Genomic DNA, 44,489 nt, shown 5'->3' with positions numbered 1-44,489 from the left:
TCGGCGGCCATAGCGAGAGGGAAACGCCCGGTCACATTCCGAACCCGGAAGCTAAGCCTCTCAGCGCCGATGGTACTGCAGGGGGGACCCTGTGGGAGAGTAGGACACCGCCGGACTTCCATTACCGGAATGGCCACCCAATGCAGGGTGGCCATTTCGCGTTAACTAGGCTGAGTCCAGCCACCGGGAAGGATCGAGAGCAATGGCCGACCAGGAGCCGCGCGACAGCGCAGCCGATCGCGAGCCGCGAGGACGCGCTGGAGACCGTCCTCCTCGAGCCCGCGACTCCGGCGCGAGCAAGTCGTACCCGAAGCGTGACGGTGGCAAGAAGCCTTATGTGAAGCGCGATGGCGATCACAAGCCGTACGCGAAGCGCGATGGCGACCGTCCCTACGCGAGCCGCGACAGCGACAAAAAGCCTTATGTGAAGCGTGACGGCGACCACAAGCCGTACGCGAAGCGCGATGGCGACCGTCCCTACGCGAGCCGCGACGGTGACAAGAAGCCTTATGTGAAGCGTGACGGCGACCACAAGCCCTACGCGAAGCGCGACGGAGACCGTCCCTACGCGAAGCGCGACGGAGACCGTCCCTACGCGAGCCGCGACGGCGACCACAAGCCCTACGCGAAGCGCGACGGCGACCACAAGCCCTACGCGAAGCGCGACGGCGACCGTCCCTACGCGAGCCGCGACGGTGACAAGAAGCCGTACGCGAAGCGCGACGGAGACCGTCCCTACGCGAGCCGCGACGGTGACAAGAAGCCGTACGCGAAGCGCGATGGCGACCACAAGCCCTACGCGAAGCGCGACGGAGACAGGAAGCCGTACGCGAAGCGCGACGGCGACCGTCCGTCGTACCCGAAGCGCGACGGCGACCGTCCCTCCTACAGCAGCGGGCGCAATGACCGTCCCGCCCGCGGGGGGGCGGATCGTCCGGATCGTGCACTCCGTCCGGAGGAGAACCGTCCGGTCCGCGCGCATCACGACGACCCGGTGATTCCCGACGCCATCACTCCGCACGACCTGAATCAGGGCGCTCGAAACGAGCTCAAGACCCTCAGCAAGGAGAACGCCGAGCAGGTGGCGCGTCACCTCGCGATGGCCTCGCAGCTCATCGATGAAGATCCTGAGCTCGCTCACCAGCACGCTCTCTCGGCTTCACGCCGTGCCGGCCGCATCGCGATCGTCCGCGAGACGCTCGCGATCACCGCCTACGCGACGGGCGATTACGCGCTCGCTCTCCGTGAGCTGCGCACCTACCGTCGCATTTCGGGCAAGGACGACCAGATCGCCCTCATGGTCGACAGCGAACGAGGCGTGGGTCGTCCGGATCGCGCCCTCGAGGTGGGCCGCAGCGTCGAACGCTCCTCCCTGCCCACCGACGTGCGCGTCGAGCTCGCCATCGCCATGTCGGGCGCCCGTCTCGACCTCGGCGAGCCGGAACGCGCTCTGTCCGAGCTCGACATCCCGGAGCTCGATCCCGACCGCGCCTTCGAATGGAGTCCCGCGCTGTTCGCTGCCCGCGCGACGGTCCTGGAGGAACTCGGTCGCGATGACGAGGCGGCACGCTGGCACGAACGTGCGCTGGTGGCGGCCGACGCCATCGACGCGGCGTCCGGCATCGGCGACCTCGAGACCGTCTTCGTCGACGAGGTCATCGAAGAGGGCGGCGACGAGTTCGACGAGGACTTCGCCCACGACGACGTTGCGGACGACGAGTCCGCTGAGACGCCGTCCGCCGGCGAAGAGTCAGATGACGACGATGACGACGTCGCGGGCGACACTCCGGACGAGGCGAACGAGGCGATGCCCGCCGACGAGGCATCCGATTCCGCCCCGGCTCTCACCGTCGAGGACGAGGTGGCCGAGATCCTCGCCGAGGCCGGCATCGACGACGCGGCGGACGAGACCGACGAGGCGGAAGGCTCCGACCGCTGATGCCGCTGTTCGGCCGCCGGTCTGAGCCTGCCGGCCCGCTCGACGGAGTCGACGTGGTCCTCGCGGATCTCGACGGCGTGGTCTACGCGGGCGCCGGCGCACTGCCCCACGCGGTCGAAAGCCTCAACCGTGCTCGCGAGGGACGCACGCTGGCGTACATCACGAACAACGCCTCGCGGACGGATGCCTCGGTCGCGGCGCACCTGACGGGGCTCGGTCTCGTGACCGCGGCCGACGAGGTCGTCACGAGTCCCCAGGCCGCCATGCGCCTCCTCGCCCAGCGCATCGCGCCCGGGTCGACCGTGCTCGTGGTCGGTGGCGACGGGCTCGTCGACGAGGTCGAGAAGGCGGGCTTCGTGATGACGCGCAGTGCGGAGGATTCTCCGGCCGCCGTCGTGCAGGGCTTCGCGCCAGAGGTCGGCTGGACGCAGCTCGCCGAGGCCGCGTTCGCCCTCAAGGTGCCGGAGGAGGAGGGCGGGATCCCCTGGATCGCGACCAACACCGACTGGACGATCCCGCAGGCGCGCGGGGTCGCACCGGGGAACGGCACGCTCGTGTCGGCGGTCCACACCGCGATCGGCCGGCTCGCGACCGTCGCAGGCAAGCCCGAGGTGCCGATCTTCGAAGAGGCCGTCGCCAGGTTCGGGGCGAAGCATCCGCTCTTCCTCGGGGATCGCCTCGACACCGACATCCTCGGCGCCAACCGCGCCGGCATCGCGTCGGCTCTCGTGCTCACCGGCATCGATCGACCCAAGCACGTGCTCGCCGCGCCGGCCGGCTCGCAGCCGACCTACATCCTCGGCGACCTCCGCGAACTCCACGAACCGTACCCGGAGGTGCGCCTCAAGGACGGCACGGCCACCGTGCGCGGAGCCTCGGTCGCTATCGACGGCCCCGACGTGCGGATCGTATCGGAGGGGGACCGCCCCATCGACCTCGTGCGCGCCGGTGCGGCCGCGATCTGGGGGAGCGGGCGCGCGATCTTCGGATTCCGTGTGCCGGAGCGCCTGTACGCGGATCCGTTCCACCGGCCCTGATCACGGCCCGCGGGGGAGGATCCCCGTATCCTGGGGGCATGGTCCCGCCCGACGAGCACGAGCACGAGAACGACCCCGGCGATCTGCTCTCGACCCTCGAGGTGATCGAGGCTCAGCCGCTCGCGACCCGCGCCGACGCCTACGACGCGCTGCACGACACGCTCGCACGCCGCCTCGAGGCCGCGCCCGGCGCAGCGGCCTCATGACCGCTCGCCTCGACGCAGCGCTGGCCGCTCGGGGACTCGCGCGCTCCCGCACCCACGCGGCGACCCTGATCTCCGAGGGGCTCGTGTCCGTCGACGGCACGACGGTCGTCAAGGCTTCGACCGCCGTCGCCGACTCCGCCGTGATCGAGGTCGCGGGGACCGATCACTACGTCAGCCGCGCCGCACACAAGCTCATCGCCGGCCTCGACGCGTTCGGCGTCGATGTCTCGGGTCGCCTCGCGCTCGATATGGGCGCGTCGACCGGGGGCTTCACGCAGGTCCTCCGCGAACGCGGCGCCGAGCCCGTCATCGCGGTGGATGTCGGTCACGGCCAGCTCGCGGCATCCGTCGCAGACGACCCCGGCGTGATCTCGATCGAGGGATTCAATGTCCGGCACATGACCCCGGAGTCGCTCGCCGAACAGAGCGGGATCGCCGGGCGGCCGTCGGTGATCACCGGAGACCTCTCCTTCATCTCGCTCTCGCACGTCCTGCCCGCGGCGCTGGCTGTGGCGGCCGACGACGCCGACCTCGTCCTGCTCGTCAAGCCCCAGTTCGAGGTCGGCCGCACCGCCGTCAAGGGCGGTCTCGTGACCAACCCCGATCTCCGGGCGGACGCGGTCGCCGGCGTGCTGTGGGCGGCGTGGGACGCCGGACTCGGCACCTGCGGCGTCGTCTCCTCCCCGATCCTGGGCACGCACGGGAATTCCGAGTACATCGCGCACCTCGCGCCGGGCCGCGGGAGCAATCCGACAGAATGGTTGAGCACCGTGAACCGACTGGCGGGGAGCCGATGACCAGCACCGACGCACGCGCCGAGCGCAGCATCCTCGTCGTCGCCCACGCCCACCGCGACGACACCGTGTTCGCCGCCGAGCGTGTCGTGGCCGCGCTGCGCGCGGGCGGGGCCCAGCCCGTGCTCGCCGCCGAGGACCGCGACGAGCTGTCGGCCGTGAGGCCGTCGCTCGGCGATGTCAAGGTGCTCGGCGACGACGTGGCCGTGCGCGACATCGAACTGGCGATCGTGCTGGGCGGCGACGGCACCATCCTCCGCGCGGCCGAACTCGTGCGCGACGGCACCGCGCCGGTGCTCGGCATCAACATGGGGCACGTCGGCTTCCTCGCAGAGATCGAGCGCGACGACATGGACGACGCCGTGCGCCGTGCGATCGATCACGACTACGAGGTCGAGGAGCGCCTCGCCCTCCAGGTGCGCGTGAAGGACTCCTCCGACTCGGTCATCTACGAGACGTGGGCGCTCAACGAGGCCACCGTCGAGAAGGCGAGCCGTGAGCGCATGCTCGAGGTGGTGATCGAGGTCGACGGGCGTCCGCTGTCGAGCTTCGGGTGTGACGGGGTCGTGGTCTCGACGCCGACCGGATCGACGGCCTACAACTTCTCGGCCGGCGGACCGGTCATCTGGCCGACGGTCGACGCGATCTCGGTGGTGCCGCTGTCGGCGCACGCGCTCTTCGCCAAGCCGCTGGTCGTCGGTCCCGAGCACGCGGTCGCCATCGAGGTGCTCGAGCGCACCAACGGCGTCGGCATCCTGTGGTGCGACGGCCGTCGTTCGCACGATCTGCCGCCGGGCGCGCGCGTCGTGGTGCGGCGATCCGATCGTCCCGTCCGCCTGGCGCGCCTGCACCCGGCATCGTTCACCGACCGTCTGGTGCGAAAGTTCCGACTGCCGGTCGACGGCTGGCGGGGGCCCGCCGCGATCACCGGGACGACGCCGTGATCGAGGAGATGCGTCTGCGCGACCTGGGCGTCATCGCGGAGGCGACGCTGCCGATCGGTCCCGGATTCACGGCCATCACGGGCGAGACCGGGGCGGGCAAGACGATGGTGGTGACCGGGCTCGGGCTCCTTCTCGGCCAGCGCGCCGACTCGGGCGCCGTGCGCGCGGGAGCATCGCAGGCCACGGTCGACGGCGTGTGGATCGTGCCCGAGTCGGGGGCCGTGGCCGCGCGCGTCCGCGAGGCCGGAGGCGACGTCGAGCCGCTCGGCGACGGCACGGCCGAGCTCTTCGTCGGACGCTCGATCTCGAGTGAGGGTCGCGGACGCGCCTCGGTGGGCGGGCGTTCCGCCCCCGCGGGCGTGCTCGCCGATCTCGCCGACGACCTCGTCGTGGTGCACGGTCAGTCCGATCAGCTGCGGCTGCGCACCACCGCCGCGCAGCGCGACGCGCTCGACCGCTTCGGCGGCGATCCGGTCCAGGCGGCGAAGGCGATCTACCGCGATGCGTACGAGCGGTGGCGAGCCGCCGACCGCGAGCTCACGGAGCTCACCACCGCCCGCGACGAGCGAGCCCGAGAGGCCGATGAACTGCGCGCGCAGCTGGCCGACATCAAGCAGGCCGCACCGCTGCCGGGGGAGGACGCCGAGCTCTCCGTCCGCGCCGAGCGACTCGCCAACGCCGAGGAGCTCCGCATCGCCGCGGCGACGGCTCACGATGCGCTCTCAGGTGAGGGTGACGCTCCGGATGCCTCCTCCCTCCTCGCGGAGGCACGACGGGCGCTCGAGCGGGCACACGACCCCGTCCTCGAAGAACTCGCGGGTCAGGTGGCCGACCTCGGGTATCGCGCGTCCGATCTCGCCGCGGCGCTGGCCGGATACCTCGCCGACCTCGACGAGACGGGTCCGCACGAGCTCGCCGCCGTCGAGGAGCGGCGCGCGGTGCTGTCGACGCTCATCCGCGCGCACGGGAGCCTCGACGACGCGATCGACCTGCTCGACACCGGTTCCGCCCGACTGGCCGAGCTCGACGACGACGGCGAGCGCGTCGAGCGGCTGGCGGAGGAGAGGGATGCCGCGGCATCCGCTCTCGACGAGGCCGCCGCGACGCTCACCGCCGCCCGCACCGCCGCCGCCGCGCGACTGGGATCGGCCGTCACGCACGAGCTGCACGCCCTGGCGATGCCCGATGCGCGACTGTCGGTCGCGGTGTCGCCCGGTGCTGAGACGGCCGCCGGCCGCGACGACGTGGCGATCCTGCTCGCCCCGCACAAGGGCGCGGATCCGCGTGCGGTCTCGCGCGGGGCGTCCGGCGGTGAGCTCAGTCGGGTGATGCTCGCGATCGAGGTCGTCATCGCCGGTGTCGACCCTGTTCCGACGTTCGTGTTCGACGAGGTGGATGCCGGCATCGGCGGCGCGGCGGCGATCGAGGTCGGTCGGCGGCTCGCCCGGCTCGCCCAGTCGTCGCAGGTCATCGCGGTCACCCATCTCGCCCAGGTGGCGGCGTTCGCCACCAATCATCTGACGGTGGTGAAGGCCGGCGACGGCTCGGTGACGGCATCCGACGTCCGCAGGCTCGAGGGAGCCGATCGCGAAGCCGAGATGGCGCGTCTGCTCTCGGGAATGCCCGACTCGGACGCCGCGCTCACCCATGCCCGTGAGCTTCTCGGCCTTCGCGCCGAGGCCGTCTGATCGGAAACGAGGACGACACGTGTGCGTTTGCTCAGCTTGCCGTCACCGACGTGGGATAGGATAAAAGCCCGTGATGCAGACTTCTGATTCTTTCCGCGGCGACACTTCGAACGACACCACCAGGCACATCTTCGTGACCGGGGGTGTCGTTTCCTCGTTGGGCAAGGGCCTCACGGCCGCCAGCCTGGGAAACCTGCTCACCGCCCGCGGCCTGCGCGTCGTCATGCAGAAGCTCGACCCCTACCTCAACGTCGATCCCGGGACGATGAACCCGTTCCAGCACGGCGAGGTCTTCGTGACCGACGACGGGGCCGAGACAGACCTCGACATCGGCCACTATGAGCGCTTCCTCGACATCGAGCTGAGCCAGGCCGCGAACGTCACCACGGGCCAGATCTACTCGCAGGTGATCGCGCGCGAGCGTCGCGGCGAGTACCTCGGCGACACCGTGCAGGTCATCCCGCACATCACCGACGAGATCAAGCGCCGCATGCGCCTGCAGGCGGACGAGAGCCCGAAGCCGGACGTCATCATCACCGAGATCGGCGGCACGGTCGGCGACATCGAGTCGCAGCCGTTCATCGAAGCCGCGCGACAGATCCGCCACGAGCTCGGCCGGCAGAACGTGTTCTTCGTGCATGTGTCGCTGGTGCCCTTCATGGGCGCGTCGGGTGAGCAGAAGACGAAGCCGACGCAGCATTCGGTGGCGGCCCTCCGCTCCATCGGAATCCAGCCCGACGCGCTGGTGCTCCGCAGCGACCGGCCGGTGACCGAGTCCAACAAGCGCAAGATCGCGCTCATGTGCGACGTCGACGAGGGCGCTGTCGTGAACGCGGTCGACGTGCCGAGCATCTACGAGATCCCGACGATGCTCAACGAGCAGGGCCTCGACGACTACATCGTGCGCGCGCTCGGTCTGAGCAAGGCCGCCGCCGTGGACTGGTCGCGCTGGGAGCGCGTGCTGCAGGCCGTGCACAACCCGAAGCACGAGGTCACGATCGGACTCGTCGGCAAGTACATCGACCTGCCGGATGCCTACCTGTCGGTCACCGAGGCGCTCAAGGCCGGCGGCTTCGCGCAGGAGACGCAGGTGAAGATCCGCTGGATCCCGTCCGACGAGTGCGAGACGCCGGAGGGAGCCGAACGGGCGCTGGCCCCGCTCGACGGGATCGTGATCCCGGGCGGATTCGGCATCCGCGGCATCGAAGGCAAGATCGGCGCGCTGAAGTTCGCGCGCGAGCAGGGCATCCCGACCCTCGGAATCTGCCTCGGCCTCCAGTGCATCGTCATCGAGTACGCCCGTCACGTCGCCGGCATCGAGGATGCCTCGTCGAGCGAGTTCGACCCCGACACGACTGCGCCGGTCATCGCCACGATGGAGGAGCAGGTCGACATCCTCGAGAGCGGCGACATGGGCGGCACCATGCGCCTCGGCCTGTACCCGGCCGACCTCGCGGAGGGGTCGATCGCCGCCGAGGTGTACGGCTCGACGCAGGCGTCCGAGCGTCATCGCCACCGGTACGAGGTGAACAACCGCTATCGCGACCAGATCGCCGCGGCCGGTCTCGTGTTCTCGGGGCTGTCCCCCGACCGCAACCTCGTGGAGTACGTCGAGCTTCCCCGAGAGGTGCACCCGTACTACATCGCCACGCAGGCGCACCCGGAGCTGCGCTCGCGGCCGACCGACGCGAACCCGCTGTTCCGCGGGCTCGTCGCCGCCGCCGTCGAGCGTCACAGCGCGAGCGAGCTGTTCGACGTCGAGAATGGCTGAGGCCCGCCCGGACGCCCGGCTCGCCGACGAGGCGGCCGAGTTCGACGTCGTCGCGAGCGACCTCGTCTACGAGGGTCGGGTGTGGGATGTCCGCAGTGACACCGTCGCCTACAACGGCGGCGAGATCGTGCGCCAGTACGTCGATCACCCGGGCGCCGCGGCGATCGTCGCCGTCGACGCCGATGACCGCGTCCTGCTGATCCAGCAGTACCGGCATCCGATCCGCCACTGCGACTGGGAGGTGCCGGCTGGCCTGCTCGACGTCGACGGCGAGTCACCGCTGGAGACCGCCCGACGCGAACTCGTCGAGGAGGCCGACCTGCACGCGGCGTCGTGGGAGCCGCTCGTCAGCATCTTCACCACGCCCGGCGGCAACGACGAGGTCGTGCACCTCTTCCTCGCCCGCCATCTCACGCCCGTCGGCGAGCCCCATGCCCGCGAGGACGAGGAGGCCGACATCCGCGTGGAGTGGGTGCCGCTCACCGAAGCCGTCGACGGCGTGCTCGCGGGCCGGCTGCGCAACGGCATCCTCGCCGTCGGCGTGCTGGCCGCCGCGGAGCGGCTGCGGCGCGCGGAGGCCGCCCAGGACTGACATGGGGCGCGCGGAGGTCTCAGATGCGGCTTGAGAGGGCGGTGGACGCGTACCTGCGCCACATCTCGATCGAGCGCGGCCTCTCCGACAACACTGTCGCGGCCTACCGGCGCGACCTCGCCGGGTATGTCGCCTGGCTCGCGGCGCAGGGCATCGACGACTCGTCGGAGGTCACCGCGGCGATCGTCGCGGAGTTCGCCGCCGAGCGGGCGTCCGCGCAGCCGCCGGTCGCGCCGTCCTCCCTCGCACGGCTGCAGTCGTCCGTGCGGGGGCTGCACCGGTTCCTGGCGCGCGAGGGGGTGGAGGACGCCGATCCCTCGGTGCGGCTGCGTCCGCCGAAGCAGCCGCGCCGGCTGCCGAAGGCGCTCACGATCGACCAGGTGGAGGCCCTGCTGGATGCCGCGGGCCCGGCGCCGTCGACCGAGGCGGCGGTCGCGCCCGGCGCCGCACCCGGCGACCTTCTGGGCCTGCGCGATCGCGCGCTGCTGGAGCTGCTCTACGCGACGGGGGCCCGCGTGTCGGAGATCGTCCAGCTCGACGTCGACGACGTCGCGCACGGCGACGTGCTGCGGGTGCGCGGCAAGGGCGCGAAGGAGCGCATCGTGCCCGTCGGGTCGTACGCGCGCGCAGCCGTCGACGCCTACGTCACGCGTTCGCGTCCTGAGCTGTCACGCCGCGGGAAGGCGACCCCGAAGCTGTTCCTCGGCGCTCGTGGCGCCCCGCTGTCACGTCAGAGCGCATGGCTCGTCATCCACTCCGCCGCCGAGCGCGCACATCTGACCGCGCATGTCTCGCCGCATACGCTCCGACACTCGTTCGCCACGCATCTGCTGCAGGGCGGGGCCGATGTCCGGGTCGTGCAGGAGCTGCTCGGCCACGCCTCCGTGTCGACGACGCAGATCTACACCTATGTGTCGGTCGACGCGCTGAGGGACGTCTACGCGACCTCTCACCCGCGCGCCCGCTGAACGCTCGCGGGTGAGAGGTCCCGCCGTGACTAGAATCGGTGCACGGCATGGGAAAGTCAGGAGAGTCTGTGGCGGGCAGCAAGCGGGGCGCGACGACGGCCTCAGAGGACGGGACCCCGCTCGGTCCCACCGGACGTCCGTACCACGGCTTCCCGACCCCGGCGAAGCTCGACGGCACCGGTCCCGCGCGGATCATCTCGCTGTGCAACCAGAAGGGCGGCGTCGGCAAGACGACGACCACCATCAACCTGGCCGCCGCGCTCGCGAGCTATGGGCGCAAGGTGCTCGCTGTCGACTTCGACCCGCAGGGCGCGCTGTCGGCCGGTCTCGGCATCCAGACCCACGACATCCCCACCATCTACGACCTCCTGCTCGACGGCAAACGCGAGCCGCACGAGGTCGTCGTGCAGACGCGCGTCGAGAACCTCGACGTGGTCCCGGCGAACATCGACCTGTCGGCCGCCGAGGTGCACCTGGTGAACGAGGTCGCGCGCGAGCAGACGCTCTCCCGCGCGCTGCGCAAGCTCGCGCCCGACTACGACGTCATCCTCATCGACTGCCAGCCGTCGCTCGGCCTCCTGACCGTCAATGCCCTCACGGCGAGCCACGGCGTCATCATCCCGCTCGAGTGCGAGTTCTTCGCGCTGCGCGGCGTGGCGATGCTCATCGAGACGATCGACAAGGTCCGCGATCGCCTGAATCCGACCATCACGCTCGACGGCGTCCTTGCGACGATGTACGACGCGCGGACGCTGCACTCGCGCGAGGTGCTCGAGCGGGTCGTCGACGCGTTCGGCGACGACGTGCTCGAGACCGTGATCGGCCGCACCGTGAAGTTCCCCGACGCATCCGTGTCGGGCATGCCGATCACCGAGTTCGCGCCCGAGCACGCCGCCGCCCAGGCCTACCTGCGGCTGGCGCGGGAGCTGGTCGCCCGTGGCGCCGTCGCCTGACGAGGACTCCGCCCCCGGTGACGGGTTCCGTGTCTCGCTGGGCGTGTTCGACGGGCCGTTCGACCTCCTCCTGACGCTCATCTCCAAACACGAGCTCGACATCACCGAGGTGTCGCTGTCTCGGGTGACCGACGAGTTCATCGCCTACCTGCGCCAGCTCGGTCCCGACGAGGAGCTGGACGAGGCATCCGAGTTCCTCGTCGTGGCCGCGACCCTCCTCGACATGAAGGTCGCCGGGCTCCTGCCTCAGGGCGAGCTCGTCGACGCGGAGTCCGTGGCTCTCCTCGAGGCCCGCGACCTGCTGTTCGCGCGACTGCTGCAGTACCGAGCCTTCAAGGAGGTGTCGGCGTGGTTCGCCCGGTGCCTCCAGCGCGAGGACCGGCGCCACACCCGGTCGGTGCGTCTCGACGAGAAGTACCGCAACGCCGTGCCCGAGCTCGTGTGGACGCTCAACGCCGAGGACTTCGCCGCGCTCGCCCTGCTGGCGATGACGCCGAAGGAGATCCCGCACGTCGGCCTCGATCACCTCCACGCGCCGCTCATCAGCATCCGCGAGCAGGCGGCGGTGGTGGTCACTCTGCTGCGGGATGCCGGCAGCCTGAGCTTCCGCGAGCTCGTCGCCGGCGTCACCCAGCCGGGTGTCGTCGTCGCCCGCTTCCTGTCGGTGCTGGAGCTGTACCGCCATGCCGCCCTCTCGTTCGAGCAGCTGGAGCCGCTCGGCGAGCTGACCCTGCGCTGGAGCGCGCAGCGCTGGTCCGATGAGAACCTCGCCACCCTGGGAGCCGACTATGACCGATGACCCGTCGCAGACCGCCGAAGCACCCGCAGCACCGCAGGGCCCGGCCGACGTCGCCCGCCGGCTGGAGGCGATCCTGCTGATCGTCGAGGAGCCGCAGAGCCTCGTGAGCCTCGCTGCGGCGGTGGGCTCGCCCGTCCCCGCCGTGCGCCAGGCGATCGAGGGCCTCGTCGCCGACTACGACGGCGAGACCGGCGGTCCGGTGCGCGGATTCGAGCTGCGTGAGGTCGGCGGCGGCTGGCGCCTGTACGTGCGCGAGGAGCACGACGACCTCGTGAGCGAGTTCGTCAACTCCCAGGCGCCTTCGCGGCTGTCGCAGGCAGCCCTCGAGACCCTCGCCGTGATCGCCTACAAGCAGCCGGTCACGAGGGGCCAGGTCGCGTCGATCCGCGCGGTGAACGTCGACTCGGTCGTGCGCACACTGCTGGCGCGCGGACTGATCACGGAGCTGTTCACGGATGCCGAGACCGGCGCCATCAACTACGGCACCACCGACGCGCTGCTGGTGAACCTCGGCATCAACTCGCTCGACGAGCTGCCGCACATCTCCCCGCTGCTCGACGACGGCGCGGACGGATTCGACGAAGAGGCACGACGATGACCGACACCCCGAAGGACTCCACCGAGGGCGTCCGCCTGCAGAAGGTGCTCGCCAACGCCGGTGTGGCCTCGCGCCGCGTCGCCGAGGACCTCATTGTGGCCGGCCGCGTGCGCGTCAACGGCCAGGTCGTGACCGAGCTCGGCTCGCGCATCGACCCAGAGAGCGACCTCGTCGACGTCGACGGCACCGCCGTCCAGCTCGACCAGTCCAAGCGCTACGTCATGCTCAACAAGCCGACGGGCGTGGTCAGCTCGATGAAGGACGACCGCGGCCGCCCCGACCTGCGGCGCTTCACCAAGGACTGGGACGAGCGCCTCTACAACGTGGGACGACTGGATGCCGAGACCAGCGGCCTCCTCGTGCTCACCAACGACGGCGGGCTCGCGCACGTGCTCGCCCACCCGTCGTTCGGCGTCACGAAGGTCTACATCGCGAAGGTCGAGGGGCGAGTGACGCCGCAGACGATCCAGCGCCTGACGCGTGGGGTCGACCTCGAAGACGGCCCGATCGCCGCCGACAAGGCCCGCCTGCTGTCGAGCTCCGCCGAGGGAGGCGGCTCGCTCGTCGAGCTGACCCTCCACTCGGGCCGCAACCGCATCGTGCGACGCATGCTGGCGGAGGTGGGGCATCCCGTGGTCGAGCTCGTGCGCCGGCAGTTCGGGCCGCTCCACCTGGGAACACTGCCAGCCGGGCAGGCACGTGAGTTGACTAAAGTGGAGCGGGGCGATCTGCTGACTCTCGCGCGTCGCGCGGCGGGCGACGCCCCCGAGCCCCGCGACAGCTCCGACGCGCGGAGCGACCAGGAGAACGAGTGACCGATTCCACGTCTGCGCCCGCGCGCGTGCGTGCCCCGCGAGTGCGGGGGACGGTGCGTGTCGTCGGCGCCGGACTGCTCGGCTCGAGCATCGGGCACGCGCTGTCGGCGCTCGGCATCGACGTCGCCCTCGACGACACGTCGCCCGCGCAGCTGCGCCTCGCCGTCGACTACGGCGCCGGACGACGCGCCGAGGCCGGCGACGACCCCGCTCTCATCGTGGTCGCGGTTCCGCCGGACGTCACCGCAGACGTGATCGAGCGCGAGCTCACGCGGTACCCGGGCGCGGTGGTGACCGATGTCGCGAGTGTCAAGCTCGAGCCGCTGCGCACCCTCCGCGAGCGCGGCGTCGACCTCACGCACTACATCGGCTCGCACCCGCTCGCCGGCCGCGAGCGCGGGGGAGCGATCGCCGCCCGCGCCGACATCTTCATCGGGCGTCCGTGGGTCGTGTGCCGTGACGGCGAGACCCCCGCCGACGACCTCGCCCTCGTCGAGGGCCTGGCGCTCGACCTCGGGGCGATGCCGATCGAGATGAGCCCCGAAGACCACGACCGCTCCGTCGCGCTCGTCTCGCACGTTCCCCAGCTCGTCGCGAGCCTGCTCGCCGGGCGGTTCGTCGACGCGCCCGACGGATCGCTGAGCCTCGCAGGCCAGGGCGTGCGCGACACGACGCGGATCGCGGCATCCGCCCCGGAGCTGTGGGTGCAGATCCTCGGCGCCAACGCGACCCCGGTGGTCGACGTGCTCGATGCCCTCGCCGGCGACCTGTCGGCCGTCGCGGATGCGCTGCGCAGCCCCGATGCGCCGGGTGCGCGCCGGGCTGTCGCCGACACGATCCGCCGCGGCAACGAGGGCGTCGAGCGCCTCCCCGGCAAGCACGGGCAGAACCGCCGTTTCGAGCAGGTCGTCGTCATGGTCGACGACACCCCCGGACAGCTCGGCCGCCTCTTCGGCGAGCTCGGCGAACTCGACGTCAACGTGGAAGACCTGCGCCTCGAGCACTCGCCGGGCGCCCAGTTCGGCCTGGCCGAGATCAGCGTCGTGCCCGGCGCCGTACGACGTGCCGTGGAGGGCCTCGAGGCCCGCGGCTGGAAGATTGCGAGCACCACCAATGACTGACCCCTCGACAGGTGCCGGCGCGCCGGCCGCCGAGGCGCACCTCGACACCGTGATCGTCGCGATCGACGGTCCCGCGGGCAGCGGCAAGTCCAGCGTCTCGAAGCAGGTCGCGCGCCGCCTCGGCTACGGCTTCCTCGATACCGGGGCCGCCTACCGCGCGCTCGCCTGGCTCGCCCTCGAGCGCGGCACCGACACGTCGGACTCGTCTTCCGTCCTCGACGTCATGGGCGACTTCGACTACGCCATCTCGCTCGACCCCGACGAGCACTGGGTGCGCGTCGGCGCGACCGACGTGACCGCCGCGATCCGCGAGCCCCGCGTCTCCGAGGCGGTGAGCGGCGTCGCCCGCGTGCCCGCCGTGCGGCAGGCGGTGAACGCCCTCTTCCGCTCGATGGTCGCGGCATCCGGTCGCCCCGGCGTGGTCGTCGAAGGGCGCGACATCACCACCGTCGTCGCCCCCGACGCACCCGTGCGGATCCTCCTGACCGCCGCTCCGGAGGTGCGAGCCGCCCGCCGCAGCGCCGAGCTGACGACGCAGGATGCCTCGGCCGTCGCCGCGGCCCTGCACAAGCGCGACGCCTCCGACTCCACCGTCGTCGACTTCCTCAGCGCCGCGCCCGGCGTCGAGGTCGTCGATTCGACCCACCTCGATTTCGACCAGACCGTGGACGCCGTCATCGGCGTGATCCGCACGAACGTGCCTGCACAGACGGGAGCGCACAATGACCTCTGACAACCGTGGGGCGTCTGACAGCCGCGACGCCGAAGAGTACGAAGCCGGCGAGGACCACCTCGCCGAGAACCTCGCAGACCTCGACGAGGAGCTCGCCGAACAGCGGGCCGCCGCACTGCGCGCGGGCCTCGAGGACTACGACCTCGACGAGGAGGACGCCGAGCTCCTCGCGGGCCTCGCGCTCGGCGAGGACGGGATCGAGTACCTGCCGGCGCTGCCGGTCGTGGCGATCGTCGGACGACCGAACGTGGGCAAGTCGGCGCTGGTGAACCGCATCCTGGGGCGTCGCGAGGCCGTCGTGGAGGACACCCCCGGTGTCACGCGCGACCGCGTGACGTACAAGGCCGAATGGATGGATCGCCGCTTCTCGCTCGTCGACACCGGCGGCTGGGAGCCCGACGCCAAGGGCATCGACCGCTCGGTCGCCGCGCAGGCCGAGGTCGCGATCGACCTGTGCGACGTGGTGATGTTCGTCGTCGACGCCATGGTCGGCGCGACCTCGACCGACGAGCACGTCGTGAAGCTGCTGCGCAAGAGCGGAAAGCCGGTGTTCCTCGTCGCCAACAAGATCGACGACTCCCGCCAGGAGCCCGAGGCCGCCGCGCTGTGGAACCTCGGCCTCGGCGAGCCGTTCCCGGTGTCGGCGATCCACGGCCGCGGCGTCGCCGACCTGCTCGACGCGATCATGAAGGTGCTGCCCGAGGTCTCGGCGGTCGCCAAGCACGAGATCGGCGGACCGCGTCGCGTCGCGATCCTGGGGCGCCCGAACGTCGGCAAGTCGTCGCTGCTCAACAAGGCCGCAGGTGAGGAGCGGGTCGTCGTCAACGAGCTCGCCGGCACGACCCGCGACCCGGTGGACGAGGTCGTCGACGTCGGCGGCAAGCTGTGGCGCTTCGTCGACACGGCCGGAATCCGCCGTCGCGTCCACCTTCAGCAGGGCGCCGACTTCTACGCGTCGCTGCGCACGTCGACCGCGCTCGAGAAGGCCGAGGTCGCCGTCGTCGTCCTCGACGTCAGCGAGCCGATCAGCGAGCAGGATGTGCGCATCATCGACCTCGTGCTCGAGTCGGGCCGCGCTCTGGTGCTGGCCTACAACAAGTGGGATCTCCTGAACACGCCCCACTACGAGGACATCGAGCGCCGCCGCTATCTCGAGCGGGAGATCGAACAGGACCTCGCGCACGTCGCGTGGGCCCCGCGCGTCAACATCTCGGCCCGCACCGGCCGTCACCTCGACAAGCTCGTTCCGGCGCTCGAGACCGCGCTCGAGTCGTGGGATCAGCGCATCCCGACGGGCAAGTTCAACGCGTTCCTGTCGGAGCTCGTCAACGAGCACCCGCACCCGGTTCGCGGGGGAAAGCAGCCGCGCATCCTCTTCGGCACACAGGCGTCCACCCGGCCGCCGACCTTCGTGCTCTTCACGACCGGCTTCCTCGACCCGGGTTACCGCCGGTTCATCCAGCGTCGCCTGCGCGAGATCTACGGCTTCGAGGGTTCGCCGATCGTGATCAACATGCGGGTGCGCGAGCGTCGCCAGCGCTGACGGTCGCGCTGCAGGGCGTTCGTGCCGGCGCGGCGTCTGCGTCGATGCGATGCAGGCGCCGGGAGCGATTCCGCGTCGGTGTGACAGGCTGGCGTGGTGACCATCGAGCCTCCCGTCCCCGGTGAGCCGCGGCGTCCGTCGGGTCCTCGCGACCCTGGCGACGCCTGGGTCGTCGCGCCCACGGGAGAGCGGTACTGGGGGCGGTTCGGCGCTGCCGGGCTGCTCGCGCTCGACGCCGATCGTGGTGTGCTCCTGCAGCATCGCGTGTCGTGGAGCCACTTCGGCGACACATGGGCGCTGCCCGGAGGGGCGCGTCACGAGGGTGAGTCCGCGTGCGATGGCGCGCGGCGCGAGGCAGCGGAAGAGGCGGGGGTTCCGGATGCCTCGATCCGCCCGCGGCTGCTGTCGGTGCTCGACCTCGGCTACTGGAGCTATGCGACGCTGATCGGCGACGTCTCGGTGCCGTTCGAGCCCGTGATCAGCGACCCGGAGAGCCGCGAGCTGGCGTGGGTGCCCGTCGACGAGGTGGCGCGGCATCCGCTCCATCCGGGCTTCGCGGCCTCGTGGGACGGCCTGAGGGATCTCCTCGACGTGCGTCCCGTCGTCGTCGTCGATGCCGCGAACGTGGTCGGCTCTGTGCCGGACGGCTGGTGGAACGATCGCGCCGGAGCTGCCGCGCGGCTGACCGGGCGGATCGGCGGTCTCGTCGCGTCGGGCGTGCCGGCGGCCGCCCTCGGCCTGCCCGAGCACTCCTGGTTCCCCGAGTGGGTCGTCGTGCTCGAAGGGCAGGGGCGCGGCGCCGGAGACGTGCCTGGCCTCGAGATCGTGCGGGCGGAGGCATCCGGCGACGATGCGATCGTCTCCGCGGTGCGGCGGCTCGTCGCGGCGGGCCGCACCGTCACCGCCGTGACGAGCGACCGTGAGCTCGCGGCGCGGGTGACGGATGCCCGAGCCGCTGTCCGCAGCACCCGCTGGCTCCTCGATCTCCTGGCGGCGCAGGACTGACGTGGAGGATCGGGCGAAGCGGCTCAGTCGTCGAAGTCGCCGGGATCGCCGTGGTCGCGTCCTCGCAGGCGATCGATGTCACGGCGCTCGCGCTTGGTCGGCCGCCCGGCGCCGCGGTCGCGCACGGGTACGAACGCGGTGAGCTCGCGCGGCGGGGGAGGAGGTGTGCGATCATCGACGGCCTCGGCGGCGAGCACCGCGCCGACGCGCTTGGTGATCGGCTTCTTGACCACGAGGATCCGGTCGAACCCGCTGATGCGCACACGCAGCTCGTCGCCGGGCTTCACCGGCTGAGCGGCCTTCGCCTTCTCGCCGTTGACCCGCACGTGCCCGGCCCGGCACGCGGTCGTCGCCGCCGACCGCGTCTTGTAGACCCGGACGGCCCAGAGCCACGCGTCGACGCGGGCCGAGGCATCCGTCATGCGACCGCCTCGGTCGGTGCGGCGGCGACGGCGTCGTCGCGACGCAGCCGCACCGCGATCAGCACGCCCGCGGCGATGAGCCCCTGCCCGAGGCAGTACGTCAGCATCACGACGGGGCTGGTCCAGTCGGGCATCGCGTCGGGGACGAACAGGCGGAAGGCGAGCACGGTGTCGGAGGCGAGGAAGAAGACGCCGCCCCACGCGATCACCGGATGGCAGCGGGCGGCTCCGGCTGCGGTCGCGCCGAGCACGAGCCCGTAGACGGCGACGGGCACGAGGAGCCCGCCGAGGCTCTGCCACAGCACCGCGAGGAGCACGACCCACCAGACCGCGTACACCGCAGACCACAGCGGCGGTCGTCGAACGGCCAGCACGCGCCAGAACAGCCAGATGTAGCAGAGGTGCGCGAGGCCGAACCACAGCAGCATCATCGGCACCGTGGGAGCCCACGGGAAGAAGGCGCCGGCGCCGTCGCCCAGCCACGACAGGCCGACCGCGACGACGAGCAGGGTGTGGGCGCCGGTCCACGCGCCGCGTGCGCCCCAGACGACGGCGAGCGCGAGCGCCGGCATCAAGGCGAGCTTGGTCGGGGCGGCGACGGCGTCCGCGTCGAGGGTGAGCGCCGCGACGTGGACGAGCGAGAGCGCGACGTAGGGGACGAATCCGATCCAGAGCCGCGGCATGATCCTCCTCGATGAGCGGGGCAGAGACCATCGTCGCACGCCGAGCGCGGCGGTGAATCCGGATGCCCGCCCCGCTCAGACCGTGAGATCGAGGGCGACGATGGCGAGGTCGGGCCGCGGGCGCGCCACTTCGCGGAAGCCCGCCGCGACGAACGTCGAGACGGTGCCGTGGTACAGCTCGTTGGGCGACTTCTTCCGCCCGGCGGCCGGATCGACCGGGTACGCCTCGACGACGCGTGCGCCGCCCGCGCGGGCGTAGTCGACGGCAGCCTCGAGGAGACGGGCGTTGAGCCCCTCGCCACGGTGCTCCCGGCGGACGACGAAGCAGCTGACGGCCCACACCGCGTCGTCGTCCCACGGCTCTTCCGAGTTCGCGGAGTAGTTCTTCGTGCGGGACAGGCGCACCTGGGCGGTGCGCGGCCCGACGCGGACCCAGCCCGCCGGCTGGTCGTCGACGTACGCGATGAGGGCCGGCGGCGGTCCGGACACGATCTCGGCGCGGAGCATCTCCTGACGCTCCGCGGTGGTCGTGCGCTGGAACTCCGCGTTCGTGATCGTCCACCACTGGCACTGGCAGGCGGTCCCATCGCCGCCGCCGGTGAGGGCGTGCTGGGCGTCGCCGAAACGCTCGGATGTCGCCGGTTCGATCGTGATCTGCGCCATGCCGTGACGCTACCGGTCGGCTGCGACACGCGCGAGAGTCCCGGTCGCGTTCGCGAGCGGTCCCGCGACCGGTTAGGATAGGGGAGTTGTCCGGGCCCCGGTCCGGACATCGGGATGTGGCGCAGCTTGGTAGCGCACTTGACTGGGGGTCAAGGGGTCGCAGGTTCAAATCCTGTCATCCCGACCACATCGAGAAAGGGTCGGCCGAACAGGCCGGCCCTTTCTCGCACTCTGCGCTCATCCGGCAGAATCGACGGATGGATGCCCCCGCCCCACGCCGACGGACGCGTCGCGTCGTCGCGGCCGTCCTCCTGCTCGCCGTGGTCGCCGCCGGACTCGCCGTCCACGCGATGCTTCCCGACACCACCGCGACCGACATCGCCGGCGATGCGCTCTATGCGGCGGCGGCGTACCTCGCCGTGGTGATCCTCGCGCCACGAGTGCCGCCGCTCGCGGTGGGAGCCATCTCCGGTGCGTGGTGTGTGGCGGTGGAGCTCTTCCAGCTCACCGGCGTCCCGCTCGAGCTCGGGGCGGTCTTCCCGCCCGCGATGCTACTGCTCGGAACGGTCTTCGACGGACGCGACCTGCTGGTCTACCTGCTGACGATCGTGCTCCTCGTCGGTGCGGATGCCGTCGTCACCCGGTCCCGTCCCGTCGGTGTGACGGCGCGGCCCGACGGCCGCTGACGCGAACCACGACGCCCCGCAGCGCCGCGGCGCTGCGACCCGTAGTCGGTGCGACAGGATGGACGCACGAGACCGTCGAGAGGAACCCATGCGCGTCGCCCCCAAGGCCTGGATCGGCATTGCCGTCTGGGCGACCTACGTCGTCGTCATCTTCGTCGTCGGCCTCCTGTCCGGCGTTCCGTACACCGACCTGGGCGACAGCGCCGACACGCTGTTCCGCGGAGCCGTGCTCTTCCTCGCGGTCGGGGCCGTGGTCGCCGTCGTGGCGACGACCGTCCTGGGCTGGTGGAAGCCCGCGATCCGCGAGGAGCGCCGCAGCCACCACAAGTGGCCGGTCGTCGCGCCCGCACTCATGGCCGTGGCGGTCGTGCTGACGCTGAGCCTCGGGGTCGACTGGAGCCGCATGGAGGGCTCGTATGTCGTCGGGCTTCTCCTCCTCGCCGTCCTGGTCGGGTTCAACGAGGAGATCGTGACCCGGGGCCTCCTCCTCACCGGCTTGCGCGGCAGCGTTCGCGAGCCGCTCGCCTGGTTCATCTCGAGCGCGCTGTTCGCGCTCATGCACGGCGTGAACGTCCTCATGGGGGCTCCGGCGCTCGACACCGTCCAGCAGATCGGGTTCGCGTTCCTCGGCGGGACGGCCTTCTACATCGTGCGGCGGGTGACCGGAAGCCTCATCTGGGCGATGGTCCTCCACGGGGCGTGGGACTTCACCACGTTCGCGTCGGGCCACGCGCCCGCCGGTGCGGCGGCGACCCTCGGGCTCTACGTCGGCATCGTCGGCGAGGTCCTCGCTCTCGTGTTCGTCTTCTGGACGTTCCGCAGCACGGGGGACGCGGCGGCGACCGCCGCGCCCGCCGCCGTCACGACCTGATCCGGCAGGTTGCGGCATCCCCTCCTCGCCCCGACCATGGAGGGATGGGGACACGTCGTGCGTGGCTGGTCGGCGGCGGCATCGCCGTCGTGATCGTCGGCGTGCTGGCGGCGGCGCTCCTCGTGCGTCCGGCCGGGCCCGTGGCATCCGCTCCCTCGCCCCGCGCGACGACGACCCCGAGCCCCAGCCCGACGCCCACCCCGACCCCGACGCCGACCGGCTTCGCGGCGAACACGGCGTCGTACGACGTGACGGCCCTGCCGCAGGTGAGCGTGTTCGCGGTGATCCCCGGTCTCCTCGTCGACGACGACCCGTTCATCGTGCCCCTGGGGGAGACCGCGCTGCCGAGCGGCATCGGTGCGCCGGTGTGGGCGGATCCGACCGGCGAGCCCGTCGGCTATCTGCCGCGCGAGCTCCCGTTCGACGGCACGACGGTCCCGGTCGTCGAGCACCAGGACGACTGGGTCAAGGTGCTGCTGGTGGGGCGTCAGGCCGTGCCGTCGAAGGGCGACCCGGGGCAGGTGACCGGATGGATGCGAATGCAGGACGTCGAGCTCGCGGCATCCGACATCGCCGTCGAGGTGAGCATTTCGGACCGCACCGTCGACATCGTGCGCGGCGGCGACTCCGAGCGGATCGCGACGGACTTCGCGTGGGGCGCGGACGCGACGCCGACGCCCCTCGGCCGCGCGTACATCATGACGACGCGGGTCGTGCCCGAGTACTGGTACACGCGCGGAAACCCGATCGTCTACCTGTCGGTGCAGTCGCCTACCCTCGACGGGTTCGGGGGAGCGGATGTCGCGGTCACGGCGTTCCACTACCACGACGAGCGCTCCGGCCCGATCTCGAACGGGTGCATCCGCCTCGATCCCGAAGCGATCGCGAAGCTCGCGGAGCTGCCGTACGGGACGCCGGTCGTCATCCGCCCCTGAGGGGTGCCGGACCTGGCATGCTGGATCGCGGTCGCCCCGTCCGGGTGCGCCGACTCGGAAGGATCCCCTATGCAGCAGCGCCCTCTCGGCCGCACCGGACGCGATGTGTCGGCGATCGGCCTCGGAACCTGGCAGCTCGGCGCCGACTGGGGTGCGGTGAGCGAGGACGATGCGACCGCGGTGCTGGCGGCATCCGCCGATCACGGTGTGACGCTGTTCGACACTGCCGACGTATACGGCGACGGGCGGAGCGAGTCGATCATCGGGCGCTTCCTCGCGAGGCGAGCCGATCACGGGATCACGGTCGCGACGAAGATGGGCCGCCGTGTCGCGCAGGAGCCCGAGAACTACACGGCCGAGAGCTTCCGCGCGTGGACCGACCGTTCGCGCGCGAACCTCGGCGTCGACACGCTCGACCTCGTGCAGCTGCACTGCCCGCCGACCGCCGTGATCGACGACGACGCGACGTACGACGCCCTCGATGCGCTTGTCGCCGACGGGACGATCGCGGCATACGGCGTCTCGGTCGAGACGTGCGCGCAGGCGCTCGCCGCGATCGCTCGGCCGAACGTGACGAACGTGCAGATCATCTTCAACCCGTTCCGACTCAAGCCGCTCGACGAGGTGCTGCCCGCGGCGTCCGCCGCCGGTGTCGCGATCTTCGCGCGCGTGCCCCTCGCGTCGGGTTTGCTCTCGGGGCGGTACACGGCGTCGACGACGTTCGCCGAGAACGATCACCGCACCTTCAACCGTCACGGCGAGGCGTTCGACCGGGGCGAGACGTTCTCGGGCGTCGACTTTGGGGTGGGACTGGATGCCGCGGCCGAGCTGGCCGCGACGCTCCCGGCCGGTGTGACCCTGCCTGCCGCGACGCTCGCGTGGATCGCCGCGCAGGACGGCGTGACGAGTGTGATCCCGGGCGCCCGCAACGTGGCGCAGGCGGGAGCGAACGCGGATGCCGCGGCCCTTCTCGAGGGCCGGTTCGACGTCGACGCGTTCGACCGGGTCGTGCGGGGCGTCTACGACCGGGATCTGCGGGAGGCCATCCACCCGCTCTGGTGACCGGTGGATGGCGCGACGGCGCGGCGGCGACGGCGCGGCGGCCCGTGACGGGTCAGATGCCGAACAGCCGGCCGGGGCTCGGAAGCCAGGCGGGATCGAGGTCCCAGCCGCGCAGCGTCGCGAGCGCGACGAACGCCCCGAGCAGGACGACGTTGAGCACGACCGTGCGCCAGAACGCGCGGCGGAACGAGCGCTTGCGCGTCTTGTGGCGGAACGCCTGCTGCGCGACGAGCGCGCCGGGCCAGCCGCACAGGAGGCCGAGCGCGAGCAGCGACTTCTCGGGCGTGCGCGGTGCGTCGCGGCGTGCGGCGGCCTTGTCGAAGCCGTAGGCCGCGAACGCGATGAGGCTCATCCCCAGGTAGAGGGCCGGCATCCACCAGGGGAGCCCCAGGACGACGAAGGCGACCGCGAAGGCGGCGACGAAGGTGAGGAGCACGGTCCAGCTGGCCGCCGAGGGGAGCGGCCGGGACAGATCTCGAGGTCGGTCGGACGCGGCGTCGCGGGCGCCGTGCGTCGCGGAGGCGAGGGGCATGCGCTCGATCCTAGAGGCGCCATGCCGTGAAGAACGCAGGAGATCCGTGCTGCGGACGGGTCGGGGGGTCGCCTGGCGCGGCGTGTCTCCTCATTCCTTGACGCCCGGTCCGAAGCGCGACGGGCGGCGACTTCGGCCCTGCGGGCAGGGAACGGACGGATGCCCCGGTCCGACGTCAGTCCGCCGGGCCGGGGCATCCGCTCTCGTGCTGCTGTGCGCTACGGCGTGGGGTAGTCCACGATGTACTGCGGAACGCCGGTGTTGGTGTTGTCGGCCTGACCGCCGACGCCGTTCACGACGTGCTGGATCGTGCCGGCGCTGAGGTTCACCGTCATGATGTGGTGCAGCTGCACACCGGGCGCCTCCGGGACCGAGAAGCCGTTGGCCGTGATGATCGACGGGTTGTTCTGGTTGAAGACGTAGACGCCGGCACCGTCGAGGCGGTGCTTCTTCACCTTCTTGTCGACGACGTAGCCGGGGTAGCCGAGCGTGCCGTCGGGCTGCGTCCAGTCCGCCTGGGTCGGCGGGTCGTACGGCAGCTCGTTCTGGTAGAGGATCACGCGGCCGTTCTCCCCCTTCCATAGGGTGTTGTAGGTCTGGAAGTGCTCGACGAACAGGCCCGTCGCGGTGACGTTGTCGCCGTTGACGATGACGCCGTTCGTGCCGGTGTTGGTGTTCCAGCGGTCGGTGTCGCCGTTGAAGCCCTCGGTGAAGCCCTCGACGCCGTGGTCACCGCGCCAGACCCACGTGTGGTCGATGAGAACGTTGTCGGAGTTCACCTCGAGTGCGGTCGTCGACTTGCCGATGTGCGGTCCGCCGACGCGGAAGTACACGTCGCTGAGCGTGATCGGGTTCGCGGCGCCGAGCGGCTTTCCGCCCTTGGCCTTGCCGACGCGCAGCAGCACGGGCGACAACTCGGTGCCGGCGTCGATGGTGACTCCGGCGACGACGATGCCCGGGGCATCCTTCACCTCGAGCGGGATCGCTCCGCCGACGGCCGTGAGGGTCGCGTGACCCAGGCCGAGCACCACCGTGTCGGCGCGCTTGACCTCGATCGTTCGATCGATGTCATACACACCGGGCGTGAGGATCAGGTGCTGACCGCGGGCGAGGGCGTTGTTGATGTCCTTCACCGAGTCGTCGGGGGTCGCGATGAAGAAGTCGGTGATGGGGATGCTGCGCCCCTCCGTCTCCCCGTCGGCCCACGTGACACCGCTGGAGTCGTGCTGCACGGCGGGCACGCGCACGTTGTAGCGGCCGTCGTCGTCGACGTACAGGTACGGCTTCTCACGGCTGATCGGCGTCTCGTCGATCGTCGTGTACGGCGGGCTCGGGAAGCCGGCGTCGTCGGGGGCGCCCACGACGCCCGAGAACACCTGGTTCCACACGCCGTTCGACCAGCCGGCCACCTCGCTGTCGCGGATGAGCCACTGCTGCTGCGACCCGCTGACCACGAAGGGCAGGCGCGAGTCGGCGATGAACCCGCCGCTCGCGTACTGCGGGCCTGCGGTGCAGTAGTCCATGAGCGACATGTTGGCGCCCGAGATGTCGACGCGGCGCATCGAGACCGCCTGCGACACGGCCCAGAAGTTCGCGCTGGCGCGGCATCCGTCCTGGCCCGCCTTGTTCACGTCGATCGAGAGGTTCGAGATCGTGCGCCAGAAGTTGACGAGAGCGAGGCAGTTGCCGGTGCCGCCGTCGGCGAGGCAGCGGTTGTAGACCTCGATGCCGCCGTTGATCCTGACGTCTTCGGGTGAGGCTCCGAGACCGGCGACGTCGGTGTAGTAGCCGACGTTGAACTGCAGGGGATCGGCGGTCGAGCCGTACTGGCCGGGGAGGAAGTACACCGCGCGGCGCTCGGTGCTCATCTCGGCGTTCACCTGCTGGGTGTGCAGAGCGTCGAGCTCGGTCTGGATCTGACTCTGCGGAGTGTTGGGGCTGTAGATGGTGACGTTCGGCCCGAAGTCGGGGTCGAAGGGGTCGACGGCCCGCGGCGGGGCGGCGACGGCCGGGGTGGCCATGAGCGCTCCGGCGATGAGCGCCGCACCGGTGACGACGGCTGCGAGCCGCGTCCTCGGGCGGTGGGGGGAGTGGCTGGTCATGCGAAAGTCCTCTCTTCGTCGAGGGATGTCGCGCGGCAGGTATGCCGCCTACTTACAGGACTGTAACCAAATCGTGGGAGCGGTTTCAAGGGCGGATCCCGGGAGAGCGCTCGCCCGTCGCGGGCGGTCTCCGAGCGCTCCGCGCGCGCACGAAAGAGTGAAGGGCACCGTACCCCTGGCTTGGTACGGCGCCCTTCACGTTCAGGGACGGTGGGAGGTCAGCTGCGCTGAAGCTCCTTGCCGTGGACGGTCAGCGCGTAGATGACGAGGATGTCGAGCGCGATGACGATGAGCGACCACCAGGGCTGCACGCCGAGCAGGCCGAGCTGGCTGATGGCGTTGAGGGCGACGAGGATGATCGCGATGACGCGCGCCCAGGTCGCTCCGCGGAGCACGAAGATGCCCGTGAGGACGATGGCGAGACCGATGATCAGGTGCCACCAGCCCCAGCCCGCGACGTCGAGCAGCAGGGCGGTGCCTTCGCCGTTCGCGATGATGGTCGTCGTGCCGGGCTGAAGGACTGCCGTGAGGCCGAGGAGCGCGTCGAATGCTCCGGCGATGATCATGACGATGCCGGCGAATACTGCCCAACCGGCCCATCCTGTGCGCTGCTGAGTGTCGGACATGTGTGGTGGTTCCCTTCCAGAGGCGAGGTCGCGGGGGGCGATCTCTGGCGACTACATCGTTCTGCCGACGGAGGGCGGGTGCGTCACCCCAACCGGGTGAAGTGCGGCCGGTGGCCCGGCCACCACGCGGGCTGGCTCGAGAATGCGGCCGGGCTCACGGTGGAGGCCGTGGCGGGTTGACCCGCTTGCTCCACCAGGGCTGCTCACGCATCCCCCGATATGCCTGACCCGCGGGTCCGCGCACGCTGCTCACTGTGCTCACGCACCTCAGGCGACGCATGCGAAGCGTGCCTTCCCGCCCAGCCGTGGTGTTCGCTCCAGGTCGACGTGCGCGGGTGGGACGAACCACACCCGTCCGTCGACGCCGCGCCCGTCGACCCGGATCTCCCATCCGTTGTCGTGGATGCGATGGTGACATGTCTCGCACAACAGCACGCCGTTGTCGAGGTCGGTTGGTCCGGCATCCCGAGCCCACCATCGGATGTGATGGGCCTTCGTCATGCCCGGTGGCAGCCCGCACATCGCGCAGCCTCCGTCGCGCTCGGCGAGGGCGAGCCGCTGGGCCGGGGTGAAGAGCCTCTTGCGACGACCCCAGTCGAGGATCTCGCTGTCGCCGCCGAGCACGCAGGGGATGACGCCGCCCGATGCCGCCAGGCGGCGCGCCGCAGGGATGGACACGGGGCGGTCGATGCCGTCGATGGTGGCGCTGCCCGTTCCCGCCTGCAGATCGGCCAGGGTCACCCGCACCACCACGGTCGCGCCTTCGATCGGCGCGTCGTCGGAACATCCGAGCACGTGAGAGGCGAGGAGCGCCAGCGCGTCGGCCCGGCGCTGGGGGAGCGTGCGGCGAGGGGCATCCGCGTCTCCGGGCTCGGCAACGCCGCCGCAGGCTGCCCCGTGCCCGTCCGCTCCGCCGGCACGCGCATCGAAACCGGCACCGGCACCGGCGTCCGCACCACCGCCGGCGCTCGCCGCAGACCCCTCGTTGCGGAACTCGGCCGTCACGATCGCCTCGATCGCGGCCCTCACGGGCGCGGCCGACTCGGGATCGAGCTTGGCGTTGAGGTGCATCATGCCGCCCCGCTCGAACATGACCATGCTGCGCTCGCGACGGAGTTCGTGCTCCTGCGGCTCGAGCCCGTCGGGATCGAGGTGGGCCTCGACGCGCGCGATCATCTTGCCGAGCTGGTCGAGCGTGAGCCCTGCCGCCCGACCGGCCAGCAGCTGCTCGGCATCGTCGACCGCCGTCGCGTCGGCCCGCAGCGCCACCCGGTCGAGCATCGCGATGATCGCCGACGCGCCCGGCATGCCGATACGCCCGGCCGAGAGGGCCGCGGCGACGTGCGGGTGGCGGGCGGGGGCATCCGCGCCACTGAACATTCGCCGAGGAGCCGTGGCCTCGCCTACCGTCACGAGCCGCGCGGCGTCGCCGACGGTTGTGCCGGTGGTCGCGGCGATCAGGATGGCGGGGCTGCGGTAGCCGTTCTTCTTCGCGAGTCCGTCGGCGCCGAGCTCGGGTCGCGACTGCCGCGCGATCTCGGAGGCGACGCGCGCATGCACGGCCTCGACGCGCCGGCGCAGGGCGCCGATCGTGCTGTTGAGGGCGACGAGTTCGGCGTGATCCAGGCCGTCGACGGCCACGCGGTCTCCGCCGACCGCGGTGCGCCAGGCAGCCGCCACCGAGGTCAACGCGTCGGCGAGACCCGCCAACGGATCGTCGATAGCTTCGATGGTCGTGCGCCTTTCACCGCGAGCGATCGCGATGGATCGCCATGAGTTTCGCGGGCGGGCACTCCCTGATGTGAACAAAAGTACTACGAACGCTTCGGAATGGCAACGACTTTCTCGAAACCCTGCCGACGCGTCGGGCGAGGTCGCCGGGCGAGAGTAGGGTGTGCGTGTGCCCCTCGTCCCTCGCGTCACGGTCGTCATTCCGTGCCGCGACGACGCCGGTTTCCTCGACGACTGCCTCGCCGCGCTCGCGGCTCAGACCCATCCGGCCGACCGTGTGATCGTCGTCGACAACGGCAGCAGCGATGGCTCGGCCGAGACCGCCGCGCGCTACGGCGCCGTGGTGGTCGCCGAGCCGAGCGTGGGCATCTGGCCGGCCGCCGCGCGGGGGTACGACGAGGCCATGGCCGACACCGACATCATCGCGAGGCTCGACGCCGACTCGAGGCCGCATCCCGATTGGATCGCCCGTCTCGTGCGTGCCTTCGTGGCAGATCCGGGGCTCGGCGTGCTGACGGGCGGCGCGGAGTTCTACGGCGGCAGCCCCCTCACGAACTATCTGGGCGAGCACTGGTACATCGGCGGCGGGCACTACTGGATCCGCAAGTGGCTCGGCATCCCTCTCGTCTTCGGCTCGAACTTCGCGATGCGCACTCCCGTCTGGGAGCGCGTGCGCGATCGCGTCGCGCGCGACAACGCCGCCATCCACGACGATCTCGACCTGACGATCCGGCTTCGCCCGGCCGACGGTGTTCGCTACGACCCGCAGCTGCGCATGCCGGTGTCGGCGCGGCCGCTGCAGACCGTCAGCGGCCTGTCACGGCGCGTGTTCAAGGTCGCGTCGACGTTCGCCGCGAGCTGGCCCGAGGGTGCAGCCTGGCGGCGGCGCGAGCCGGCGGCGCGAGGGGCGGATGCCGCGGCCACTGCCGAATGGACCCCCGACGGCGATGACTGGGCTCCTGAGTTCGGCCGCTGATCAGGCGTTCGGGCGACCAACGGCCGGTCTCTCAGACTCGGCGCCCGCGAAAGCGACGACCCCGCGAGGCCGTGCCCTGCGCTACCGTGTCGGGCATGTTCGAGTTGACCGAGAGCGCGCTGGTCGCGGCATCCGTCGATGAGATCTGGAGCGATCTCACGGATGCTTCGCGCCTGGCGATGTGGGTGTGGCGCCCCGACTTCGCGACCGAGGCCATGGTCGAAGCGGCCGAGCTCGGACGCTGGGAGATCCGCTCGGAGGTGGCCGGGCTCGCTGTGCTCGGGCGCATTCTCACCATCGACCCGCCCGCCCGGCTGCGGCTCGAGTGGCGGTGGGAGGGCGAGGACCACGCCACCGACGCCGAGCTCACGCTCGAAAGGGCAGCGGATGCCTCGACCCGCGTGACCGTGAGGCACACCGGGTTCCTCTCGGCCGACGAGCGGGAGAGTCACGTCGAGGGCTGGTCGAACTGCCTGCAGCGCCTGGTCGATCGTCATGGCGGAGTCGGCGCCTTCGGGTAGCGCGCGACCGAGCGCGTGGCGGCGGGCGCTGTTCGCGCTCGTCTGGGCCGCCGCCCTGGCCGCCACGCTGGTGCTGCTGTGGTGGGGGATGTACCGGCTGCGGCCGTTCGTGATCGCCTCGCCCGAGTGCGGGGTCGTCGACGGCCGGCTGGTCATCGCAGGAGCGGTCGGCGAGGGCTTGCTCGCGGGCCTCGGCTGGATGGTGATGGGCTCGGCGGCGTGGTCGGTCATGGTCGCCGCGCCGGCGTACGGCTCGGTGCTCCTGCTGCTGGTGTTCCCGTGTTCGCTGCTGCCGCAGCTCGGCCTGCCGATCCTGACGCTGTGCGCCCTCGTCGCCGTCGTCGCCGTGATCTGGAGATACCTGGCCGGCGAGAGCGGTCCGCTGAGCGCACCGCGCGCGGTCGGCGGCCCTCGGTAGCCTCGTCGCATGATCATCGAGTTCGAGGGCGAGATCTTCCGGTGGGATGCCCGAGACGATGCCTCCTGGTTCTTCACCGCTGTGCCGCCCGAGCTGAGCGAGGAGATCCGCGAGATCCCGCGCCCCTATCGCGGCTTCGGTTCGGTGCGCGTGCGTGCCCGCGTCGGCGGCTCGGAGTGGTCGACGTCGATCTTCCCGTCGTCGCAGAGCGGCTCGTACGTGCTGCCGCTGAAGAAGGCTGTGCGGGATGCCGAGGGGCTGGTCGACGGGGGAGCGGTGGTCGTTCGGATCGAGGTGCTGGACGGGTAGCTCGACCCTGCGGTCGATTGACCAGCGAGGCGAGACGAAGCGCCCGTGACGCCCGCTATTACGCGTCCCGGCAAAAACCTGAGCAAGTCAATGGCGGATGCCGGATCCTGAGGCGTTCCTGAGGAAGACCAGGGGCAGAGTCCGTTGACAGTCGATGAGAGACATCTCATGCTCAAGGGTGGGAGGGGATTCACGCATCCTGTGCGTGCGTTCCAGACCCGGCTCTGATGAAGTGCTGGGACGCGAAACTGGGGATTCTTCTACGAAACTGGGGTTTTCGAATCGACCACGCTGATTGATCGCGTGGTTTCACCGTGCTCTGTCATGCACGGGATCTGCCGTGCTCACGCGCGGTTCATCGGGGCTGTCTTCAACCAACCATCACAGGGGAGACAGCGCACATGCGTGCATCAATCATCAACTACCGGGACGCGCTCAAGAAGCAGCGCGAAGAGCGGGGCGAAGACGGCGGATTCTCGCTGATCGAGCTCATCATCGTCGTCGTGATCCTCGGCATTCTCGCCGCGATCGCGATCCCGATCTTCCTTAACATCCAGGCGGATGCGAAGAACAACGCTGCCCTTTCGGTCGCGGCGAACGGCGCGACTCAGGCGGCCGCTCAGATCGCGCAGGGTCAGACCGTCAGCTTCACGAACCTCGAGAACGGCAAGGTGTCGGATGTCGACTGGGGTGTGTCTGCAGCGACCACGATCGAGGCCATCTGCGTAAAGGCGACCGTCGACGGTGTGACGAAGTACGCCGGTCCCAAGGCGAATGCAACCAACTCGGGTTGCGTGTAGTCAATACCGCCGCAGTTCAGGCCGGGGTCCGTTCATCGGGCTCCGGTCTGGACCACCCGAGAGAGGGAGATACGGATGCAGAAGGATGAACGCGGATTCAGTGTCGTAGAGATCCTGATCGCGATGTTCCTCCTCGCCTTGGTGGCGGTCGCACTCTTGCCGGCTTTGTGGCAGGGCCTCCGTTACTCGTCGCAGCAGTCTGCCGTCGCCACCGCTACTCGCGAACTCAATGCTCTCGTCGAGGAGGCGCGGGACACTCCGACGTGTCCGAATCTCTCGGCTGTCGCGGTATCGAAGACCGTGACCGACGGCGCGGGTCGCACGATCAGCACCTCCGGCACAGTCGGTTCGTGTCCCGTGACGACGAAGACCGTGAAGCTCGCGCTGACTGCCGTTGATTCATCCGGCACGACGCTGGCTACAACGACCGCGATCATCTACGTGCCATGAACCACGACAGCCATCGTGACGCGGGCGTTTCGCTCATCGAACTCATCGTCTACGTGCTGCTCGCCAGCATCGTCGTGCTCACGACCGCGATGATCCTCATCAACTCGTGGAACACCCAGAAGGACGTGACCAGCGTGAGCGAAGCGACGAACCGCGGTCAGTCGATGGGATCGACCATCGAACGCGCGATGCGCAACGCGCTCGACTTCGAGGTGTCGCCCGATCAGCAGGAGCTGCGGGTGCGGACGTCTCTCACCGGCTCTCAGCAGTGTCAGGCCTTCTACCTCGCGACCGGGACTTCTCGGCTCGCCCAGTCCTCGGGTCTGCTGCCATCCACCACCACGTCGTGGACGGTGTGGAACACGGGCGTCAAGAAGAACGGCGCCACGCCGTTCTTCGTCGCGACGGGCCAGCACCTCGTCTACACGTTCGACATCGAGACCGACTCCGCACCGGTGCGGTTCTCAGGAGAGGTGTCGACCCGCTCGACGCCGACGGGGGTGAGTTCACCATGCTGGTGATCGACAAGATCTTGCGCCGCGCTCGCGGCAAGGGCGACGAAGGCGCCGTGCTCATCACCGTCGTCATCGTGATGCTCGTCGGCTTCATCGTGGCGTCGGTGGTGGCGGCATCCGTGCTCTTCACCATCCAGGCGAACGCGCAGAACCGCAGCGAGACGCAGGCGTTCGTGGCGGCCGAGTCGGGGCGAGACGTGGCCGTCGCCTCGATCGCCGCCGGCTGCTCGGCGATCACGTTCACGGGGACGGACCCGATCTACTTGAGCGCCGTCTACTCGACCGCCGGCAATCAGCCCGCCTCGGCGACCGCCCCCGGGGTTGCAGCCGGCTGTCCCACCTCGACGACGCGGTACGTCGTGATCCGCTCCACCGGCACCGGGGCGGACGGATCCACCGCGACCATCGATGCCGTGTACCCATGGCAGGTGGCCTACTCGCAGCAGCCGGGCGGCGTCGTCACCTACTTCTCCGGAGGGTTCACGGCCGGAGTCTCGCACTACACCGGCGACCTGGTGCTGCGCGACGGCAACTGGTCGTGCAACGTCGACGGCATTCTCGACGGCGACCTCTACGTGCTGCAGGGGGACACCAACTTCGCGAACAACTGCCAGGTCAACGGCGATATCTGGTCGAACGGCAATGTGACGAGCAATAGCCAGGCCATCAAGGTGCGCGGTGACATCACGACGAACGGGTACGTCGACATCTCGTCCAACGGCGGTGCCCTGATCGACGGGTTCGTCACCGCCAAGGGCAACCTGACGCTCAGCGATCAGGGCAGCACGCAGGCATCCGTCACCGGCAACCTGACGAGCAGGAACTCGATCTCGGTCGGTTCGAAATGGACCGCGCCCGGCACACGCACTCCGAACAGCCCGACCGACCCGGTGTTCGAACCGACGCTCGAATGGCTCAGGGCCGCGACCAAGTGGATCGACCTCGACAACACCGGGTGGGGCACCGTCTACTCGGCAACGAACGTCTGCAACCTCATCAGGAACAACCCCAACCCGACCATCAAGCAGCTCGTCGAGACTCCCGGCAGTCGGCTCGTGCTCGACTTCACGGGATGCGGCAACGGTGCCGTCGACATCACCCTGGGCAATGTCACGCCGGTTCGCGATGTCGTGATGATCGCCAAGCCGAGCGTGCGGCTGCTGGTGGACGTGAACGGCACGGTCGGTGATGACGGCAACAACCGCCAGATCCTCTTCATCCACTCCGACGCCACGCGCAACTACACGGGGGGCGAGCCCGTGCCGAACTGCGGCAACGGCAACCAGAACGACAAGTTCGACGTGTCGGGCGCCGTCGACGCGAACGTGCGGATCATGATGTACACCCCGTGCGGGATCACCGGCACCGCGACGTCGAGCTTCTCCGGGCAGTACTACACGAACGACTCGACCCATATGCACGCGAGCGCGACGTACACCTGCAAGTCGATGTCGTGGAGCCCGGCCTTCGACCAGCTCGGATGCAAGATCAAGGGCGCGGGCGGCGTCGCCGAGGGCTCGCTCGTGCAGCGCCTCGGCGGCCTCGTGTACCAGACGGAGCTCTGATCATGAGTCCTCTCGATCTGCTGCTCGTCGTCGTCGCGGGAGTCTTCGGTCTCGCGATCGGATCGTTCCTGAGCGTCGTCGTCGGAGGAATCGTCGGGCTCGCCCTCATCGCCGCGCGACGCGCCGGACGCAAGACCGCCATTCCGTTCGGTCCCTTCATGCTCACCGGCGCCTGGACGGGCGTCTTCGCCGGCGAGGCCCTCGGCCACGCCCACATCAGCCTCTATTCGGGCAACTAGAAAGGAAGATCGTTCATGGGGAAAACGATCGTCGGACTCGAACTGACGGAGGAGAGCGTCCGCGCCGCTGAGATCACCGTGTCTCGAAATCCGCAGGTGATCGCCTGCGGTGAGGTGCCGCTGCCGCCCGACGCCGCGAAGGACTCGGAGGTGCTCGACTCGGGCACCGTTGCCGTCGCGCTGCGTCAACTCTGGACAGGAGCCCGCTTCAAGAGCCGGGACGTCGTGCTCGGCGTCGCCAGCAGGCGCATCCTGGTGCGCGAGTACACCACACAGGCGATGCGGCCCGATCTCCTCCGCGAAGCGCTGCCCTACCAGGTGCAGGACCTGCTGCCCGTGCCCGCGAGCCAGGCCGTGCTCGACTTCTTCCCGCTCGGCCAGGACGGAGACCGGGTGAGCGGCCTTCTGGTGGCCGCCGTGTCGGAGACGGTCGAGCAGATCATCGCCACCCTGGGCAAGGTCAAGCTCCGCGCCCGAGGGGTGGATCTGACCGCGTTCGGCCTCGCCCGGGCGACGGCCCGGCTCTCCGATCCCGGCCAGACCGTGGCGACCGTGTTCATCGGCGACCACACCACGCAGGTCGTCGTCTCGCGCGGCGGAGTCCCGCAGTTCGTGCGCATCCTCCCGCTCGACGTGCCCACGATGGCATCGCTGCGGCAGTCGCCCGTGACGATGGATGCCGTCGCCGTGCTCGAGTCGTCGCTCGAGCTCGTGCCGCCCACCACGCGGGCCCGCAGCGGCCTTCGGGCTGCGGCATCCCACCATCCGATCGTCTCCGACCTGGCGGCGCGGGTGCGCAGCACCCTCGCCTTCTTCGCGGGGCGGCCCGGGGCGGCGCCGATCGAGCAGGTGTTCGTCACCGGCGCTGGAGTCTCTGTACCCGGGGTGATGGAGACCCTCACCACGGTCATCGACGCGCCGCTGCGGAGCGTCTCGGTCGAGGAGATCGTCGGGGTGCGTGCCGTGCAGACGACGGGCGATCTCGCGCTCAATCTGGTGTCGACCGTCGGCATCGCTCTCGGGGAGGTGCGCTGATGACCGCTCTCAATCCGCCGGTCGGCGGAGTGCCGCGCATCAACCTCATGCCGCGATCGGAGGTCGCCCGCCGCGAGCGCGACACAGTCCTGCGCGGCTGGATGTGGGGCGTGCTCGCCGCGATCGTCGTCGCCCTGCTCGTCATCGCCGGAGCCTTCGCACTCAAGTGGGCGGCCGATCAGCGGCTCGCCGCCGAGCAGGCGGAGACGAACGCGCTCCTCGGCGAACTCGCCGCTCTCGCGGACGTCAGCCAGGCGCTCGCCACCGAGCAGGAGCTCACGGGCTTCCGCGCGGAGGCCATGGGGGCGGACTTCGCATGGGCCCCCGTCGTCGCATCGATCGCCGCCAGCCTGCCCAGCGGCGCTGCCCTGACCGGTTTCGACCTCGTCAGCGGCGGAGTGCCGCAGGGCGACGACCCCTCGGCCGAGCCCGGTCTCACCGGCACGGTCTCGGTCGGCAGCGCCAACCCGATCGACATCGTCGCCGCTGTGCGCGATCTCCGGCAGGTGCCAGGCGTGCTCTACGCCGACGGGCAGTCCGTCACGTCGAGCAGTGTCACCGAGGGCGCCTACACCTACCTGCTCACGGTCACGTTCGACCAAAGCATCTACTCCGGCCGGTACGCCGCCGAGGGAGAGGAAGACTGATGCCCAAGCAGCTCGTCACCATCATCGGCCTGGTCGTCTCGCTGGGCGTGGTCGCCGTGGGCGTCGCGCTCGTCGCGCTGCCCATGTGGATGCAGTCGCTCGCCGTCGACGGCGAGACAGCCACTGTCGCCGACACCAACGCTCTCTACCAGGCGCAGGTCGACACGCTCGAGACCGAGGCCGATCGTCAGGGCGAGATCGACGCGTCGGTTGCGGCCCTGCGCACCGAGATCCCGGCAGCCAACCAGCTCGACGACGTGTTCGAGGTCGTCGGGCGCGCCGCAGATACCGCGGGCGTCACGATCACGAGTGCGACCGCGGGCGAGTCTGCGGCGTTCGTCGCGCGCACCGCCGCGAGCGCGCCCGGCGAGGAGCCGGTCGCCGTACCGGCACCCGCTCCGGAGGACGGCACGGACGGCGCCGCGGCCGAAGGCGAGGCGACCGAGGCGGCCGAGGGCGTGGCGACCGACGCGGGAACCGTCATCGACGAAGGCGCCGATGCGCCCCTCACAGGTCGGCAGCAGGTCGACTTCACGATCGCGGTGACCGCGAACGACATGGCGCAGGTGACGCGGTTCCTCGACGCTCTGCGAGCCGGGCCGCGACTGCTCGCGGGGATCACCGCGACGACCACTCTCACGGGCACCGCCGTCGAGGTGCAGGTCAGCGCGTTGACGTTCGTCGACTCGGAGGGTTGAACGATGACCGACATCACCATGGACGCGCTGCTCGCCCGGGCCGCCCGTCACCGGGCCTCGGACGTGCACATCACGGCAGGTCGACCCCCGCTCATGCGCGTGGACGGCGATCTGGTGCCCGTGGGCGGGTTCCCCGAACCTCTGAGCGAAGCGTGGGTCGACGCCGCGGCGCTCGGCTTCATGTCGGCGATGCAGCGCGAGGAGTTCGCGGAGCGCCAGGAGGTCGATCTCGCGCTCGCGAGCCCCGGACTCGGGCGATTCCGCGTGAACGTCTTCCGTCAGCTCGGATCGATCGCGATCGCGCTCCGCTTCATCCCCGATCGCGTGTACTCGCTCGAAGAGCTCGGGGCGCCGCCGATCGCGCGCGACCTCGCCCTCAGGCCCCGCGGACTCGTGCTGCTCACCGGTCCGACGGGATCGGGCAAGTCGACGACGCTGACGGCGATGATCGACATCGTCAATCAGCTCATTCCGGCGCACATCATCACGATCGAGGACCCGATCGAGTTCCACCACGAGAGCAAGCGGGCGCTCATCCACCAGCGCGAGGTCGGCAGCGACACCTCGTCGTTCGCGGAGGCGCTGCGGCGCGTCCTCCGGCAAGACCCCGATGTGATCCTCATCGGCGAGCTCCGAGATCCGGAGTCGATCCGCACAGCCCTCTCCGCCGCCGAGACCGGCCACCTCGTCCTGTCGACACTGCACACCCAGGGCGCGGCCAAGGCCGTCAACCGCATCGTCGACGTGTTCCCGTCGGATCAGCAGGCACAGATCCGCACGCAGCTCGGCGACACGCTGCAGGGGATCATCAGTCAGACTCTCATGCCGCTGTCGCAGACCGACGGCCGCACCATCGCGACCGAGGTGCTGATCAACACGCCGGCGGTCGCCAACATGATCCGCGAGGGGCAGGTGGCGCAGCTGTACTCCGCCATGCAGGCCGGTTCGTCGGTCGGCATGCACACGCTCGATCAGGACCTTCGCCGTCTCGTCGAGGACGGGACGATCGCGGTCAACGTCGCGAAGTCGTTCGCCGTCGACCCGAAGACGCTCGACGGAGTCCACGTGCGCCCGCGTGACCTCGACGTCGAGGGCTGGGCGCTCCACGCGGGGGAGTGGCATCAGCCGGATCCTCACTCGATCGCGACGAGCAAGACCGTCGGCACCAGCATCGGCATGGGATCGCGCTTCGGCACGCCCGACCAGGATCTGAGGAACTGACATGGCTGTCGTACAGGAGTTCGTCTACCGGGCGGTCGATCCGCGCGGGGGCGGGGTCGTCAAGGGCACGATCGAGGCGCCGACGGAGACCGCCGTCACCGGCAAGCTCAAGGCGCAGGGGCTCACTCCCCTCGAAGTGACCCTCAAGTCGAAGACCGGCCTCAACCGGGACCTGCGGATGCCGGGCATCACCAAGCAGGTGCCGGCGAAGTCGCTCGCGATCTTCGCGCGGCAGATGGCGGGACTGCTCAACGCCGGCCTGCCGCTCATGCGCACGCTCGCCGTGCTCATCGATCAGACCGAGGACAAGAAGCTCCAGCCCGCGCTGGTCGCGGTGCAGGCCGATGTCGAAGGCGGCTCGTCGTTCTCGGGCGCGCTGTCGCGGCATCCCGATGTCTTTCCTCCGCTGATGCTGAGCATCGTCAAGGTGGGTGAGGCGGGCGGCTTCCTCGGCCAGGCCCTCACCTCGATCGCGGAGAACTACAAGCGCGAAGCCGAGCTGCAGAACAGGATCCGCGCGGCCATCACGTACCCGATCATCGTGCTCGTGATCGCGGTCGTCGGTGTGCTGGCGATGGTCACGTTCGTCGTCCCGGTCTTCGAGCAGATGTTCGCGGGCCTCGGCAACGAGCTGCCGCTGCCGACTCAGATCCTGGTCAACATCTCGCGCAACATGTGGTGGATTCTGCCGCTGATCGCGATCGTGGCGATCGTGATCTGGGCGTGGTGGTCGCGCAACAAGAACACCGAGCAGATGCGCCGGATCGTCGACCCGCTCAAGCTCAAGCTGCCCGTCTTCGGCAAGATCGCCACGAAGATCGCCGTCGCCCGCTTCACGCGGAACCTGTCGATGATGCTCGACGCGGGTGTGCCGATCATCCAAGCTCTCGCGATCGTGGGGCAGGCGTCGAACAACTGGAAGATCGAACAGGCGGTCCGCGAGATCCAGGAGTCGATCCGGCAGGGCAAGTCGTTCGCAGGGCCGCTCGCGAAGGCCGCGGTCTTTCCGCCGATGGTGTCGCAGATGGTCTCGGTGGGCGAGGAGTCGGGCACGCTGTCGGAGATGCTCGCCAGCATCGCCGATTTCTACGAGGACGAGGTCGAGACCGCCACGTCGCAGCTGTCGGCGACGATCGAGCCGCTCCTCATCGTCGTGCTCGGCGTCGTGATCGGTGCGATGGTGATCTCGCTCTACCTGCCCATCTTCACTCTCTACGGCGATCTCAGCGCGCAGTAGCCACCGACTCGACGCCCCTATCCCCTCCCATTCGGGCAGGGACGTCGAACGCCGTCCCCGGGCGAGGCTGGACCAGCCCCCGGGGGCGGTGCTACGTGTGCGGGAGTCAGGGAGTCAGACTGTGACGCGAAGGACTTCCTCGATCGTCGTGAGGCCCTGCGCGACCTTCGACCAGCCGTCCTGACGGAGCGGCACCATGCCCTGCCGGATCGCCACCTGGCGGATCTCCGAACCCGTCGCGCGCGTCACGACGAGCGATTCGATGTCGTCGCTGAGCGTCATCACCTCGTGGAGGGCGACGCGACCTCGGTACCCGGTGTTGCTGCACGCGGGGCATCCTGCCGCCCGGTACAGCATCGGCACGTCCTGCGGATCGTGCGGGAATCCCAGCGAGGTGAGCACCTCGGTCGGTTCGACGAGAGGCTCGCGGCACTTCATGCACAGTCGACGCGACAGGCGCTGCGCGATCACGCACGACAGCGCGGTCGCGACGAGGAACGGCTCGCAGCCGATCTCGGTCAGTCGCGTCAGCGCCGACGGCGCGTCGTTCGTGTGAAGCGTCGAGAGCACGAGGTGGCCGGTGAGGGCGGCCTCGATCGAGATGTTCGCCGTCTCGAAGTCGCGGATCTCGCCGACGAGGACCACGTCGGGGTCGCTGCGCAGGATCGAGCGCAGCGCCGACGAGAACGTCAGGCCGGCGCGGTTGTTCACCTGCACCTGGTTGATGCCCGCGATGCGGTACTCCACCGGGTCTTCGACGGTGATGACGTTGATCTTCGGGTTCGCGATCGCCCGCAGCGCCGTGTAGAGGCTCGTCGACTTGCCCGAACCGGTCGGGCCGGTGGCGAGGATCATGCCGTGCGGCTTCATGATCGACTCGCGGAACCGCTTGTCGTTCGTGCTCGAGAAGAGCAGGTCTCGCATGGTCATCGTCTGACCGGTGTTGTCGAGGATTCTCATGACGATCTTCTCGCCCCACACGGTGGGCAGCGTCGCCACGCGGAGGTCGACCGAACGACCCTCGTGGGTGACGGAGAGGCGGCCGTCCTGCGGCTTGCGCTTCTCGGCGATGTCGATCGCCGACATGATCTTGAGGCGCGAGATGATGCCGTCCTGGATGGCGCGGTCGGCCTTCTGCATCTCGTGCAGCACGCCGTCGATGCGGAAACGCACCGTCAGCTGCTTCTCTCCGGGCTCGACATGGATGTCGCTCGCACGGTCGTTGATCGCCTGCGCGATGAGCAGGTTCACGAAGCGCACGATCGGGGCGTCGTTGTCCTGCTCCTCGAGAGACTCGGTGAACGCCGACTGGCTCGTCTCGGTCGACTCCTCGATGGTCATCGAGAGCTCGCTGAGCTCTTCGTCGGATCGCAGGAACCGCTCGAACATCTGCGTGAGCGCATCCTTCGCCACCACGACGGGCTCGACGAACAGATCGGTGATGCTCGCGACGTCGTCGAGCGCGACGATGTCGGTGGGGTCGAGGATGCCGACAGTCAGGCGGTTGGTCGACCGATCGATGGGGATGAGACTGTACTTGCGGCACAGCGCACCGGGAACCAGGGCGACGACGCTCGGATCGAGCGGCATGTTCGACAGGTCCACGAACCGGTGTCCGGTATGCAGCGCGATCGCCTCTGCAACCTGGGCCTCGGTCACGAGCTTCGAGCTCACGAGCAGCTGCTGAAGTTCCGGACCCTCGCCTGCTTCGGCCATTGCCGCCGACATGTCGGCGGCTCGGACAGCCCCAGTGAGCACGAGCGTCTGTGCGAGTCCTCTCATGAAACACCCCTATCCCCGACGCCATCCTATGGCGCGATTCGGGCGGCGGGTCTACCTCAGCAAACCCTCAGGAAACTGCTTGCCCAATCCTGCGGAAAATCCTGTTTGATTTTCTATGAGAAGTCTCTAATGTTGCTGGCGGGGAGCGGAGTCATGCAGATGCATGAATCCGACATGAACCTCTGAGTCGACTGGCCGACTGGGCGAAAACGGCGTCTGATCAGGGATATTTTATCCACGGATCAAGAAAGTGATCGCACATGCGCACGTTCATTCGCAGCTACATCCAGTCCGAGAAGGCCCGTCGCGAGGAGAACGGCGACGCCGGCTTCTCACTCATCGAGCTCATCGTCGTCGTCGTGGTGCTCGGCATCCTTGCGGCCATCGCCATCCCGATCTTCCTGAACATCCAGGCCGAGGCGCAGGAGAACGCGCTCAGCACCGCGGCCGCGAACGGGGCGACTCAGGCCGCCTCCGCGATCGCGCAGGACGACCTGGCCACCTTCGATTTCGACAACCTGAGCACTGACGGAATCACCGTCGCGTGGAACTCGGCGGATCGCACGCTCGACAATTTCTGCGTGAAGGCCGACAAGACCGGCCAGACGACCCAGTACTCCGGCCCGGGCTGCCCCGCCAGCGCGACCCCCGCTCCGTAATCCTCACAGACTCGCCGGGGCCGGTTGCCTGGCCGGCCCCGGCGTACCTCCGCGTGGAGGGGGGATCACATGAGTGACTCCAAGGGCTTCAGCATCGTCGAGGTCATCGTCGCGATGTTCCTGCTCATGGTGCTCGCCCTCGCGGTGCTGCCGCTCATCATCGGAGCGACCAACACGAGCGTCGTCAACCGCGACCTCGTGGCGGCGACCACCTTCGCCAACGCGCAGGTGGCACCGATCAAGGCGGCGTTCCCGAACGACCCGGGCACGCCGACCAGCTGCGCGACCCTGCAGGGGAGGGCGGCGGTGGACGTGCAGGACACCGCCGGCACGGGGTTGCAAGCCGACACCGCGATCGGGGCGTGCCCGTCGGTGTACCCCGGAGCCGTCCTCGTGACGGTGGTCGTCGAGGATCGCGCCGCTCCCGGCGAAGCCGTCACCCGCCTCGCGACGCGCGTCTCGGTCTCGGCACCGTGATCCGCGACGACGACGGGGTCACCCTCGTCGAACTCATCATCTATCTCGCCGTCTCGGCGCTCTTCCTAGGATTGCTGGCCCTCATGTTCGCAGACGGACTCCGCGCCCAGGCGCAGACCACAGATCGCGATGCCGCGACCGGTCAGTCCGTTGTGGTCGGCAACTCCATCCAGACGTCGTTGCGCAATGCCACGGCCTTCACGATCACTTCGGCCAATCGTGCGCTGATCGCGAAGGTCTCGACCCCGGGGGGCGGTCGGGAGTGCCGGGCATGGGTCGTGACGACCGGTGGCGATGTGCGGTACCGGGTCGCGGCATCCGTCATCTCCACCTCCGACACGAGCACGTGGACCGTGCTCGTCGACGGCGACGCGGCGAGCGGCGACGGTGCACGACCGTCGCTGTCTCGTCGCGACGGGAACAATCCCGATGGGACGCCCAAGTTCGTCCCGATCGACGCCGACGGCGACGGGCGCACCGACGCGTTCTCGCGCAGCGGGCAGGCGCTGACGATCGGCCTCGACATCGTCCGTGGCGACGCGACCGTCGCGCTCTCCAATGGCGTGACCGCACAGGCCGTCATCGAAGGAACGGACACCCTCACGTGCTGGTGACACGCGGAGCGCGGCTCGCAGACCCGGGCGACCGCGGATCGACGCTCGTCTCGGCGCTCGTCGTCATGCTCGTGCTGAGCATCGGCGGACTCGCCCTCGCCGCGATCGTGACGAACACGACGGCGACCCTCTCCGACAGCCGCAGCACCGCGCAGTCGCGCGCCTCGGCCGACGCCGGCCTCGCCGAGGCCGTGAGCGCGCTGCGCCGCGGCTCCCTCGCCTGCCCAGGTGCCCTGCACGACGTACGGGTCGACGGGACGGATGCCAAGTCCCCGACCTTCAGCTACAGCGTGACGTGCGGCGCCGGCGTGGCCACGATCACGGCCACGGGCAAGGCCGGAACGGGCATGACGACGACCCAGGCCGTCTACCGCTACACCGAGACGCCGTCGATCGCGGGCGACATGGTGTTCTTCGGGACCGGGAGCGTGGACTTCACTTACGAAGTGAGACCCATGGCGACGGGGCGGCTGCTCGACATCGTCGTCCCTCAGGCGACCTTCGACTGTCACACGATGCTTCCGGGAAACATCACGGTCGGGGGCAACATCGAGGCGAGCGGCGGCTGCACGATCAAAGGCAATGTCCGCGCGGGCGGCATCGTCGACATCTGCTGCGCGAGCGACACGATCGAAGGAGACCTGTCAACCTCGGGGACCGGCGCCGGGAAGGTGGAGGGGACGATCCTCGGAAACATCCATGCAAACGGGGCTCTCAACTTCGGGTGGGGCGGCAAGCGCGTCGGCAAGTCGGTCACCACCAGCGGCAACGTGTCACTGGGAAACGTGCGCATCGACGGAACCCTGACACTGCCCTCGACCCGCACGTTCAACCAGGACCAGGGAGCCGTCACCGGCGGTGTCGTGCGTCCTTCGACGGTGGCCGGCCCTACACCGCCGACGCTGCCGCCGTGGTTCGAGTACAAGTACAAGGCAGCGGACTGGCCGGGCTACGCCGTCGTGACACTCGTCAATTCCGGCAGCGGTCCCGGGTCGTGCGGGTATTTCAATGAGTCACCGGGAACAGGATGGACCTCGCTCGCCGGTTACAGCGCCCCCACCATCATCGACGCACGCGCTTGCACGAATCTCCGATCTGGGAACGGCTCGACTCCCGTCGTCTCGATCAAGACGAATCTTGTGATTCTCGCCAAGAACCCGGACCTGACGACCCTCACGATGAAAGCCGCGGCCGGTCTGCCTTCGAAGCCCAAAGTTTGGTTCGTCACCGAGGACATCACCCCCACCGACAACAAGCCCTCGTGCGGCAGCGGTTACGGGCCGACGATCATCAACGGGACCGTGACCGCTACCAGCATCGCGGCGATGATCTACACCCCCTGCAAGATCACTGTGTCGGGCAACGCCGGAGGCATCCGCGACGCCTGGAGCGGCTCGTTCTACGGTGGAGGCTGGAGCCACGGCAGCGGCCTGGACTTCACCGCCGATCCGATCGCCCTCCCCGGAATGTCGTCGGGCAGCGGAGCGGGCGGTGGGACAGGCTTGCTCGGTGCGCTCGTCTCGCAGCGCGACATCGCGCCCCAGGAGATCCCGTGACCCTCGCCCCCGCCGCCCTCGCGCTCGTGCTCGTCTTCGCCGGACTGCTCGGCCTCGTCATCGGGTCGTTCCTCAACGTCGTGATCTATCGCGTGCCGGCCGGCATCCCTCTCACCCGTGAGAGCCGCTGCCCGTCATGCGGTGCGCCCGTGCGTCCGTGGCAGAACGTTCCCGTGGTCTCGTGGCTCGCCCTGCGCGGCCGCTGCGCGTCGTGCGGTGCTCCGATCTCGGTGCGCTACCCGCTCGTGGAGCTCGCGACAGCGCTGGCGTTCGCCGGTGTCGCGTGGCTGTTCCTCGGCGAAGGCGCGTGGAACGCGGCATCCGTCGTCGTCACGGTCGCGTACCTCTACTTCGCGGCCATCAGCATCGCGCTCGCGCTCATCGACCTCGACACGCGCCGCCTGCCGAACAGCATCGTGCTGCCGGGCTACGGCGTGGTCGCCGTGCTCTTCACCGCGGCGTGCCTTCTCGGCGCGGACTGGTCGGCGCTGCTGCGCGCGGGGATCGGCGCCGTGGCGCTCTACCTCTTCTACTTCCTGCTTCGCGTCATCCGCCCGGCGGGCATGGGCGGCGGCGACGTGAAGCTCGCAGGAGTGGTGGGTGCGTATCTCGCCTGGCTCGGCTGGGGCTCCTTCGCGGTCGGTGCCTTCGCCGCGTTCCTGGTCGGCGGCGTCTTCGGCATCGCGCTGATGCTCCTTCGTCGCGCCGGGCGCAAGTCGGCCATCCCGTTCGGGCCGTTCATGCTTGCCGGCGCATGGGTCGGGATCGTCTGGGGCGAGTCCATCGCCCAGTGGTACGTAGGGCTGTTCGCGATCGCGTGACGCGGTCGCGCGATAAGGAGAGGAGACGGACGATGGCCAAGACGATCATCGGGCTGGAGATCACAGAGGAGGGCGTACGCGCCGCCGAGGTGACGACCGGCCGCACGCCGACTCTCGTCGCCTTCGGGGC

The 44,489-nt window shown here is 69.8% G+C and carries 49 protein-coding genes, 1 tRNA gene and 1 rRNA gene (1 of these 51 running past the window's edge); 43 read left to right on the top strand and 8 right to left on the bottom strand.

Features of this window, described 5'->3' with window-relative positions; all coding sequences use genetic code 11:
* From rrf to EER34_RS13470, 18 genes are all read left to right on the top strand, one after another.
* Nucleotides 1-116 (top strand): 5S ribosomal RNA (rrf, locus tag EER34_RS13550).
* A gap of 86 nt (nt 117-202) precedes the next feature.
* Nucleotides 203-1,939 (top strand): primosomal protein, encoded by a 1,737-nt coding sequence (locus EER34_RS13545; RefSeq protein WP_127475590.1) that lies wholly within the window; start codon nt 203-205, stop codon nt 1,937-1,939.
* Nucleotides 1,939-2,976 carry an HAD-IIA family hydrolase gene (locus EER34_RS13540; RefSeq protein ID WP_127475589.1) on the top strand — a complete coding sequence of 346 codons (1,038 nt, stop codon included), beginning with the start codon at nt 1,939-1,941 and terminating at the stop codon, nt 2,974-2,976. Before EER34_RS13545 ends, EER34_RS13540 begins: the two co-directional genes overlap by 1 nt.
* A gap of 38 nt (nt 2,977-3,014) precedes the next feature.
* The gene (locus EER34_RS17545) at nt 3,015-3,182 is read left to right on the top strand and encodes a phage tail protein (protein ID WP_164743559.1); all 168 of its coding nucleotides are present in this window, start codon (nt 3,015-3,017) and stop codon (nt 3,180-3,182) included.
* A complete protein-coding gene (locus EER34_RS13535) occupies nt 3,179-3,979 on the top strand; it encodes a TlyA family RNA methyltransferase (RefSeq protein WP_127475587.1) in 801 nt (266 codons plus the stop codon). Before EER34_RS17545 ends, EER34_RS13535 begins: the two co-directional genes overlap by 4 nt.
* The gene (locus EER34_RS13530; RefSeq protein WP_127475586.1) at nt 3,976-4,920 is read left to right on the top strand and encodes an NAD kinase; all 945 of its coding nucleotides are present in this window, start codon (nt 3,976-3,978) and stop codon (nt 4,918-4,920) included. Before EER34_RS13535 ends, EER34_RS13530 begins: the two co-directional genes overlap by 4 nt.
* Complete coding sequence (recN, locus tag EER34_RS13525; protein ID WP_127475584.1) at nt 4,917-6,608, top strand: DNA repair protein RecN; 1,692 nt, start codon at nt 4,917-4,919, stop codon at nt 6,606-6,608. The genes EER34_RS13530 and recN overlap by 4 nt, the downstream gene beginning before the upstream one ends.
* A 73-nt stretch (nt 6,609-6,681) precedes the next feature.
* Nucleotides 6,682-8,379, top strand: a complete 1,698-nt coding sequence (locus EER34_RS13520) for a CTP synthase (protein WP_127475688.1) — start codon at nt 6,682-6,684, stop codon at nt 8,377-8,379.
* Nucleotides 8,372-8,971, top strand: coding sequence for an NUDIX domain-containing protein (locus EER34_RS13515; protein WP_127475582.1), 600 nt, complete (start codon nt 8,372-8,374; stop codon nt 8,969-8,971). The genes EER34_RS13520 and EER34_RS13515 overlap by 8 nt, the downstream gene beginning before the upstream one ends.
* A 23-nt stretch (nt 8,972-8,994) precedes the next feature.
* The gene (gene xerD / locus EER34_RS13510; RefSeq protein WP_127475580.1) at nt 8,995-9,939 is read left to right on the top strand and encodes a site-specific tyrosine recombinase XerD; all 945 of its coding nucleotides are present in this window, start codon (nt 8,995-8,997) and stop codon (nt 9,937-9,939) included.
* 47 nt (nt 9,940-9,986) lie between these two features.
* Complete coding sequence (locus EER34_RS13505; RefSeq protein WP_240642333.1) at nt 9,987-10,892, top strand: ParA family protein; 906 nt, start codon at nt 9,987-9,989, stop codon at nt 10,890-10,892.
* Nucleotides 10,876-11,691 (top strand): segregation and condensation protein A, encoded by an 816-nt coding sequence (locus tag EER34_RS13500; protein WP_127475578.1) that lies wholly within the window; start codon nt 10,876-10,878, stop codon nt 11,689-11,691. The genes EER34_RS13505 and EER34_RS13500 overlap by 17 nt, the downstream gene beginning before the upstream one ends.
* Complete coding sequence (gene scpB, locus EER34_RS13495) at nt 11,681-12,289, top strand: SMC-Scp complex subunit ScpB (RefSeq protein ID WP_127475576.1); 609 nt, start codon at nt 11,681-11,683, stop codon at nt 12,287-12,289. Before EER34_RS13500 ends, scpB begins: the two co-directional genes overlap by 11 nt.
* Nucleotides 12,286-13,104: a pseudouridine synthase gene (locus EER34_RS13490; protein WP_127475575.1), complete on the top strand. Its 819-nt coding sequence runs from the start codon at nt 12,286-12,288 to the stop codon at nt 13,102-13,104. Before scpB ends, EER34_RS13490 begins: the two co-directional genes overlap by 4 nt.
* Entirely contained in the window at nt 13,101-14,225 is a 1,125-nt protein-coding gene (locus EER34_RS13485) for a prephenate dehydrogenase (RefSeq protein WP_127475573.1), read from the top strand. Before EER34_RS13490 ends, EER34_RS13485 begins: the two co-directional genes overlap by 4 nt.
* Nucleotides 14,218-14,958 (top strand): (d)CMP kinase, encoded by a 741-nt coding sequence (cmk, locus tag EER34_RS13480; RefSeq protein WP_127475572.1) that lies wholly within the window; start codon nt 14,218-14,220, stop codon nt 14,956-14,958. The genes EER34_RS13485 and cmk overlap by 8 nt, the downstream gene beginning before the upstream one ends.
* Entirely contained in the window at nt 14,948-16,501 is a 1,554-nt protein-coding gene (gene der, locus EER34_RS13475; protein WP_127475570.1) for a ribosome biogenesis GTPase Der, read from the top strand. The genes cmk and der overlap by 11 nt, the downstream gene beginning before the upstream one ends.
* A gap of 96 nt (nt 16,502-16,597) precedes the next feature.
* A complete protein-coding gene (locus tag EER34_RS13470) occupies nt 16,598-17,506 on the top strand; it encodes an NUDIX domain-containing protein (RefSeq protein WP_127475569.1) in 909 nt (302 codons plus the stop codon).
* 23 nt (nt 17,507-17,529) lie between these two features.
* On the opposite strand, the gene EER34_RS13465 is transcribed toward EER34_RS13470, so the two are convergent.
* From EER34_RS13465 to EER34_RS13455, 3 genes are all read right to left on the bottom strand, one after another.
* On the bottom strand, nt 17,530-17,928 hold the full coding sequence (locus tag EER34_RS13465; protein ID WP_127475567.1) for an RNA-binding S4 domain-containing protein: 399 nt from the start codon (nt 17,926-17,928) through the stop codon (nt 17,530-17,532).
* The gene (locus tag EER34_RS13460) at nt 17,925-18,611 is read right to left on the bottom strand and encodes a lysoplasmalogenase family protein (RefSeq protein ID WP_127475566.1); all 687 of its coding nucleotides are present in this window, start codon (nt 18,609-18,611) and stop codon (nt 17,925-17,927) included. The genes EER34_RS13465 and EER34_RS13460 overlap by 4 nt, the downstream gene beginning before the upstream one ends.
* Before the next feature lie 75 nt (nt 18,612-18,686).
* The gene (locus tag EER34_RS13455) at nt 18,687-19,274 is read right to left on the bottom strand and encodes a GNAT family N-acetyltransferase (protein ID WP_127475564.1); all 588 of its coding nucleotides are present in this window, start codon (nt 19,272-19,274) and stop codon (nt 18,687-18,689) included.
* Between the two features lie 110 nt (nt 19,275-19,384).
* On the opposite strand from EER34_RS13455, the gene EER34_RS13450 reads away from it, so the two are divergent.
* The 5 genes from EER34_RS13450 (at nt 19,385) to EER34_RS13430 (ending at nt 22,828) form a co-directional block, all read left to right on the top strand.
* A tRNA-Pro gene (locus EER34_RS13450) sits at nt 19,385-19,461 on the top strand.
* A 70-nt stretch (nt 19,462-19,531) separates the two neighbouring features.
* Nucleotides 19,532-19,960: a DUF2809 domain-containing protein gene (locus EER34_RS13445; protein WP_127475562.1), complete on the top strand. Its 429-nt coding sequence runs from the start codon at nt 19,532-19,534 to the stop codon at nt 19,958-19,960.
* A gap of 88 nt (nt 19,961-20,048) precedes the next feature.
* Complete coding sequence (locus tag EER34_RS13440) at nt 20,049-20,831, top strand: CPBP family intramembrane glutamic endopeptidase (RefSeq protein WP_127475561.1); 783 nt, start codon at nt 20,049-20,051, stop codon at nt 20,829-20,831.
* 44 nt (nt 20,832-20,875) lie between these two features.
* Nucleotides 20,876-21,766, top strand: a complete 891-nt coding sequence (locus tag EER34_RS13435; protein ID WP_127475559.1) for a L,D-transpeptidase — start codon at nt 20,876-20,878, stop codon at nt 21,764-21,766.
* Between the two features lie 69 nt (nt 21,767-21,835).
* Entirely contained in the window at nt 21,836-22,828 is a 993-nt protein-coding gene (locus EER34_RS13430; protein ID WP_127475558.1) for an aldo/keto reductase, read from the top strand.
* A gap of 52 nt (nt 22,829-22,880) precedes the next feature.
* Here the strand turns inward: EER34_RS13430 and EER34_RS13425 are convergent, their stop codons facing one another.
* From EER34_RS13425 to EER34_RS13410, 4 genes are all read right to left on the bottom strand, one after another.
* Nucleotides 22,881-23,360, bottom strand: a complete 480-nt coding sequence (locus EER34_RS13425; RefSeq protein ID WP_164743558.1) for a DUF1294 domain-containing protein — start codon at nt 23,358-23,360, stop codon at nt 22,881-22,883.
* Nucleotides 23,361-23,578: 218 nt separating this feature from the next.
* A complete protein-coding gene (locus EER34_RS13420) occupies nt 23,579-25,462 on the bottom strand; it encodes a pectate lyase family protein (protein ID WP_127475556.1) in 1,884 nt (627 codons plus the stop codon).
* Nucleotides 25,463-25,680: 218 nt separating this feature from the next.
* Nucleotides 25,681-26,088, bottom strand: a complete 408-nt coding sequence (locus EER34_RS13415) for a DUF7144 family membrane protein (RefSeq protein WP_127475554.1) — start codon at nt 26,086-26,088, stop codon at nt 25,681-25,683.
* A 267-nt stretch (nt 26,089-26,355) separates the two neighbouring features.
* Nucleotides 26,356-27,798, bottom strand: a complete 1,443-nt coding sequence (locus EER34_RS13410; RefSeq protein ID WP_240642332.1) for an HNH endonuclease — start codon at nt 27,796-27,798, stop codon at nt 26,356-26,358.
* Between the two features lie 190 nt (nt 27,799-27,988).
* On the opposite strand from EER34_RS13410, the gene EER34_RS13405 reads away from it, so the two are divergent.
* The 14 genes from EER34_RS13405 (at nt 27,989) to EER34_RS13345 (ending at nt 38,450) form a co-directional block, all read left to right on the top strand.
* Nucleotides 27,989-28,795: a glycosyltransferase family 2 protein gene (locus tag EER34_RS13405; protein ID WP_127475551.1), complete on the top strand. Its 807-nt coding sequence runs from the start codon at nt 27,989-27,991 to the stop codon at nt 28,793-28,795.
* 95 nt (nt 28,796-28,890) lie between these two features.
* Nucleotides 28,891-29,316: an SRPBCC family protein gene (locus EER34_RS13400; RefSeq protein ID WP_127475550.1), complete on the top strand. Its 426-nt coding sequence runs from the start codon at nt 28,891-28,893 to the stop codon at nt 29,314-29,316.
* Nucleotides 29,291-29,734: a hypothetical protein gene (locus EER34_RS17540; RefSeq protein WP_164743557.1), complete on the top strand. Its 444-nt coding sequence runs from the start codon at nt 29,291-29,293 to the stop codon at nt 29,732-29,734. Before EER34_RS13400 ends, EER34_RS17540 begins: the two co-directional genes overlap by 26 nt.
* 9 nt (nt 29,735-29,743) lie before the next feature.
* Nucleotides 29,744-30,043 carry a DUF1905 domain-containing protein gene (locus tag EER34_RS13395; RefSeq protein ID WP_127475548.1) on the top strand — a complete coding sequence of 100 codons (300 nt, stop codon included), beginning with the start codon at nt 29,744-29,746 and terminating at the stop codon, nt 30,041-30,043.
* Between the two features lie 401 nt (nt 30,044-30,444).
* On the top strand, nt 30,445-30,843 hold the full coding sequence (locus EER34_RS17860) for a type IV pilin protein (RefSeq protein ID WP_127475546.1): 399 nt from the start codon (nt 30,445-30,447) through the stop codon (nt 30,841-30,843).
* A gap of 75 nt (nt 30,844-30,918) precedes the next feature.
* Nucleotides 30,919-31,293: a prepilin-type N-terminal cleavage/methylation domain-containing protein gene (locus tag EER34_RS13385; RefSeq protein WP_127475545.1), complete on the top strand. Its 375-nt coding sequence runs from the start codon at nt 30,919-30,921 to the stop codon at nt 31,291-31,293.
* Complete coding sequence (locus tag EER34_RS13380; RefSeq protein ID WP_127475543.1) at nt 31,290-31,814, top strand: type IV pilus modification PilV family protein; 525 nt, start codon at nt 31,290-31,292, stop codon at nt 31,812-31,814. The genes EER34_RS13385 and EER34_RS13380 overlap by 4 nt, the downstream gene beginning before the upstream one ends.
* Complete coding sequence (locus EER34_RS13375) at nt 31,805-33,373, top strand: hypothetical protein (protein ID WP_127475542.1); 1,569 nt, start codon at nt 31,805-31,807, stop codon at nt 33,371-33,373. Before EER34_RS13380 ends, EER34_RS13375 begins: the two co-directional genes overlap by 10 nt.
* A 2-nt stretch (nt 33,374-33,375) precedes the next feature.
* Nucleotides 33,376-33,612: an A24 family peptidase gene (locus tag EER34_RS17655; protein ID WP_205791593.1), complete on the top strand. Its 237-nt coding sequence runs from the start codon at nt 33,376-33,378 to the stop codon at nt 33,610-33,612.
* 15 nt (nt 33,613-33,627) lie between these two features.
* Nucleotides 33,628-34,647: a type IV pilus biogenesis protein PilM gene (gene pilM, locus EER34_RS13365; RefSeq protein ID WP_127475540.1), complete on the top strand. Its 1,020-nt coding sequence runs from the start codon at nt 33,628-33,630 to the stop codon at nt 34,645-34,647.
* Entirely contained in the window at nt 34,647-35,294 is a 648-nt protein-coding gene (locus EER34_RS13360) for a hypothetical protein (RefSeq protein WP_127475539.1), read from the top strand. The genes pilM (EER34_RS13365) and EER34_RS13360 overlap by 1 nt, the downstream gene beginning before the upstream one ends.
* Nucleotides 35,294-35,992 carry a hypothetical protein gene (locus tag EER34_RS13355; RefSeq protein ID WP_127475537.1) on the top strand — a complete coding sequence of 233 codons (699 nt, stop codon included), beginning with the start codon at nt 35,294-35,296 and terminating at the stop codon, nt 35,990-35,992. The genes EER34_RS13360 and EER34_RS13355 overlap by 1 nt, the downstream gene beginning before the upstream one ends.
* A 3-nt stretch (nt 35,993-35,995) precedes the next feature.
* A complete protein-coding gene (locus EER34_RS13350) occupies nt 35,996-37,213 on the top strand; it encodes a type IV pilus twitching motility protein PilT (RefSeq protein WP_127475535.1) in 1,218 nt (405 codons plus the stop codon).
* A 1-nt stretch (nt 37,214) separates the two neighbouring features.
* A complete protein-coding gene (locus EER34_RS13345) occupies nt 37,215-38,450 on the top strand; it encodes a type II secretion system F family protein (protein WP_127475534.1) in 1,236 nt (411 codons plus the stop codon).
* A gap of 114 nt (nt 38,451-38,564) precedes the next feature.
* Here EER34_RS13345 and EER34_RS13340 read toward each other — a convergent pair whose 3' ends face one another.
* Nucleotides 38,565-40,232 carry a GspE/PulE family protein gene (locus EER34_RS13340; RefSeq protein WP_127475532.1) on the bottom strand — a complete coding sequence of 556 codons (1,668 nt, stop codon included), beginning with the start codon at nt 40,230-40,232 and terminating at the stop codon, nt 38,565-38,567.
* A 260-nt stretch (nt 40,233-40,492) separates the two neighbouring features.
* Here EER34_RS13340 and EER34_RS17855 point away from each other — a divergent pair, with 260 nt between their 5' ends.
* The 6 genes from EER34_RS17855 to pilM (EER34_RS13315) form a co-directional block, all read left to right on the top strand.
* Nucleotides 40,493-40,891 (top strand): prepilin-type N-terminal cleavage/methylation domain-containing protein, encoded by a 399-nt coding sequence (locus EER34_RS17855; RefSeq protein ID WP_127475531.1) that lies wholly within the window; start codon nt 40,493-40,495, stop codon nt 40,889-40,891.
* A 69-nt stretch (nt 40,892-40,960) separates the two neighbouring features.
* The gene (locus EER34_RS13330; RefSeq protein WP_127475529.1) at nt 40,961-41,368 is read left to right on the top strand and encodes a prepilin-type N-terminal cleavage/methylation domain-containing protein; all 408 of its coding nucleotides are present in this window, start codon (nt 40,961-40,963) and stop codon (nt 41,366-41,368) included.
* Nucleotides 41,365-41,982, top strand: a complete 618-nt coding sequence (locus tag EER34_RS13325) for a hypothetical protein (RefSeq protein WP_127475528.1) — start codon at nt 41,365-41,367, stop codon at nt 41,980-41,982. Before EER34_RS13330 ends, EER34_RS13325 begins: the two co-directional genes overlap by 4 nt.
* Nucleotides 41,973-43,538 (top strand): polymer-forming cytoskeletal protein, encoded by a 1,566-nt coding sequence (locus tag EER34_RS17775; RefSeq protein ID WP_240642331.1) that lies wholly within the window; start codon nt 41,973-41,975, stop codon nt 43,536-43,538. Before EER34_RS13325 ends, EER34_RS17775 begins: the two co-directional genes overlap by 10 nt.
* Nucleotides 43,535-44,359 (top strand): prepilin peptidase, encoded by an 825-nt coding sequence (locus EER34_RS17770; protein WP_240642330.1) that lies wholly within the window; start codon nt 43,535-43,537, stop codon nt 44,357-44,359. Before EER34_RS17775 ends, EER34_RS17770 begins: the two co-directional genes overlap by 4 nt.
* A 32-nt stretch (nt 44,360-44,391) precedes the next feature.
* Nucleotides 44,392-44,489: the 5' portion of a pilus assembly protein PilM gene (gene pilM / locus EER34_RS13315; RefSeq protein WP_164743556.1), read on the top strand. 958 nt of this gene lie beyond the right edge of the window; only the first 98 of its 1,056 coding nucleotides appear in the window; the start codon lies at nt 44,392-44,394; the stop codon falls past the right edge of the window.

The organism is Microbacterium sulfonylureivorans (assembly GCF_003999995.1).
Classification (GTDB): domain Bacteria; phylum Actinomycetota; class Actinomycetes; order Actinomycetales; family Microbacteriaceae; genus Microbacterium; species Microbacterium sulfonylureivorans.
This window is presented reverse-complemented; position numbering and strand designations above follow the sequence as displayed.

What these genes read in the sequence shown, in the direction of transcription:
- EER34_RS13545 (WP_127475590.1), top strand. Translation starts at nt 203, where the DNA reads ATGGCCGACCAGGAGCCGCGCGACAGCGCAGCCGATCGCGAGCCGCGA.
- EER34_RS13540 (WP_127475589.1), top strand. Translation starts at nt 1,939, where the DNA reads ATGCCGCTGTTCGGCCGCCGGTCTGAGCCTGCCGGCCCGCTCGACGGA.
- EER34_RS17545 (WP_164743559.1), top strand. Translation starts at nt 3,015, where the DNA reads ATGGTCCCGCCCGACGAGCACGAGCACGAGAACGACCCCGGCGATCTG.
- EER34_RS13535 (WP_127475587.1), top strand. Translation starts at nt 3,179, where the DNA reads ATGACCGCTCGCCTCGACGCAGCGCTGGCCGCTCGGGGACTCGCGCGC.
- EER34_RS13530 (WP_127475586.1), top strand. Translation starts at nt 3,976, where the DNA reads ATGACCAGCACCGACGCACGCGCCGAGCGCAGCATCCTCGTCGTCGCC.
- EER34_RS13520 (WP_127475688.1), top strand. Translation starts at nt 6,682, where the DNA reads ATGCAGACTTCTGATTCTTTCCGCGGCGACACTTCGAACGACACCACC.
- EER34_RS13515 (WP_127475582.1), top strand. Translation starts at nt 8,372, where the DNA reads ATGGCTGAGGCCCGCCCGGACGCCCGGCTCGCCGACGAGGCGGCCGAG.
- xerD (WP_127475580.1), top strand. Translation starts at nt 8,995, where the DNA reads ATGCGGCTTGAGAGGGCGGTGGACGCGTACCTGCGCCACATCTCGATC.
- EER34_RS13505 (WP_240642333.1), top strand. Translation starts at nt 9,987, where the DNA reads ATGGGAAAGTCAGGAGAGTCTGTGGCGGGCAGCAAGCGGGGCGCGACG.
- scpB (WP_127475576.1), top strand. Translation starts at nt 11,681, where the DNA reads ATGACCGATGACCCGTCGCAGACCGCCGAAGCACCCGCAGCACCGCAG.
- EER34_RS13490 (WP_127475575.1), top strand. Translation starts at nt 12,286, where the DNA reads ATGACCGACACCCCGAAGGACTCCACCGAGGGCGTCCGCCTGCAGAAG.
- cmk (WP_127475572.1), top strand. Translation starts at nt 14,218, where the DNA reads ATGACTGACCCCTCGACAGGTGCCGGCGCGCCGGCCGCCGAGGCGCAC.
- der (WP_127475570.1), top strand. Translation starts at nt 14,948, where the DNA reads ATGACCTCTGACAACCGTGGGGCGTCTGACAGCCGCGACGCCGAAGAG.
- EER34_RS13465 (WP_127475567.1), bottom strand. Translation starts at nt 17,928, where the DNA reads ATGACGGATGCCTCGGCCCGCGTCGACGCGTGGCTCTGGGCCGTCCGG.
- EER34_RS13460 (WP_127475566.1), bottom strand. Translation starts at nt 18,611, where the DNA reads ATGCCGCGGCTCTGGATCGGATTCGTCCCCTACGTCGCGCTCTCGCTC.
- EER34_RS13455 (WP_127475564.1), bottom strand. Translation starts at nt 19,274, where the DNA reads ATGGCGCAGATCACGATCGAACCGGCGACATCCGAGCGTTTCGGCGAC.
- EER34_RS13445 (WP_127475562.1), top strand. Translation starts at nt 19,532, where the DNA reads ATGGATGCCCCCGCCCCACGCCGACGGACGCGTCGCGTCGTCGCGGCC.
- EER34_RS13440 (WP_127475561.1), top strand. Translation starts at nt 20,049, where the DNA reads ATGCGCGTCGCCCCCAAGGCCTGGATCGGCATTGCCGTCTGGGCGACC.
- EER34_RS13435 (WP_127475559.1), top strand. Translation starts at nt 20,876, where the DNA reads ATGGGGACACGTCGTGCGTGGCTGGTCGGCGGCGGCATCGCCGTCGTG.
- EER34_RS13430 (WP_127475558.1), top strand. Translation starts at nt 21,836, where the DNA reads ATGCAGCAGCGCCCTCTCGGCCGCACCGGACGCGATGTGTCGGCGATC.
- EER34_RS13425 (WP_164743558.1), bottom strand. Translation starts at nt 23,360, where the DNA reads ATGCCCCTCGCCTCCGCGACGCACGGCGCCCGCGACGCCGCGTCCGAC.
- EER34_RS13420 (WP_127475556.1), bottom strand. Translation starts at nt 25,462, where the DNA reads ATGACCAGCCACTCCCCCCACCGCCCGAGGACGCGGCTCGCAGCCGTC.
- EER34_RS13415 (WP_127475554.1), bottom strand. Translation starts at nt 26,088, where the DNA reads ATGTCCGACACTCAGCAGCGCACAGGATGGGCCGGTTGGGCAGTATTC.
- EER34_RS13400 (WP_127475550.1), top strand. Translation starts at nt 28,891, where the DNA reads ATGTTCGAGTTGACCGAGAGCGCGCTGGTCGCGGCATCCGTCGATGAG.
- EER34_RS17540 (WP_164743557.1), top strand. Translation starts at nt 29,291, where the DNA reads ATGGCGGAGTCGGCGCCTTCGGGTAGCGCGCGACCGAGCGCGTGGCGG.
- EER34_RS13395 (WP_127475548.1), top strand. Translation starts at nt 29,744, where the DNA reads ATGATCATCGAGTTCGAGGGCGAGATCTTCCGGTGGGATGCCCGAGAC.
- EER34_RS17860 (WP_127475546.1), top strand. Translation starts at nt 30,445, where the DNA reads ATGCGTGCATCAATCATCAACTACCGGGACGCGCTCAAGAAGCAGCGC.
- EER34_RS13385 (WP_127475545.1), top strand. Translation starts at nt 30,919, where the DNA reads ATGCAGAAGGATGAACGCGGATTCAGTGTCGTAGAGATCCTGATCGCG.
- EER34_RS13380 (WP_127475543.1), top strand. Translation starts at nt 31,290, where the DNA reads ATGAACCACGACAGCCATCGTGACGCGGGCGTTTCGCTCATCGAACTC.
- EER34_RS13375 (WP_127475542.1), top strand. Translation starts at nt 31,805, where the DNA reads ATGCTGGTGATCGACAAGATCTTGCGCCGCGCTCGCGGCAAGGGCGAC.
- EER34_RS17655 (WP_205791593.1), top strand. Translation starts at nt 33,376, where the DNA reads ATGAGTCCTCTCGATCTGCTGCTCGTCGTCGTCGCGGGAGTCTTCGGT.
- pilM (WP_127475540.1), top strand. Translation starts at nt 33,628, where the DNA reads ATGGGGAAAACGATCGTCGGACTCGAACTGACGGAGGAGAGCGTCCGC.
- EER34_RS13360 (WP_127475539.1), top strand. Translation starts at nt 34,647, where the DNA reads ATGACCGCTCTCAATCCGCCGGTCGGCGGAGTGCCGCGCATCAACCTC.
- EER34_RS13355 (WP_127475537.1), top strand. Translation starts at nt 35,294, where the DNA reads ATGCCCAAGCAGCTCGTCACCATCATCGGCCTGGTCGTCTCGCTGGGC.
- EER34_RS13350 (WP_127475535.1), top strand. Translation starts at nt 35,996, where the DNA reads ATGACCGACATCACCATGGACGCGCTGCTCGCCCGGGCCGCCCGTCAC.
- EER34_RS13345 (WP_127475534.1), top strand. Translation starts at nt 37,215, where the DNA reads ATGGCTGTCGTACAGGAGTTCGTCTACCGGGCGGTCGATCCGCGCGGG.
- EER34_RS13340 (WP_127475532.1), bottom strand. Translation starts at nt 40,232, where the DNA reads ATGAGAGGACTCGCACAGACGCTCGTGCTCACTGGGGCTGTCCGAGCC.
- EER34_RS17855 (WP_127475531.1), top strand. Translation starts at nt 40,493, where the DNA reads ATGCGCACGTTCATTCGCAGCTACATCCAGTCCGAGAAGGCCCGTCGC.
- EER34_RS13330 (WP_127475529.1), top strand. Translation starts at nt 40,961, where the DNA reads ATGAGTGACTCCAAGGGCTTCAGCATCGTCGAGGTCATCGTCGCGATG.